The following is a 57,671-nucleotide window of genomic DNA, read 5'->3' as shown; positions in this document are numbered from 1 at the left end:
TACTTCCTATACCATAGACAGCCATGCTTGGTGCAAACAAATACTGATATCTAACAGAATTTTAACCAAACATTACAAACTTAGTGATTTATGAGTATATATTATTGAAACCGTAATATCATACGATTTCCCTTCACTACAGCCTTGCAGTGTATATTATGAAAATGAATGAATAATCAACTATTTCCAGCAACATGGAATATCTTAACCCTTTCGCGCCACATTATTGATTATATGAAATTAACAATCCTCATGTTCTTTATTTCAATGTTTGCTGTGATGGCGAATGGTCTTGGGCAACAGATTTCATTAAACCTGAAGGATGCGAGCTTAAAAACGGCTTTTCTCGAGTTAACTAAGCAAGGTGGATACACTTTTGTTTATGATGAAAATGATCTACAAAAAACTATTCCGATCCATATTTCTGTAAGCAATGTAGAAATTGAACAAGTACTTGACTTATTACTAAAGGATCAAGGTCTTCAATATCAACTTACTAAAAAGACCATCATAATACAAGCTTTAGTTAAAAATAACCTACAGGCCAAAAAAAATGAAGTCAAGCTTCAGCAAATCACACGAGGAAGAATTGTGAATGAGAAGAAAGAAGCATTAGTTGGAGTTTCCATACGGAAACAGGGAAGTAAAGAAGGTACTATCACAGACAAGAATGGAGAATTTATTTTTGAAAATCTTCCTGAAAATTCAACATTAGTAATTTCTTATTTAGGATATACGACACAAACTATATCTTCTAAATATAACCTGGGTGAAATTATTCTTATTTCCCAAGCAGAGCTCATAGATGCGGCAGTAATTCGAGTAAATACTGGATATCAAAGTTTACCAAAAGAACGCATGACAGGAGCATTTAGTTATGTAAGTGGCGAACAACTGGAATTAAAACTAGCTACAGGCATCAAGAATGCATTAGAAGGTCAGGCGGCTGGTATTGTCATAGATAAATCGGGAAATATCGAAATTCGAGGCATTTCCACTTTTAATGCGGAAAAGACGCCCTTATTGGTTGTAGATGGATACCCAATATCAGGAAATATAAACGATATTAATCCGTTGAATATAGCCAGTATAACCATCTTAAAAGATGGGGTAGCAGCATCTATTTATGGTTCTAGAGCAGCTAATGGGGTCATCGTAGTGACGACTAAAAATGGTCTCTCAGGTAAACCCACAATAAAGTATTCTTCATTTTTCAATGTAATAGCAAGACCTCAGCTTGAAGCGCTAAACAGAGCTTCAACTTCAGATTACATCGATGCCCAAATTGACCTGTATCATTTGAACCCCAATTCTCCTTCTACGATAAGTCGAGTCAATATGAATAGAGTTACATATCTCCTTATGCAAGTTAGGGAAGGGAAAATTACTGAAACAGAAGCCATGATGGAAATTAATGATCTAAGAAAAATTGATGGGACGCAGCAAATTGAAAAAGCTTTTTTTAGAAATGAAATCAATCAACAGCATAATTTAGGCATTTCTGGAGGAGCCAAAGATTACAGTTATAACTTATCTATCAATTATCAAGGCACTCAAAAAAATATGATCAGTAATGATAATAAGCGTTTTATTATAGACTTAAAGAATGAGTGGAAACCTTTTGAATTTTTAACAATGGGATTAGCCGCGAATGTAACTTTAAATAAAAACGAATCAAGCAGATTTGATTTTGAGACATTCACCTCGTATAATTCTTCCTCTATGTTGCAACCTTATACCAATTTATGGAATGCAGATGGACAAGAACTACCTATTTGGGGAATTAGCCAGTATAAAGTGAACACCTATAAAAATACTCCTGGTATGAAAAATTGGGATTATTTTCCACTTCAAGAATTAAATAATAGTCGTGTTACGAGTACTGTATTTTCATCCCGAATAAATGGTTTTTTACGAGCCAAGATTTTTAAAGGTCTATCGGCTGAAGTTGGAGGTAATTGGGAAAGAGGTAATAGCTTGAGGAGTTCATTACAATTATCGGACGCTTATGCGGTTCGGATTGCCTATAATGATGGCACCTCCAAGTCCAATAATGCCAATCATTATTTTCCAGATGGTTCAGTTATTAATGAAAACAGAAATATCCAAGAATCTTGGACATTAAGATCTCAAATAAATTATAATCAAGATTTTCAACAAGAAAAACATCGTATCTATGCTTTATTGGGCAATGAAGTGCGGCAGTTGACCTATAACCAAAATCAAATAGGCACTCGCTTGGGTTATAACCCTACAGCAGGGTCATTTATCCCCGTGAATATCAAGGATTATTTAGCTGGGATATATTCTGCAGATATGTTATTTCCATCATCTTTTGGAGGAATAAGCGATGGTCAATTTGCCTACGGAGATAACCGTTTCGTTTCCTGGTATGCGAATGGCTCCTATGAATATGATAATCGCTTTATTATTAGTGGTTCTACTCGCTTAGATTTAACCAATTTTTTTGGGACAGACCGTAAATATCGCTATAAACCGATGTGGTCTTTAGGAGGTACTTATAAATTGAGTCAAGAAAATTTTTGGAATGGTTCAGTTTTGAATAAATTATTCATTCGAGCCTCCTATGGTATCAACGGTAATATTTCGATGAATAACGGCCCGCATTTAATTTTACGTGTAGGGACATACAACGCTACTACAGGAGGAATTCAATATAATGTGGCATCTCCCCCTAATAATCAATTGCGATGGGAAAAAACCAAAATAACCAATTTAGGAGTTGATTTTGGTCTGTTTAACAATCGTATTGATGGAACATTGGATTATTATATTAAAAATAGTGGTGATTTACTAGCATCTGATGCCATAGACCAAACGTTAGGCTATTCTTCTTTGATGAAAAATGTAGGAAAAATGAGTAATCATGGAATTGAATTGAGTATGAATATTATAGCGGTAAATACTAATAAATTTAATTGGATGGTTTCACCTAATGTCACTTATAATGTGAATAAAGTATTGTTTTATAATGTAAAAAGACCTTACACCAGTAGTTATTTAAGTGGAGGGGGAATTCTCGCAGCTAATTATCCTTCTGGAGCAATTTTTGGCTATCGATTTGCCGGCTTAAATAATAAAGGTGAAACGCAAATTTACAATAAAAATAAGGAGACTATTTTAGTTGCTAATGCCACACCTGATGATTTATATTATCAAGGTACTTTCCGACCAAAATGGGATTTAGCGCTAACCAACCGGTTCAAATACCAAGATTTGAGTTTATCTTTTATGTTTATTGCTAAACTTGGTCATAAATATCGAAAAGATGGTTTTAGTGGTTCCAATATACAGAATAGATTTGTTGGTAAGCGTTGGCGAAAACCTGGGGATGAGGCACATACTATATATCCTGTCTTGATGGATTGGAATATGGATATGTTCGATTTCCCATATATCGATAAGTTGGTTGCAAATGCAAGTTATGCTAAGTTACGCGATGTGACCATATCGTATGATTTAAGTCGATTTACCAAATCAATTCATATAGCGAATGCTCAAATCTATATGCAAGGGAGAAATTTATTTCGAATCACTGATGCAGGCGTAGATATAGATCCGGAAACAGCAGAAGTAAATACTTCAGGAGGTGTTGGGCCGGATATAGAACTAGGTTTTACTTCGCTTCCTGTACCTAGAGAATTTTTTCTAGGACTAAAAGTTGGATTTTAAATTTTAGCTAATACCATGAACAAATTTACATATATCTTAATCTTAATCGCTTCTATAGTTAACTCAGGTTGTTCTAAGTTTTTAGATGTAAAGCCTGTTGGACGATTAATCCCTTCCAAAGTGGAAGAATTAGAAAATATTCTATATAGTACAAATACGATTGATTACCATTTTATAGATAATAATCGTGGATGCTTTTATGCGTTTCTTGGAGATAATATTAGGGTATCTAGCAATGAGGCCAAATACTTGTATACAAATACCCATCCCAATGTTGATCGGATAGCCGCTTATACATATTATCACCCCTACACGAACCCCAATACCCCACAATATACTTGGGATTGGGGGGTATATAAAGCCGTCAGTTTATTTAATGTGGTGATTGATGAAGTAAGTAGCTTAAATGCAAAAGATAGTGAGTTAGGAAAAATAATAACGGCACAAGCCAAAGCTGGTCGGGCATGGAGTTTGATGGTTGCAGGTTTGGGTTATGGACCCATGTATAATCCAAATGCTGCGAATGATCAAAAGGTAATCCCTTACCGTAAAGCAAGTTCACCGATTGTTCCAAATCCAGCATTATCAACCACCAAAGAACTCATGGATCTAATTGAGCAAGATTTATTAGAGGCTTTAGATGCTCCACTGGTTGTGGGTAACCCAACAAGAGCCAGTTTACCTGCTGTGCATGGATTACTTGCCCAACTATATATGTATAAACGCGATTGGGAAAAAATGTCGGAACATGCTGAAGAAGGTTGGCGATTAGCTTTAGGATCCAAAGGTGGTGCCGATCAATTAATTTACAATTTTAATCAATTTTCTTATCGGGCAGATCCAAATGCTTCTCCATCACCAGGTACAGATGTCGAAGTTGGTTTAGAATTGGAAGGACCCGATAAATTTTTAAGACAATCCTTTAATCGAGAACAATTATTCTATCGACCTGCAGCCAGAAGTTGGGATAATTATCCGTCAGAAGATTTTATTGATCTTTTTGATAAAACGAGCGACAGGAGATACAAGCTTTTCGCATTGAAAGATTTGGGATATTCTGTGACTGTAGGTGGTCAAAAATACGACGATGGTGTCCAATTATATTATCATAGAGACAGTAAATTGCTTGCCAATCAAGGTTTAACATTTCCTGAATTATTGCTGATGAAAGCGGAAGCGAATGGTCGTTTAAATAAACTAAACCAAGCCTTGACAGATTTAAATTTACTTAGAAAATATCGGTATTCGGGCTCTACCGATTTGCCGAATGGTTCAGCCCTTAGTCAGGATCAATTATTAACAGAAATTTTAAAAGAACGAAGACGCGAAATGCCTATGGGAACTTTTCAAAGAACATTTGATATAAAACGATTGGCATTTGATGCAGGTAAACCATGGTCTAAATCAAAAATTGAACATTCATTGCATGGTAAGACTTATACAGCAGAATTAAATTCGAAATTCTTTACTTTAGAAATTAATAATCCTACTATTAACATGAATCCGAGCTGGGGATTACAACCTAATTTAAATCCGTACTTACCAGTAAGTAATTAAGAATTTATACTAAATAAAGGTAATCGTATTACTAATAGGCGTCCGAAAGGACGCCTATTTTTGGGTATAAGTTCAAATGACAAGAGTAGGATCTCATAATCACGTTTAAAAGTTTCATGGTATCACCGAACAATGAAAATAGTTGTCAATCTTAATTATTTTTATCAACCTGAGCAACTCCATCGAAGCCTTACCCGAATTGTAGACAGTAATGAAAGACCTAATCATGAATAACTCCCCCAATAGCTGTCTACCTTGGTAGAACAGATCAAATTTTAAGAAAAGAAAACAAATTAAATTGTCTTCTATGCTGAATAGAAGACAATTGTATAATTAAAAAAAACACTAAATTTATAATAACAGTCTTTCCTTAAGGAAATAGACCCAAGTGTACAATTTAGCTTGATGGCGTACAATATTAAAAAAAATACAATGAAGGATGTTGACTTAAGGGATGTAGATTCAGAGGACATAGATGATTTGCTTTTAGAAATAGAAGTTTCTTTTCAAATGGAGTTTGTTCAAAACGAATTAATTTATTTAAATACTTTTGGCGAATTATGCGATTATATAATCCAAAAAATTCAATTAAATAACGTAAACGATTGTACAAGGCAGCAAGCATTTTATAAACTTCGGGAAGCAATTTTATCAATTTTGCCTATAGATCGTTTTACAATAAGAAAAGATTTATTGCTTAAAGATATTTTACATAGGTCTAAAAGACGTTCAACAATTAAGAAATTGGAGAGGAAATTAGAATTTAAATTAGGTATATTAAGACCAGCCCATTGGGTTACTGGAATATTAGGTATGTTTTTATTAGGTTCTTTGATTTGGTTGTTTTTTCATTGGCAGTCCGGACTAGTATTACTTATTATTTCACTTTCAGGCTTAAAGATCGCTCAGCATTTTGGAAATGAATTGAATATAGATTCAATAGAAGAAATGGTGGTGAAAATGACTATGGAAAATTATTTAAAGTGTAGAAGAAATCCCAGAACATATCATATAAATGAAATTGAAAATATATTAATCAACTGGTTTAGTGAGAGTTTTGGTTTAGATAAAAATAAACTTACAAGAGATACCTTGTTGAGGTAACCTATTAAATCAGCAGATTCAGTTAAAAGAATAAAGGTTACCTATAAAATCATGTGATTATCCCATAATAAAATAAATGTCCAAAATAAATGAAATTAAAAAATTCGAGTTTAGGAGTGATTTGCCTAATGAAATAGAATTATTATCGTTAAAAGAACTATTTGAAAAAGGAAAGGAAGTATTAACTAGCCCTCATCGAGCAGGTTTTTATCATATTTTATGGTTTCAAAGTGGATCTTCTACTCATTTAGTTGATTTTATTCCAGTTGATATTAAGTCAAATTCCATTTTATTTCTATCCAAGGATACGGTTCATCGATTTGATGAAAAAGGAAATTTCGAGGGGAAAGCCTTATTATTTACGGATAATTTTTTTTGTAAAACTGAAGAGGATGTCAAGTATTTACAACACAGTTCCTTATTTTACAATTTATTTTCAGTTTCCCAAATTGCTGCTGGTGATGATCAATCAGCAATACCTCAATTATTCCAGCTAATTGAAAAGGAACTAAAAAATAAAAAAGATAGTTTTCAGTCTGATATATTGAGAAACACATTATTTAATCTTTTACTTCAATCTGAAAGAGAAAATTTAAGACATGAATCCAAGCATAGCAAGAAGAATGCAGATTTTGATTGTGTATTAATGTTTAAGGATAGTTTAGAAATTCATTTCAAGGAACAGAAACAAGTAAGTTTTTTTGCAAACCAACTATCTATTACAGAAAAAAGGCTCAACCGAGCCACAAAATCTATATTAGGAAAGACAACAAAACAAGTCATTGATGAACGTGTTCTATTAGAAGCAAAACGAATCTTAGCGCATAGCACTGAAAGTATCAAAGAGATTGGTTATTATTTAGGCTTTGAAGAACCCAGCAACTTTGTGAAATATTTCCGAAAGCATCAACATCGTACTCCTTCAGCATTTAGAGCGCAACTCAAATTTTAGTTATTGGCGTAAAACTACCATGTTAAGGCGTATTGTTATTATCATATGCTTACATACAGCTGGTACCTTTGTTAGGTCAATTTAAAATTATCAAAAAATGAGAAAAATATTCGTGGGAATCAGCCTGTTAGTAAGTATCGTATTTAGTGCATATACTCATCCAAGCAGTTTCAAGGAACAGCGCAAAACGGATTCACTAGCATTGTCTAAAAAGGAAAAAGTTGCTGCTCTATTAAAAAGTTTGGAAACAGGAGATCAACAAGCCATCAGTTACCTAAACGAACATAAATACATTCAGCATAATTTGGCTGTAGGGGATGGTCTTGAAGGATTTAAAACACTTTTACAACAAATACCTCCCAATTCAGGAGCAGTCAATACGGTAAGAATATTTCAGGATGCTGATTACGTTTTTGCTCATACCGAATATAATTTTTCAAATCCTCAAATAGCCTTTGATATTTTCAGATTTGAAGATGGCAAAATCGTTGAACATTGGGACAATATACAAGATGAACCTGCCACTGCAAATCCAAGTGGACATGGAATGATTGATGGAACGATTGTAGTGAAAGATCTTAATAGCACTGAAGAAAACAAAAAATATGTCAGAAAATTTGTGGAAGATGTGTTGGTTAAAACACGGATGGATAAATTGGATAGTTATTTTAAAAGAAACGACTACATCCAACATAATCCTCAAATAGGCGATAAGGTTTCAGGTTTAAGAACTGCTTTAGTTAAATCAGCAGAAAATGGGCTAACAATAAAATATGAAAACATCCATCGGGTATTGGGAGAAGGAAATTTTGTTCTTGTAATAAGTGAAGGGTACATTGGGAAAGATCATACTTCATTTTATGATTTATTCCGAGTGGAGGATGGAAAAATTGCAGAACATTGGGATGTATTGGAAAAAATACCTGCAAAGGAATCCTGGAAAAATGAAAATGGTAAATTCTAAACAAGCATAAGTATTAATTCTTGTAAATACGGTTAGGTAATCTAGCCGTATTTTTTTTTAATCATACCTAGCAATTATAAAAAGACTATCAAGCAAGTATTCGTATTTCCTCAGAAAAACAGATCAATTAATGTAACGAATACATAGAAAATATTGAATTATTTTAGAATGTCCAAAAATTGTAATAAATTCAAAGATTAATCATTTGAGTTTTAACGAACTTAGGGGAAAGGATTTAAACCTTATAACATTTCTTAAACCTTATTACCCTACTACTTATGAGTAAATCTATCCTAAAAGTCGTTTGTTATTTGATTGTTTTTTCTGTTTTTGTTAGCTGTATTAGGAAGCCTGATTCGAAAGATTTGGAGCAATTTAATAAGCCGATTGTAGGAGATAGAGCATCATATATTCAACCGATTGAAGGAGAGGATGAAGGAATAGATACCGTACTTGAGGCAAGGGGGAAAGTCTTAATATCGTATTCAGACTGTTACACCTGTCATAAAGAAGATAAAAAAGGAATAGGCCCAGCATTTACTGATATAAATTTAAGATATCCACGAAAGGAAGTATTCATTAAAGTTTTGGCTCAGCGAATCATTCATGGAGGTCGTGGTGCCTGGGGACATTCGGAAATGAGTGCACATCCTAATTTAAGCAGTCAAGATGCTGAAGCGATGGTAACCTATATTTTATCTTTTCCTTCAAGTAAAACATTAAACTAAAATTGGACTAATCAAAGTTGAATACCAAAGATTTGATTAGACCTAAATAACCATTATAAATGACAAATATGCTGATTTGAATAATCAACATGTTTGTGCAATCATAGACTTAAACAATATCATGAGGACGAATAAATCGGTCATTTTACAGCGCAAATCAATAGTTATATTTGCTGTTTTTACGGTCTTGGGGCTGATGATCAGTTTGCTAACGATGTGTAATTCAGCAGCAGAATCTTCTGCTACAGGGTCGGTTAAGATCGACTTACCGAAATTTGTAGATTATAATTATGATATCAAACCTATTCTTTCCGACAAATGCTTTGCCTGCCATGGTCCAGATAATAATACTCGGGAAGGTGGATTGAGATTAGATACGGAAGAAGGGGCATATAAAGCCTTGGTTGAAAGTCCAGATAAACATGCTATTGTTCCTGGGAAACCACATATTAGCGAGGCATTTTTGAGGATAACTTCGGATGATGAGACGATTCGCATGCCACCTACAGCCTCAAATTTACCATTAAGTAACTATGAGATTGACTTAATCGAAAAATGGATCAAGCAGGGGGCGGTTTATAAACCCCATTGGGCATTTACAGCGCCAGTAGAACCGGAAATTCCACAGCAAAAAATAAAATGGGGAAATAATACCATAGATCAATTTGTTCTGGATAAGATGGTTAAGGCGGGTTTTGAGCCTAATGCAGAAGCCGATAAGCATCGATTATTACGACGCGTAAGTTTAGATCTTACGGGCTTACCCCCAGATGAAGCAGTGATGGATCGCTTCTTGAAAGATAGTTCCCCTCAAGCATATGATCGACTAATCGATGATTTATTATCATCCAAAGCCTATGGTGAACAAATGGCTTTACACTGGATGGATTTGGCACGTTATGCCGATTCTTATGGCTACCAGGATGATGACATTCGAACGCAGTGGCCTTGGAGAGATTGGGTGATTCACGCTTTCAATAAGAATATGCCTTATGATCAATTTGTAACTTGGCAATTAGCGGGTGATCTGTTGCCGAATCCAAGCAAAGAACAGATTCTCGCTACCGCTTTTAACAGAAACCATAAGATTACTGAAGAAGGTGGGGTTGTCGATGAGGAATACCGGGTGGCTTATGGACTAGATAAAACGAATACCTATGCCAAAGGAGTGTTAGGAATAACGATGGAATGTGCCCAATGCCATGACCATAAATATGATCCTTTTACTCAGAAGAATTATTATGGAATGTATGCATTCTTTAATAATTCGTTAGAAAAAGGATTAGAAGGACTGGTTAATTCAGGGCCATCAAAAACACCTAGGCTGACAGTAACTCAAGAAGACATTAAGGGAATACTGAATTTCATTAATCAACAGCCAGATGAAGGTGATGTCACGATATCCGTGATGGGAGAGCGAGATAGCATTCGTCCAACATTTGTACTTGATAGAGGATTATATGATTCCCCAAAAGAAAGGGTTTATCCACAAACTCCGCAGGCAGTATTGCCATTTGATAGTACTAAATATGCCTCAAACCGATTGGGATTAGCGCAATGGACATTTAGTGATAAAAATCCGCTGACATCTCGTGTTTTTGTGAACCAAATGTGGGCCATGATTTTCGGAAGGGGATTGGTCGCATCCGTCGCCGACTTTGGAAATCAAGGGGATTTACCAAGCCATCCTGAATTATTGGATTGGTTGGCTTTGGATTTTCAAAAAAATGGTTGGGATGTCAAAAGATTGCTCAAACAACTGGTTAGTACAGCTACTTATAAGCAATCATCTCAAATAAATTCGAAGCATTTAGATAAGGATCCAGAAAATATATATTTAGCTCGCGCAAAAAGAATTAGGTTACCAGCTCAGATGATCAGGGATCAGGTGTTAGCTACGAGTGATCTGTTAAACAGATCCATTGGAGGGCCAAGTATAAAACCTTATCAGCCAGCAGGTATTTGGGAAGTCAGTAGTTCTGGTCGTGGAGCTTTAGCGCAATATGTTCAAGACCATGGCGAAGATCTCTATCGTAGAGGTTTATACGTATTTATTAAATTGACGTTACCTCCGCCAAATATGTTGATTTTTGATGCGAGCAACCGCGATGTATGCGAAGTTCAACGAAATAGAACCAATACCCCATTACAAGCATTGGTTATGATGAACGATCCTGCAATATTGGAAGCAGCCCGCGTATTTTCGACAAATCTCATCAATGCTGCGCCGACAAAAGATAATAAAGAACTGATAAAAACCGCATTTAAACGCGTGTTATGTCGTGATGCATCGGAAGCTGAATTGACTCTATTGGATCAATATTTTCAGGAGGAATACGCACGATTTAGCAAGAAAAAAGCAGACGCTACGGCTTTTTTAAGTGTTGGCGAGGCACCATTAGATCCGAAAATTCCGGAAGTAAAATTGGCGGCATTAATGGCTGTCGTTCATGCCATTTATAACCTAGAAGAAACATTGACCAAAGGTTAAAAACCACGAAGAAATCTAATTGTAGATTGTTATGAAAAAGAAATTAGACGCTAGTTTTGATAAAGAAATAAAAGAAGCCCAATTGTTCCAAAATAGAAGACAATTTCTTTCAAGCCTTAGTATTGGTATTGGAAGTGTTGCTTTAGGAGCATTATTAATTCCGGACCTTTTTTCGGGCAAACCTGGTAGTCAGGAGGCATTTGAGAAGGCATTACCGCATTTTGCACCGAAAGCAAAACGGGTGATATATTTGTTCCAATCGGGTGGAGTATCTCAATTGGAAACCTTCGATTATAAACCGAAGCTTCGTGAAATGATGGGACAAGATTTGCCGGATTCTATACGTGGGGGACAAAGATTGACGGGAATGACTTCCGGACAAGCAAATTTCCCATTGGTGGGATCCTATTTTGATTTTGCCCAGTATGGACAAAGTAGGGCTTGGATAAGTAGTCTTTTCCCGCATATGGCGCAAGTGGTGGATGACCTTTGCATTATCAAATCCATGCATACGGATGCTATCAATCATGATCCTGCGATTACATTCTTTCAAACCGGCTCTCAACAAGGAAGCCGGGCAAGTATGGGTGCTTGGTTGAGTTATGGTCTAGGAAGTGAAAACCAAAATCTTCCTGGATTCTGTGTATTGGTTTCAAAGGGTAGGGGAAATGGGCAAGGGGTTTATTCGAAGCTTTGGACAAATGGATTTTTAGATTCTGTGCATCAAGGAGTTCAGTTTATGGGAGGCCCTGATCCAGTTTTATATTTAAAGAATCCGGACGGAACCGACAAGATGAGTCGGAGAAAACTCTTGGATAAACTATCTGAACTTAATAGCATGCAATATGAAACTTTTGGTGATCCAGAAATCACAGCGAAAGTACAACAATATGAGATGGCCTACCGCATGCAAACATCGGTTCCTGAAGTAACCGACCTGACTAAGGAGCCCGATCATATTATTAAGATGTATGGTCCAGAGTGCTTAGTACCTGGAACCTATGCTGCAAATTGTCTACTTGCTCGTAAGTTATCGGAAAATGGAGTTCGTTTTGTCCAATTATATCATCAAGGATGGGATCAACACGATGGATTACCATCCCAAATGTCTATGCAAGCAAAAGATGTAGATCAAGCATCTGCTGCGTTAATTACGGATTTAAAGCAGCGTGGTTTATTGGATGAAACCCTCGTCATTTGGGGTGGGGAATTTGGCCGCACGAACTTTTGCCAAGGGGGATTAACCGTAGATAATTATGGTCGAGACCATCATCCTCGTAGTTTTAGTATTTGGATGGCAGGTGGAGGAATCAAGCCTGGAATAGTGTATGGCGAAACCGACGAGCTTGGTTATAACATTGTTAAAGACCCGGTTCATATACACGATTTTCATGCGACTATATTACATACATTGGGGGTTGATCACGAAAAATTAACGTATAAACATCTAGGTCGAAGATATCGTCTGACTGATGTTGCAGGGAATGTGGTTAAAGGTATTCTTGCTTAAATAGAAACGCGAGATGACCTTAAAAAATTTGCATTTCAATATACTTTTGGGCTTAAACAGCTTTATCGTTTTCTTTCTGCTTTTTGAAGAAAGCATTCAGATTCCTGTATATTTACAAGTAATCGGAAGGATGCATCCCTTGCTGCTGCATTTTCCCATCGTCTTATTTATCATTACTTGGATCCTCTTTATATTTCGACAACGATTGGAGAAAGATATTCCTCGCATAAAGGCTTATCTGAATTTCTTGCTTTTTTTCAGTTCATTGCTTATAGCCATTACGGTTATTATGGGCTTGTTATTATCGAAAGAAGGAGGTTTTGAAGGTAACAGCTATGATTGGCATAAATATACGGGAATTGCCTTGTCAATTCTTTCGATGAGCTTATTGGGATATTTGAGATTTGCGAATCCCAAAGCCTATCATCCTGTATTTACAGTAAGTATACATATTACAATGATTATGCTGTTATTGGTTGGTCATTTTGGAGCCGCTTTGACACATGGAGAAGACTTTATTACAGGTCCTTTAATGCGTACGCAATCGAACGAATTGGATGCGGCAAGTGCTATGGTATTTGAGGATGCGGTATTACCAATTTTACAAGCCAAATGTATGAGTTGTCATAATTCCAGTAAAGCCAAAGGAAATCTAATCCTGTCAGATAGTAGTTCCATGCTGAAAGGTGGAAAAAATGGGAAACTATTTACGGCGGGTGATCCGATAAAAAGCTTAATGATTGAGCGATTATTGTTGGATATAGAAAATCAGCATCGAATGCCTCCAAAAGGTAAACCTCAATTAAGTATAGATGAAATAAGTTTATTGAAAGCTTGGATCAAGAGCGGAGGGAAGTTTGACGAGCCATTAGCAGCTTTTAATGAACAAGACAGTTTATATCAATCTGTAAAAGCAGTATATGGTTTTGAAGGAGCAGAAACCTTTACCTTCGCTGCAGCTGATGAAGATGATATAAAAAAATTAATAACACCTTATCGTATTATTAAAACGTTAGATGCGGGATCCCCAGCATTGGATGTCAACTTTTATGGAAAAGATTTTTATAACACGCAATCACTGATAGATTTGTTGCCATTAGCGGAGCAGGTGGTTTCGTTAAACCTAAGCGCGATGCCAATCCATATGGAGGATATTCAAACGCTTAAAAAGTTTGTTAATTTGAGGAATTTGAAATTAAATAACACCAAATTATCAAATGAGGCAGTCCTATTATTGACCGAACTTAAAAACCTAAAAAATATCAGCTTAATTGGCACCGAGATTAATAAAGATGGTTTGGAGCAATTGGCAGGAATGTCATCCATACGCAAAGTTTTCGTATGGAATACACAGGTAAAACTGGAAGAGTTAGCAGCTATAAAGAAAAAATTTCCAAGCCTAAGGATAGATGCGGGTAAAAAATTGGATGAAAGTCAAAAATTGGCGCTTACTCCAGTTAAAATAAGTCCTGAAAGAAGTTTCTTTCAAAAGGAAATAATGGTTTCATTAACACATCCAGTGCCCGGAGTGAAGTTCCATTATACGATCGATGGTAGTGACCCCGATAGTGTTGCTGCATTGGTATATCAATCTCCATTCGCCATACAAAAAGATGTGGTCTTACGTGTAAAAGCTAAAAAAGAAGGTTGGTTACCGAGTAATGAAGTGCGACAAAATTTTTATGCTACTTTTATTACTCCCCAAAAGGTAACTTTGGAATCTAAACCAAACGCACAGTACAAAGCTAGAAAGGAAAAAAGTTTCTTCGATCTGGAAAGTGGCGGAGTTAACAATGCAGATGGGAGATGGCTTGGCTTTCAAGGCAATGACCTTTCTGCAAGTTTATATTTCGAGACAGCGGTTCATGTAGATACCTTATCGTTAAGCATCAAACAAGAATATGGACAACATATTTATCCACCTGAATTCTTGGAGGTTTGGGGCGGTACAGATACCTTGAATTTGAAACTATTAAATAAGGTCCGATTAGACATGGACAAAACGGAGAGCATGCGCAATCGTCGAATAATTGCCTGCCACCTGCCTAACCAATCGGTTCGTGTCTTACGGTTGAAAACGAAGCATTATGCGAAAATACCGGATGGGTTCCCTGCCGCAGGTTCAATCCCTTGGTTATTTGTCGATGAAATAATATTGAAGTAATAATAATATATCCGAATTTAAATATGAATAGAAAATCATTTATCCAAAAGTCCAGCCTCTTCGCAGGAGGTTTATTAATCATGAAGGACCTTTTTGCTAAACCGAAAGAAATAATATATGGACATCGTAATATGAAATATACCTTAGATAAAAACTGGGCCTCTAAACACGCTCCGAATCTATCGGTAAATGATTGTCATGAAATGGTGCAAGATAAGAAGGGTAGGATTTTTTTGTTAACCAATGAGACAAAAAACAATATTTTGGTATTTAATAAGGATGGTAAAGTATTAGAAAGTTGGGGCCATGATTTCCCTGGTGGACATGGATTAACCTTACATGATGAAAATGGAACCGAGTTTTTATATATTACGGATACCGCAAAAAATCAAGTGTATAAAACGGACCTATCAGGAAATATTTTGCTCACGATTAATGCCCCTCTTGGTACAGGGCTATATACAAAAAAGGAAGAATTTGTTCCTACAGAAACGACGGTAGATAGTAATGGTGATATTTTTATTGCGGATGGATACGGCGCACAGCATATCTTGCATTACGATAGTAAAGGTAATTTAAAAAATCATTTTGGAGGTAAGGGGGAAGGCGATTCATTTTTAGATAATGCCCACGGGATATGTTTTGACCGAAGAGGAGGTAAGAAATCCTTGTTAATAACCGATAGAACACGCAATTGCTTTAAAAGATTTGATACCTCAGGAAAATTGCTCGAAATTATTAGTATTCCGGGTGCTTGCGTTTGCCGACCTGTGATCAAAGGAAATTACCTTTATGCTGCGGTATTGAGATCTCCAGAACTAGCTGTCGAGAATTCTGGATTTGTCACCATTCTGGATAAAAAGAATAAGGTAGTCAGTAATATTGGCGGAACAGAACCTATTTACAAAAATGGAGTGCTACAGAAGCTTGGTCAGCAGGAAAAAATATTTGCCAATCCACATGATGTATGTGTAGATGATGATGAGAACCTGTATGTGGCTCAATGGGCTTCGGGAAAGGTGTTTCCGTATAAATTGAATAGGGTTTAGGGATAAATTTAGGATGAAATAGATAAAAAGTCTTCGTCAAAATTGGAAAAGGATATTTGTTCAGGTTAAATTTATGATTAGATGTATTGTTCCTAAATAACACATAAAGGAGATTCATTAATTTAGCATGTATTTAATATCAATTTTATTTTTTTACCAAAAGTAAATTAAAAAAGTATCGTTAAACTTACTTACAGTCCAGTACTCAACAAAGTCAACAAATTATTTTTGTTGACTTTGTTTTAATATAGATTAACCAAATTACTAAATCACTAAATAAGGTATCTTTAACTAGGTTTACGAATTAAATTTAGACGTTTTTTCATATTATATAATTTAATAATTTCTAACATGAATTTGGTGGTTAATTTATTTTGGGCTTCAATTTTAGCATTTATTTCCACATCATTTTCGAAAAACTTAATAACGTCTTTACCAATTTTTGCTTTATTAACATCAATTACAAAAGCCATGGCTGTATTTTCTAACTCTAAAATTTCATCTGTGGATTTTTTGAATGCATAGAGTCTATAACTTACAGATGAAGAAGTGCTCATTCCATTTAGACCTCCAAAACTAAATCTTTTATTTATTTCAAATCTATACACAATAATTTCCCCATCTATTAGGATTTCTGTAAATTTCGGATAACCTAAAACACGAGTTCTTTCATCTACTCTATACAAAATTGGTTTGGAATCTTTAATTTTTCTAACTCCATATTTAATATAAGATGAACCAAATAGTTTCCTCTTTTTACTTTGATAAACTCGGAAGACATCAAATGGTGAAAGTTTAGTTCTTTTGCCGTTTACCTTAATTTTTAAATAATTATCATGAACCTTGGTGATCTTTCCAAAGACCGTGTCTCTTTCATTGGTAATGTAATAATCTTGATTTGTTGAATTTTGCGCGAAAGTTAATGTAGGAAGTAGAATTAATAAAGAAAAGAGCAATAGTTGATATTTCATATTTTATAATTTTTATTTCTCTAAAATATAATTTTTTTCATTAAATAATTGTTATTTCTCATTTAAGAATGTAATATTGATAAAAAACAATTGTTGAATAACGGAAGGTATAATTTTAGGAAAATTAGCAACTTGTATTATAAATGAGATAATTTAGGAATTATCATGAAATAACCATAATTGTTCATTTTTAAAGTTAATTTATTAAGGAAATAATATTACTTATAATAAAACGACTACTCTAAAAAACAGTTGTAACATCGAAAATGATTACCAATCTTTTAGATAAGCAAGCTATGAAATAATTTAATGACCATATCATTGTGATTCAAACATTTTCACTAGATATTGTCATTCTTGATTTGACTTCTGTTTGGAAGTTACGATGGGTTTATCGTCAAACTTCTTGTTTAACTGAACCTTATTTTTAAATTCTGGAAACAAATAGTTTAATTGATCTTCAGTCATATTGTTAATATCCAAAAATTTCCACCCTATGTTTGAATTTTCAAATATTGCCAACAAATTGGATACATTAATTATTACATCATTTCGCCCGGACTGGCTCATTACAATTAATTGAGGAATGAATTTATACTTTTAGGCTCCTAATTTATTTATTTTTAATAGATTATAATTTACAACAGAATCTATCGTTATTTTCTGCACTTCAAACACTTCTGAATAGGTTTTTTTAAATAATTTTAAAGCCTTCTCTTCCCTTCCCATTACCTTAATTAAACGTGGAGAAGTGTATTTCATCAAGACTTCGGAATTACCTATTAAAGAAGCCTGAGTCATTAACTCTAAAGTTCGGTTAAGCGATTTATCCTCTTGTGAATAGACTTTTACCAAAAAAAGTAATAACAAAATTGAAATCCCAATTACAGTGGTTAATTTTTTCATACTTAATTTATAAAATAATAAAGGAAAACAATATTGCGGTTTATAAATTAAAATTAGTTGGATAATTTATAATTGGAATAGTACGGTATTTAGTGAATAATCTTGTCGATAAGTACAATTTATTTAAGGACGAAATTTAAGATAGTTGAAAAAAGCACTATTGTTGATGAAAAATAAACAAAATGCTTACACTTTCTTTGAATAGTAGGTGTAAGCATTTAGAGATGTATCAATCTGATGCGTTTACGGCTGTTATTAATTTTTAGGGTTAGAACGAATACCTTACACCAAACTGCAATTGTGCCCTGGAATTGAAGTAATCAATACTGTAGGGCTTTCCAGGTTCACTAAATGTAAACACTGGCCAATTGTTTGCATTTTGCTGTGGGGGGAACATCGTCGGCATCAGACCTATTGAACTGGTTGAGTTAAAAGTGTTTGGCGAAAAATATTGTACACCCCAATTCTTATGAATTAGATTAGTTAAATTCATGATGTCAGCTGATATAGTCAAGAACTGTCCTCCTTTTGTAATAGGAAGATGTTGTTCCAATCGTAAATCGACTTGTACATTCCATGGGGTACGGCCAGTATTTCGTTCTGTAAAATTTCCGCGTCTGCTGCTTAAGTAACTATTTCCATCAATAAAATTATTGAATGCTTGAGCCTGCTGTTGTGCAGTCTGTCCAGTAGGAATATCTTTAAAATAATGGATAGCTTCATCTTGTTTCGGGATGTAAACTAGAGAAACCTGCTGTGGCAAACCTTGTATGTTACCATTTACTATACCATAGGTAAAAGGTGATCCCGATTGTGCTGAACCAAACAAGCTAATATTTGTACGACCAACGTTTTTCCATTCGTGGCTATAGCTGATGCTGCTCACAATTCGATGACGTATATTGAAGTTACTGTAGGCTAAATTTGGATGGTTGGGAATTAGCGATTGGTTTAGTTGCCAGTTAGACTCCATAGAGTTTCGAACACCGTTGGAAATGTCTTTGGACTCTCCAAATGTGTAGCTCGCTGTAGCATTCAGGTTTTTATAGATCTTACTTATGCTACCTGTGATGCTGTACCGGTATCCTTGTTTCGTATTTGATAAAAGATAGACATTGGAAAAACGAGGATCCACCGTCCCACTGTAGACAGGTTGTTTTCTTTCTCTGTCGTATCCATACCAAAGTGGATTATCTTTGGTATTCAATTGCTGAAACATGACATCACTGATATTATGTGAATACATTCCTTCTAAAGATAACTTCCAATCATTGGCAACTTCGTAATCGATGCCTAAACTCGTGCGGAATACTTGCGGAAGTGTAAAACCATTGTCTACTAAATCTACTTGAGTCTTTCCACTATTAGGATCATGGATGACGGTTCCATTTTCGGCAATGAAATCTGCTAGTCCATTCGGGCTAGGTTTGATTGCATCTGAACCACCCAGAAAAGGCTTTTGGTCAGATCGCTGATCGAATGCACCATAACTATCTCCTGTGTTATAATAGGCATAGGCAAGCCATGCAAAAGGGATACGTCCCGTAAATAGTCCAGCACCACCTCGAAGCACAAGATTACGATCTTCTGTCATTTCCCAGCGGAAACCAATCCTAGGAGACAATTGTACTCGGTTCATGAAATCGTTATTTAACCGACCAATGGGTGTATATACGTAACTTGTTCCGAAATAAGCATCTTCCCACATATCGCTTACTTTATCGCTCAATTTTGGCATTTTTGGTAGATGAGCTAGGTCAGCCCGAATACCTGGTGTAATTCGAAACCTGTCGTTAACATTGATTTCATCTTGTACATAGAGGCTATACATGTTCACGCTAAAATCTGCAGCAGGATTATTTAATATATAATCACGGGAGTTATTCAAATAATTATAACTACCACGGACACGATAGGGGACATTACTGATAAAATCTTCGATGCTATTGTAATCTACGCGTCCGTTCCAGCTATTGACAAAGCCATAACGAATACGGTAGGTTTCATTATGGGTTCCGAACAATAACTTATGTCGGCCTATATTCCAATTTAAGTTAGCCGTTAATTCCCAGGTTTGTTGTTTCATATCAAAAATACTAGCTTCCCTATCTGTACCGATATATATGGTCGTTCCAGGCGTTCGACCTTGTATTTGCACCTGTGGTAGCGTTGGATCGGAAAGCGGGTCACGCTTGTCTGTTACAACCGTAAAACCAATCAGCATATTTCCAGATACGGAGTTGGAAAACCTACTTTTTAACTCAGCGACTGTAGAACTTTGGTTGTTTTCTTGTTCAAAGGCCATGCTTGAAAATCTAAAATCTTGTTGGTCACGATCCATATGGGAGGCTGAGCTTCTAATCGTATTGTTTCTTACGGCTAATTGGTGCTGATCGCTTATATTCCAATCCAAGCGATTGAAGAACTTGATGGATTTGGACCAGTTGTTATATATTCCAGCACTACCTGCATCAAAAATATTTCCGTAACGGCTTTTTACGGTATTGCTTATTTGATCTGCATCCGTTTGTTTCAAGATGTGTGCCGTCTCTAAAGTTCCCACAAACAATTGTGTTGGATCCTGCCGATGGGTAATTTCCTCATTGGAAAAGAAAAACAATTTGTTTTTAATAATTGGAAAACCTATACGAAAACCTGCTTGATAATCTTCAAAATCGCCATTCATTTTACCAAGTCCACCGACACGATCGGCTCCAGTAACTGAAGCATTACGTCCGTAGCCATAAACAGAGCCTTCGAGCATATTTGTTCCAGAACGGGTAACGGCATTAACAGATCCGCCTGTGAAATTACCAATCTTAACATCATATGGCGCTAGGTAAACCTGCATATCCTGAATGGCATCTAGCGAGACAGGATTCGTGCGTGTAGAGCTACCTGCCATGCCTGAAGTTCCAGTTTGACCACCTAAAGAAGGGGAGAATCCAATAGCATCGTTATTTATTGCACCATCAATCGTCACGTTGTTGTAGCGAAAGCTAGTTCCCGCGAAGCTGTTGTCACGGCTTCCTTGTGGTGTCAACCTAGTAATATCGGTCACAGAACGATTAATCGTAGGCATGGCTTGTACCTGCTGACGGGAAATATTCTGTCCAGCTCCATAACTATTCGCACGTTGACTTCGCACAGGAGCAATGATGGTGACCTCTTCCAATGCTTTGGTATCATCAATTAATTCAAAATATAATGCTTGTGCCGCACCAAGGCGTATCTGTATACCCTCTCGTACTTCATCCTTCATTCCTAACATAGAAGCAGTAATGGTATATGGTCCTCCAATGCGCATGTTATTGATGGTATAGTGTCCAGTACGGTCTGAAGAAATGCGATACCTTGTACCTGATGGTGTATGCACCGCTGTAATGGTCGCTCCAGCAAGAGGTTTATCCATATTGCTGCCCACTCTTCCAGTTAGCGAGCCTGAAGTCTCTTGCGCCTTGCTATGAAAAAAACATAAGGAGAATATAATAGCCAATAATGTAGGAAGATAGTTTAATCTTAAACTTTTTTTATCATTCCAGGATTTCAAAGTTATTTCCAAGTTTTCAGCGATTTCTACAGGATCAAATTCGTTTACATATCCTTGCGATGGATCATTTATTTTCATAATTTCTTATTGTATCTTTTAATAATCTTTTATGGCTTCAAAGCTTTGTTCAATACATGGACTATTCCATTTCCTGCTACAATATAGTCTGACAGCTTCGGCTTGAACATGTCCCAGGAATTCTGTCCATTTCCTGGACCTTGAATTTTGATTCCTGAGAAACTATTTGGAACTTGATATTTCTCTTCATAAACCACTTTAATTGTCCTACCGTCCAACATAGTTTCTACGACATCTTTGCGCCCCTCTTCGGCAAGGAAGAAATAATCATGGACAAACCGTTGTTTAGGTACAATATGGAAACGCAACATAGCACTTAGCAGCTCCTTATCGGCTGCAAGGATGGATTGTAATGTAGGATACCCATTTGCTATCATGCTGGCATTGTCTAGGGCAAAAACCGTATACTGACCTGGTCCATTTAACACCGTAAGTAAACCAGTATATTTTAATGCTTGGTAAAATAGTGAGAGATCCTTTTCTGCGGATATGGCTTCACCTACCTTGTCAAATTCCATGGGAAATAACAATTTGTCAATAGCATGGATGAGCCCATTGGAAGATGGAATATCGTTCTTCAAAATTCTTGCACCATTGATCGTCGTGATCGTATCTACGCCAAGTTTAACTCGAGTCAAATAAACACTTTTGCCAGTGCTGGTTTTTATTTGTTTATTAAAACCCAATGGCTGATCCGATATTTTATGGATTTCTTGGAGTATGTGATACTGAATTTGGCTATTTATTTTGGAAGCAGCCGCAGCAACTGCCGCCTGTGTATTATATCCTGCTGAAATGAAGGCCTCATCTGAAGGAGCCAAAACTGTTAATTGCCCCTCCGCTTCCAATTGCTTTTCTATCCCAGTACGGTTGAGAGCAACTGCAAAAAATCGTAATGAAAAATTATCTCGAACTACATAGTTCAAGGTGTTGCGATCAGTAACTGGAGTGATTTGATCAGACTTACGACAACTTATGAGCAATGTCAATCCCAAAAGTAGGTATGTAATTTTTTTAAGTATTATATGCATAGTCTTATGTATTCTGGCGTACAATTAGTTCTTGATATGCCACATGCTGAAATTGTTAGGAAGAATAATTTTGTCCACAACATGAATAGGTCCTTGAAATGTATTGATGTTTTCTTGGATAATGGTGGCAGGAGGTGCAGTTGAATGCTTATGTTTTACGGTTATTCCATTAGAAGAATTTCCAAAATCATATTCTAAATATTGAGATAAATTGGTGCTAATTCCCATGGAATATTCGTCGAGTATTTCATTTTTTAAGGATTCACTGTAAAAAACACCAACTGATCCATCTTTATTTATGGTAGATATTATCGATGCGAGTTCATACTCATCTGTGACAGCAAATTGATTGATTGCATTTATTATAAAGTGTTTCCTAATGAGACTATCTACAGGTAAGGAGCCCCTATCATAGTTAAAATGATTATAAACTGATCTATTATTCAACGCGATTAAGTCATTTTCTGAATAAATACCAATTTCATTAAATGCTTCATTCGTTGGTGCAAACAATGTCATTCTGATTAGATGTAAATATTCTTTTGACACATCATTCATAGTCTTTCCCCATCCAGGTGAAGCGAAAAAATCTAAGAAATATTTATATATCGGTGATTGAGGGAAAATCCAAGATTCATGTACTAATGGTTCATAAATCTTACTAGTTATCTCCATAGATTTAATAAATAAAGTAAACCTAGGGTCATTCCGTAAAAAATCGATCATTTGTTGTTTTGGTCTTTGTGCCACCTGGTCAATTGGAATTAGAAATCCTCGATCAATGGGCAACCATTTACTCGTCTGAAAGGTTATACCATTACTGGAAAATGTAGTTTCCGAAGACCTTACATAATGCTGATAACGGTAAGGAATAGAACGAATTTCTACACCACCTAACTTTTCCCCCTCCCTAAAAATTGGATGAGTAAGCAAGCTGTTGAAGAGTATATCAGTGGGGGCAACCATCAATTGCTCCTGCGGAATGGAGCCATTTAAGGTATGGTATAGAATCAAAGAATCTAAATCAGACACTTTTGCTGTCGCAATAGCTTCAGCAGTAAGTCCAGCTTTTTCCATGGCTTCGTTGGTCGGCACGAGGAATAACATTTTAGACAGAGGAAAGTCCATAGTCAACATGTGTGTTATGTTACTTCTTTTCCAGGCAGCTGAATACAGCGTATATGGGCTGGAGGCAAGGGCATCCTCCAATTTGGGATATTCCTCAGAAGGGATACTTTCTCCAACGGGATTAGGCATAAATTCTTTGGTACAGCGTATTAGGAGCAACGAACAAAAAAACATTATTATTAATCTAGTCATCGTTTTGATTTTTATAATTATTGGAATCCTAAGGTTTTTTAATGGAAGAATTGCGAATCATTCTCCATGTTTCGAGGAACCTTTTGGTTTATTACTTTCTTAGGGCATCTTCTGGACTTGCCAATAGGTTGGTAATTCCATGAACTACACCGTTTTCAGCTTTAAAATCTGTCCATCGATTTGATAGAAATGGTGAATTTCTCCTAAATTTTGATGGCTCATTATTTATTTCTACCGTAGAGACAAAAGCAGCAAAGGCTGTATTATCTCCAATTGCATAATAATTGATTCCATTTACATAGTCTTTTGCAGATGGTACTGATCCATAGACGATTGCTGATCCATAAGGCCCTGAAACAGGGTTTATAGGTTTCATAATTTCAATATCACCGGTGAAAATGTGATTATTTAGAATATATGGCTTGACCAATAGGCCGGAATCATAAGCGTTCAAATCCATTGCCGCTATCTTCGCTGCATCGATTTGAAGGGCTTCAAAAGCCGTGTTTGAAGGAGCTAAAATAGTAAATGGGCCTTTTTCAGCGAGTCGGTCCCATTCACCAAACTTTTTCAATAAGGTGGTAAACAAACTGAAGCTAGGATTATTCTGTAAAATGTCTTGAATAGACTCCTCATATTTGAGCACTTTTTCAATGGGATGAATGATACCATTTGCGACCACGGTATTTTGATAGTTCTTAGGGACATTCGCACCGTTTACATTTAGGATATAGGTGTTTGGATATGCTTGGTTGGGTGTAGGTATGTATTTAAAACCCAAGTATAGGGATTTACCAGCGAGATTTGTATGTAAATTATCAATCGTATGGCTAGGAATATCTTCACGATACAATCGTTCAGGGAGAATATGATAGCGCAGCATATTAAGAAGACTATCTTGATTCATCTTGGTAAAGTCTGATTCACGCAAGATGCCCATCTCGTTAAAGGCTGTATTGGTTGGTGCAAAAACTGTAAATGGTCCCTTACCTCGAAGTTCCTCCTCCATGCCGACTTGGATAAGCGCAGCATGAAATAACCCCAGTTCGTAATTGTTGGCTGTAAAATCCATTACATTCCGATAATTTTCATTTTCTACATTGATTTCTAGATCCTCGTATTTGCAGGAATGGAATAGGAGTAAGGTGCTTATAAAAATAAGCGCGAGGAAAAAGCTGAGATTTTTAAAATTCAAGCAGAGTTTTTTATAAAATAGTTGATACCTCATAATTTTTATATTTTTTCTAATAAATAGGTCTTGGATATCTGCGTTGAACAGTACTCAAGTATACGTTTCCACCAATAATTTCTAGGGTATTGACCACACCAAAGGATTGCGGGTTATTTATTCCTGAATGTACATTGACCAGCAGACTAGGTAAATATTCGCTATCTGGGGCCAGGTATCGAGAATGATCAAACAGGACATACGCGTATATTTTTCTTTTAATAAATTCCTCACCTACTATACCTGTATAGGTGTTTGGTGGTAATAAAAAAAGTGAGTTGTTTATTGGATCTGCCGGTGGTACAATCAATTGCAGGTACTGCCAAGTGTTTGCATAGATTTTTTTTGTATTATTGGCCCTCAGAAAAATCGGAAAACTGTAATATGGAGCAACCTTTTGTTGATCGATATTGCGTACAATGGTACCCGCAAATTGATAGCTGAATTCTGGAATTCGCTTATCAATTAAACTGCCATTTGCAGCTGTGTCTACACTGATATGAGTGAAAAATGCATTCATGGTATCTCGAATACCATATCGCAAGGATTTGCTCTGCTTGGGTACACTTGGTTTCAGACTATTCTCTGCCTGCCAGAATCCATTGGGACTTAGGTTGTAAAAATTAACATAAGTTAAGGTGTCCGATAAGGCCAGCTTGTGAAAGTTTTCTTCTCGCACATATAACCCATTCTGTTTCGTATTGAAATCCTTTTGTAATAAATGAATCGTATAGACCTCGTGTTCTTTAAGATCAATGATCGTATCTAGAAATACTTTTTTTTGTTGTTCTTCAGGAAGTTGTGCGAATGGCACATTACTTATTGGACGAGACATGAAAACAATTCTACGTTTGCCGGCAGAAATTTGAGCCCAATTTGTGAGATCGAATCCATTAAGGATAGGTCCAGTAGGAACTTTATCTTTTCCGGGGTATTCCGGATTAAATTTTGAGGTACTAGCACCTGAATGAGCCGGATTTGGCGAAGCATAAATTGTCCTTTTATCTAAAAAGTCAGACTGTACGAGGCCACTGATTGGCTTGCCACTCTCATCAAATTCAGGGTCAATAAACAGGCAAAAAAAAGGTTGCAATTCTTCCTTATTACTAAGACTGACTTCATAATTTAAATTATTGAAAACTCGAATATATGCTGGATTTTCAACTGCACGAAATTCGGTTTTTCTACAGCTAGAGCTAAAAATAATCAGGACTAAAAAGTAAAAGCAACAGGACGTTGATAGACTTTTTGCCGCAACTCTTTTTCCGTATTTTGTATAAACTAGGTTAAGTATCATATCTATTTGGTGTGTTTAATTAGCATAATTTTTGCATTACTATTTCCTTGTTTGTATCTTCCTACCAATGCTAATGTGTATACTCCAGGTTCATGGGTCGGAACATCACGACCTATTGCTGTATATAATTTTTCATTAGCAATAAGTGCTTTGTTGGAGAGACCTGTAATTTCTTGCAACCAGTCACCTGGTAATTTATTAGAAGAGGATGCATAGGCATAGTATAGGTATGGACCAGGCTGATCATATACTAGCCTTATATATGGCTCGGAAATCTGAGGCATATTAAATGCCAGGTGAGATGCACTTTGCTGGTCAAACTTGCGCCCCATAGGTACACCTTGGTCGTCAGTAAATGTTAGTTCAGGAATATCGGGGCAAAAGTTTAGGCATCGAATATCAAAACGAAAAGCGATCTTCCTGCGATCTTCAGTTGTGTTGTTGCCCGAAGTACCTGTACCAGTGTACCAAGTTCCGCTCAAATTATTGGATATCAACTGTGTTTTTAAGGCGCCTGATGCATCTGGAAATACCCAAAGGGTGTAATTACCTCCTGGTCTAAGTTGAGCTTTCACATCAGCTAATTTTTCTGCTCCATTATACACCTGGAGGTCATGAACACCATGAATGATATTTTGATAAGCAGTTGCTTTTCCGAAACTTACTGAACCTTCAATTTGCCTATCTTTTACTTGTAGCGATAAATTCCCCTCGGCAAAGGCATTAGCAAGCTGTACCCGGGCATAGGTTTGATTTACAGGTTCGCTGATGTCTGAAATTCGATTGAATACATTTTGATATCCGCTGGCTTGATCGTTTGAAATCATGTAAGTTATGGCTCTTGGATGAATTACAATGGTGTAAATTCCACCAGGTTGGTAGGTATGTAATTCGGAATAGACTATTCCACTTCCTTTGGATCCATCACTTCGATCCATAGTAGAAGTTTTAGGGTCTATACTTGCTTCTTGCCCCTCCATAGGCACCTGTCTACCATCGTTAGTCAAAATTTTAAATTGGTAAGTGCCGTAAGGAATTTCTACGTAAGATGAAACTGTTCCTACAGGAATGTTGCTAGTTTCTGTATTCACGGGAGTGCCATCAGCAAAGGTTAACGTTAATGGCTGAACCAAATTCTCCATTTCCATGGTTGAAGTTTTGGCTGCAAAATTGATGATGCGAATCTTGAAGTGATCGGGTTGACGTGGAGATGTGATATCCCGAGCGACTTCAACAACCGGCTTATCCCATTCGACTAAGTTTTTTTCGTTAAATAGAAAATAATAGTCTTTTGGTCGATCCAATTCCTCTTTAACTACGATATTTACCTCATTCTTTAGATCAGCCTGTTGAAAGACGGTTGTGGTTTTAATATGCGCTGTACCATCTGGTTTAAATAGGTTTTGTGGAAATTCCCATACCCGACTAAAAAGTCCATTTTTGGGAAAGTAGGGTGTTGCGGGCGCTGTTGTTTCTTCCGGAGGAATAAAACCTGGGCGAGTTGGTTTTGTCCAAAAATTGGTCAAACTATCTCCGTTGACTACCAACTGGTATTTTTCCGAAAAATTAATTAAACGGATATTACTAGCCTTCCTAGCTTCTGTATTGTAACGATAATCGTAAGAATAGTTCAGATTATCTTTTTTACAACCTTCTAATAGGAGGAAGGTGGAAATAAGCAATAAGATTAAGCGAATCTGCAAACTTGCAAATCTGTGAAAAAATAATAAAGTTTTCTTTCTCATGTTTAAAACAAATTATACGTAAAACCAATCATGACCTCAGCACCCTGCTTATAACTTCTGTTAATGTATTCAGCTCCGTACCATTTGCCTCCAGTTCCAGGATTTGCATATACTGTTTTAATGGCTGGATTGAGAATGTTTTTAGCATAGCCCTTAAATAGGATTCTTTTATTGATTCGTTGGCTGAAAACTAAATCTAACATTGCATAGGGCTGCATATACAAATCAGGTTCCCCAGTCAGGTTGATTTGTACCAATCGTTCCCCAACCATATTGAATGTCGCAGTTAAGTCAGTTCCCCATCGTTGGTTTTCATAGTTCAGGTAGGAGTTAATGCTATAAGGTGCCTGCTCAAACAAAGGACTATTATCAGGTGCGTTTCTATCAATTGACCAACTAGCATCCAAGCGTTCTTTTGTTTTTTTGATATCACTTTGAGCGAATAACAAGTTTGAACCTATGAAAAATCCGTTGGCCGGTTCCCAAATGGATCCCAGATTTTTAACCAGCTCAAGCTCTAATCCCCATACACGACCTCTGTTTGGGTCATTTTGAAATTGGATAATCGGAAACTCAGGAAAGGTGGCAGCCAAGCCTTTGGTTTGTAGGCTATACACTTTTACCAATTGGTTTTGGATTTCTTTACCAAAGGCAGATACAGCCAGTACTTCGCCAGGATTAGGAAACCATTCCCAACGGAAGTCCACATTTTTGGTCGATTGATTTACTAGATTTGGATTTCCAACCACTAAGCCCATTTGGAATGCGTCAAATTCATACACTTGAGTAATCTCCCGCAACTCTGGTCGTCCTAGTGTGGTATTGACTGATAAGCGGAAATTCATGTTGTTATTCCATATATAGGTTGCATTAACCGAATAAAAGGGCTTGTAATCAGACTTGGAAATCGCATTTGGGTTTTGAGGATTCAGGTTTACTGTTCCGTCTGAATTGGCTCTTTCTAAAGCTGGGTCAAGAAACACGTTTGCCGTATCTACCGTAGATTGGATACGGGTGTTTTCAAATCGTACACCACCAGCAAGACGGAATTTATCGTGAAGTTTCAAGTCCAACATGCCATAAAGTGCATTCGTCAAGTATAATCCTTTGTAATTATTTGGTGATTTCTGGATGTTATAAAGAAAACCACCTATAGGAAAGTCTCCTTCACCTGTTGCAGTGGTAGGCAATTTTATACCCACTACCTGGTTGCTTACCAAACGGTCTAGGTTACCATTGACATCATATAGTGGAATAGCAGGATTAATAGTAGCAGAGTAGCTTCCTGCATAAGGTACAAAGTTAGAACCTGGTAGGAAAAGTACGTTTTCTCCAAATTGGCGTTCGCGGATTAAGTGATTGATCCCAATTTTAAATTCTTGTTTACTAGACAATAATGGAAATGGAATAGATAAATCTGCCTTGTAATTATAATTAGTCTCGTCAAGTTTTCTCCAACGACGTCCGTTTGGATCAGCTTGCATGATACCAAAAGGACCGAAGCCATTTACGTATCCTGAAGTCAATGCGTAGTAACGGTCTGTGGAGACATATTCAATATCACCGTTAAATTGGCTTCCCACCACCGGTCTGCGAATAACTCCCCCATGATTTGGAACAAAATCCACCATATTTACATACCGATAATCTGGATCATTATGGTTGGCTGTAGAGCTTGCTAGGTTATAGCTTAACCTAGGGGAAAAACTGCTTTTAATAAATTTATGCTCTCCCTGAATATTAAAAGTGTTCAGCGTACGATAACTTTGTTTTAAAGAGTAAGTTCTGCTGTTGACTTCACCTGGAAGGCCTGTGTAATCATAAGTACCCTGTAGATTTAATGCTTTAGTTTCACCACCCCAACTTCCTAAATATTGAAAACTCAATTCATGCTGTGGATTAAATCGATAAGTCAGTCCTCCTAATACGCCATAGTTTAGGGTCTCCATTCCAGTATTTTCTTGATAGGCCTGGTACCTGCCCATGATAATGTTATTGGTTGTCGTGTAGTTAGGAATTACACGAGGGCTGTAGACATAACTATTTCCAGTAACAACTCCTTGGTAGATACTGTATTGGTTTAATTTACCGTCGTAAATATTTGTTGTGCGTCGATAATAATTACCTCCTAGGATTACACCAAGTTTGTGCTTTTTGAAAATATCATAACTGTTTCCAAATGTAGCAGAATAGAGTTGGTTGAGTGGTGCACGTTGGGTTTGCGTCGTTAGTATTGGATCAAATCCTTTCATTATGGTATTGATGCGGTTAACTTCTTGTGTTGCCCCATCCTGATTATTGCTATTGGCAATCAGGTTTTGGATTGATTCAAGTCCTTTAGGATATTGATTTGACAGGTTTAGAAAATCCTTGGACAGATTCTTGTCATTGATTTTAGTGCCCAAAACCCCCATATCACTGTTCCAAAAACTGTTAAAATTTCCTCCAATACCAATATTAGAATTGAATCCAGTTTGTGCAATGACTTCAAAAGTCATTTTATCGGGAACAGATTTTGTTTTTAGTTCTACGATTCCAGATGCAGCATCTGCAGGTTTGTCTGGTGTTACAGTCTTGTAAATGGTGATATTGTCTAATAAGGACGCAGGAACTAAGTCCAAAGGGATTGCTGAACGATCTGGATCTGAGGAAGCTAGACGCACCCCATTTAACTGTCCAATTACCGATCGATCTCCCAATCCCCTAATAGCAACATACTTATCATCTGTTATTGTTACTCCAGATACGCGTTGTAGTGCTTGTGTTGTGGTGTTACTTCCTGTTCGTTGGATTAATTGGGCCGATATGGCATCTTGTATGATGGAAGAATTTTTGCGTTCTTCTAGCACAGCAATCTCCGTATTTGTTCGTCGTCTCGCCTGCACAGTAACTGAAACTTCTTCCAGTTGCGAGGCAGTCTCTTGCATTCGAACAGTGATAGTTCTATTGGATGGTCCTACTTTCAGTTCTTGTGTTTTCAAACCAAGAAAAGTAAATACTAATGTAGCACCTGAAGAAGGTACAGGAATTAAGAAAGATCCTGAAGCATCGGAAGTGGTAGCCCCCTGAGCCCCCTTAATACGAATGGAAACACCAGCAAGTGGATTTCCATTTTCGTTGTGAATGACACGGCCAGAGATTTGAATTTGTTGTTGTTTAGAAGACGATCTATTGTTTTCAGGAATTCGAGATATGGTAACATATCCATCTTTAATCACATACTCGTAAGGTTGTCCCACAAAACATAATTTTAAAGCTTGATCAAGTGAAATATCTTTTGCTTTAAAATTAATGGGCTTGGAATCCTCAAAAATTGCTGTATTGTACAGAAAACTATAGTTGGTTTGTTTTCTAATTTCTTCCAGCACAATATATATATTACTGTTTGACTTATCCAACGTAACGCGTTGGGCATAGGTAAAGGCATTTACCTGGACAAAAAAGCATATCATTAATACCATGGTAATTTTCATAGCATGCATGATTTCATAAAAATTCATACTTTTGTTGAAGTTAAATTATCTATTGATGTTATCAGGACATTATTCGAGATGATTTACCCTTTGGCCAAGGGTGGTACAAACACCTTTGGCTTTTTTAGTAATCTCTTGGATTGAGTATCTAATCGCTCACTATTAACCTCCTTCCTTCCATGGATATTTTGACCTCTTTTGTAGACTCAATCATGGCTATGACTGTTGAAAAAGGCATAGACCGAGAAACTATTCCACTAAACTTGATCTTACTAAATCTTGCTGGGCACTCTACCTTGACATCATACCATCTGGCAATCTGCTTTAATATTTGTTCGAGATATTCACCTTTGAATACAAATTCACCATTTTTCCATGCCAGTTGCTGTTGCAAATCCGCTGAGCGGATCCTGAACTGATCAGAAAGAACAGCCTCTTGACCTGGCTTGAGCAATACAGAAACAGCATTTAAGAAAGAAGTTAAACGTACACTTCCTTCTACTAGGGTAGTCCTGATATACGGTTCATCAGCATAGGCATTGATGTTAAATTGTGTGCCTAAAACTTGAATAACTTGTTTGTCTGTTTCTACGAAAAATGGAATGGAGTCCTCCTGATGAGGCAGCTTTAGTTTGGCTACTTCAAAATATACTTCACCGGTCATTTTGACCCTTCGTTCGTTTTTATTAAAATTCACTGGATATGTTAAAGAGGATGCCGCATTAAGCCAAGCTTTTGAGCCATCGGGGAGGGTTATTTGGTACTGACCTCCATTGGGTGTCGTAACCTTATTATATACGGGTTTTGTTTCAAGGTGTTCATCTTCAGTAAGGTAAAGGATTTCGCCTTCTTTTGTTTTTTCAATGCGAACACCAGGTTGCTTGGCCAATTCGCCATTCAGTTCATCTCCCAAGGTTATGGTGGATCCATCGGCCAATGTAAGAGTTGCCTTTTCACGACCTGGTAATACGGTAAGGTTTTGGAGTGCTAATGCTTCCTTGGGTGCCTTTTTATTATCGTGATGCATCCAAATATTTAGGGAAAATAATACGAAGACGATTAAGGCAGCAGCATAAGGTAGCCATGTCCAAATCATATTTCGTTTATTTATTGACTCCTTTAATGGAATATGATTTTTGTGTTTAAATTCTAGTAATTTATCCTCAAGGTATTTTTGGTCAGTGTCTTTTTCTGGAAATAGTTGCGGTTCAATTTCATCCATGACTTCTTCAAAAAGCTTTTTAACTTTTGAGTCGGACAACCATACTGCAACTTCATCTCGCTCTTGATTTGTTACAGTTCCTAATAGGTATTTTTTTATAAGCTGCCGCTGATGGTGCTCTGAATTCATCGGTTCAAATTAAATCTCTATTTTCTTAAGGCTATAGCTAGCTAAATTGATTATTAGCTAAGTATAGGTCCCATATCTTATCAAACACTTATTTTTACTTATACCACCCAACGCGTTGAAAAATAGTTATCAACTTGCTTAAATACAGTATTTTAAATTGAAAATATCTGGAACTGAAAGTCACACAAAAACAATTAATGATTTGTTTAATGGAGAATTGTTAAGAGAAAAACGTTTAACAAATGGAGGTGATGCTAAGAAAGACAAGTAGGAAAGTAAGCTTATCGGCAAGTTGACGCCGACAGATGTGTAAAGAGGAAACCATATATTTTTCTACCACGTTAACAGAGATTCCCAATTTATTACTGATCTCGGCATAGGTTAGATTTTCTTCACGACTCATACGAAAAACCAGCTGCTTTTTTGGCGAGAGGTGATTCATGGTTTCTTCATATATCAAGGTCATTTCTGCATCTAAGATCTTATCCTCAACGGTATTGAATGAAGGAAGTTTTCCTTCTGGTACTTGATCTATCAAGATGGTATTAGTCGATTTGGAACGATAATAGTTGTATACTGCATTCTTAAGTGATCTTCGAAGGTAATAACTGAACTCAATGTTTTCGGGGAGTTTGGTTCTGTTCTTCCAAATTCGAAATAATACGTCCATCGCTAGTTCTTCTGCGACTTCGCTATCTCGGATGAACTTAAAACAATATTGATGGGTAGATTTATGATATCTTTTAAAAAGCAAATCAAATGCAGTTTGGTCTTCTTTGTTTAAACGAGATAAAAGCACGGAATCTGATAAGGTTGATAAATCTTCTTTTTTCATCGATAAATGCATTAGCAATATCACAAATATCGATTGAATAGGTTAACATTGTATTAATAAATAATTAAATATAGAACATATAAAGAGATGTTTGTAACTTTGGATTGAAAAAAGTAGTTAAATTGAACATTGATTTTGTTGGGAAATTAAGTTCGCTAGTAGTTTAGTGAAAATGAAATCGTTTATGAAAATAGAGGTATTGCACCGTTTGACAAAAGAAGAATTGGAGTATTTGGGTCAGGATGGATATGAATCTTATCAAATTTTTAAACTAATACAAGCTTCCGATATAGATTCCATAATGTTTAAGTTAACACTAGAAAATTTGGAAACTAAGTATGTGAAAGATTTCGGACCTACATGAAAAGATATTGATATCTATAACGAAATTTTGAAACAAGGAAATTCTTTTGGAGTATATGGTAATGAGCTTTTGGGGTTTGCAATATGTGAGGAACAAGAATGGAATAATAGCTTTTATATCTCGAATATTATAGTTTCCCAAAATGAATGTCAAAAAGGAATTGGAAAGCTTTTAATTCAAAAAATAATTGAACAAGCTAAAAATAAAAAAATCCAGGCTTATATCGCTGGAAACTCAAAACACGAATGTTCCAGCAATTAAATTTTATCATAAACTAGGTTTTAAAATAACAGGCTTGATGTCAAATTTATATGATGATGAAAACATTGAAAAAGTGATCTATATGTCTTACGAAATCTAAAAAAAATATAAAATTTATAATCATTAAATCATTTAGAATTAAGGTGAAACTGTACATGGAAAGTCAAGAATTGTTTGAATATCATTTCGAAAGCATTTAAATCTACGGTGGATTTCTTCTAATTCAAGGTTAGTTTGATAGAAATTGAAGAGGGTTATGATATGGGTACAAATTTTAGATGAAAAACTAAAATTAGTACATTGGACAATAGCAAGTAAGGTTAAGTTTTATTACTTTGATTCTTGGAAATAATAAGGTTTATGATGAATATGTATTAAAATTCAATTTAGTAGTGCAGAAATAAATTCATACAATTATGTGGACAGATACAAAATTTACAAGGTTGTTGGGGTTAGATTTACCAATTGTTCAAGGACCTTTTGGAGGAAAAGTTTCTTCGATAGAATTAACTTCGATAGTTTCTAATTTAGGTGGTTTGGGTTCATACGGATGTCAACCATTTTATTCAAATGAAATCATTGAAATAACGAATGAAATAAGAAAAAATACCAACAAGCCATTTAATCTTAATCTTTGGGTTAATGATAAAGATGAGCATATCGAAGATTTTGATCAAAATGCGTTCGAAACAATTATTCAGCTATTTCAACCTTATTTTGAACAAGTAGGTGTAGAACCTCCAACTTTTCCATTGCCAGAAAGTCCTAGTTTTGAAAATCAGATAGAGGCTATTTTTGATGTAAAACCTCATGTATTCAGCTTTGTTTACGGAATTCCTTCGGAAGATATTCTTGAAAAATGTCGTCAACTACAGATTAAGACAGTGGGAACTGCCACTACCTTGGATGAAGCCATTGCTATTGAAAATGCAGGTGTTGATGCAATAGTAGCATCGGGATTTGATGCTGGGGGACATCGCGTTTCATTCTTAGATAAAGCAGAAGAAAGTTTGGTGGGTACATTTTCCTTGATACCCCAAGTTGTTGATCATGTGAAAATCCCCGTAATTGCGGCAGGTGGTATCGCAGATTCAAGAGGGGTAAAGGCTGCTTTTGCATTAGGCGCTGATGCAGTTCAGATTGGTACTGCCTTTTTAGCTACTCAGCAATCTGGAACAAGTAATATCCATAGAGAAAAGTTATTTTCGAAAGATGCTCGTTATACTACATTAACTAAAATATTTACAGGAAGATTGTCTCGAGGAATAAAAAACAAACTCACTGAAGAATTAAAAGATTTCCAAACCAATTTAGCGCCTTATCCATTACAAGGAAAAATTGTGGGGAAATTAGGTGCATACCCTGCAAATACAGAAAGCAATCCTGAGCTTAAATCCTTTTGGGCAGGACAAGCAGCTCCATTATTAAAATACCATCATGTTAAAGAATTGATTGATAATATTATTGAAGAAATGAAATAATCGTCTTCTGGTTGCCTAAAAATATTGGTGCTTCAGAATTTTTAGTAGTCATCATAAATTGTTTTTTAATAGCGATATATGATGGTTTTATGTTGTTATTGGAAGGCTAATGGATGAAATAATTGGAATAAAATATTTTTAGCATGGATTTATTTCCTGCCTAATCAATAGCATGGCTCGGTCTTTTAGGACTTGCAGCCTATTCTGCTCAGCAACGCACAAAAGAGATTGGAGTGCGATAAGTTCTTGGAGCCTCTATATTAAATATTGTCAATTTGTTGACCATAGTGTTTGTTAAGTTGGTGTTTCTAGCAATTCTAATCGCAACACCTCTGGCTTGGTTGGCAATGGATCAGGGGATATCCGATTTTGCTTATCATATCCATATTCAATGGTGGACATTTGCATTCGCTGGTATTATGGCCTTGATACTCGCAACTACAACGATAGGCTGGCAAGCCATTCGTAGCGCTAAAGTCAATCCTATTCATTCACTTAGGGATGAGTAGGTAGTCTTAATGAAGGTTGAGAAATTTGTTTGCAAGACGAAATGAAATAGTTAAAGTCAAATGATAGAAATTGGATATAACATAAATTATGTAAGAACAACTTAATAACAAATAAAATTTTGATAAACTACTTGTTTTTATAACTGGTCAGAAAATCAAATCCTATGAATAATTAATAATGAGTGTGCTTAGTAGGTATTAAAATGTAAGTTCAACTTTGATGTATTAGGTAATTCCGAATAATGTTTCTTTTTGTGTATCGATATTCCAGAACGAAACATTATACAAAAATATTAGCTTGACTAAGCTCTCAGATAATAAAACAGCGATAAGGGTTTATTAAAATCAATAAATAAAAGACTTTAATGACTTGATTATTACAACAGGTTTTTGAAGTGGATACTTTTAAATCTCTATTCTCATTTCTAATAAATTAGGTTTAAATCCAGCTTTTAAATATGCCTTTTTTGCATTTATATTTTCATCATATACATCTAATCGGACTTCTGTAATTTTTTTATTTTTTGCCCAATTGATAAGTTCTTGAACTATGCTTTGATTTATACCTTTTCCTCTAAATTGTGGCTTTACATACATAAAACCTAAATACGCATATACTTCAAATTTTTGATATGGCTTAGCTTGAAGAATTTTCACATATCCTGATCCGATAATTTCGTTATCATTTAATGCAACAAGTACTTCGGATTTATCTGATTTTATTAAACCCAATAAATCATAATAGTGAATCTCAGCATTTTTTAATGTATTGTCAAATGGTCTTTCTGCCTCTACTATCTCTTTTTCAAAACTTAATAATGTATTAATTTCACTTTCTAAAGCCTTTCGTATTTCTATTTTTTGCATGTAACTATTCCTTTTTACCTATTTCTATTTATTATTTAAAACAACACGCAACGTGCATTTTAGCCATTGTTTTAATCCTAAAATAGCCAAAATATTTTACAGCGACTTTTTATATTTAAACGTTTTTTTTTATTTGTTTTATTCTATGGTATGATACCTTTATATTTTTCATAAAGAATAGTGTAAATTTTATTTAAGGTAAACATCCTATTGATTTGTTGCTGAAAGTAGGAGAGAGGTTTACTATTTACACTATGTATTATTAGGATTGTTCAAACAGGACTTCGTCAGGATTAAATAAGCAGGGCACTTATAAACTTTATTTTTATTCCGAATGTATTAGGTTTGACACCAATTCATTTTAATATATCTTAAGTATTCCTATTATAGAAGTGTTAATTCGTTTTTCAAATCTTTAATATGATACTAAAAACAATTACTATAGAGTTTTTTGTTTTCGGGAATATGTATTAAAGGCAGTCAACTTAGCTTAAATAGGTTGTTATCAACATTCTATTCTTTATTGAGTAATTATCGAGATGTTAATTTCTTTCAACTATTTGCTAAAATATTGACTGCCTAGGTTATTAAATCTGTGAAGGATTTAATTATTTGAAACTGTTAATTTAACTTCTATATTTCCTCGTGTAGCATTAGAATATGGACAAATTTTATGCGCTTCTTCAGTGAAAGATTGAGCTTCTTCAAGACCTACATCAGGGATATTAACGCTTAGTTCGGCAGCTAGACCAAAACCTCCATTTTCTAGCTGAATAATATTTACATAAGCTGTAACCGTAGTAATACCTGTTTGAATTTTATTTTTTTTAAGAATCAAATTCAAAGCACTATCAAAACAAGCTGAATAACCAGCTGCGAATAGCATTTCCGGATTTGCATAATCATCATTCGCTCCACCTAATGCCCTAGGCATTCTAACCTCTAAATCCAATACATTATTTTCACTTTTTACGTGACCATTTCTGCCACCAGTAGCTGTAGCAGCTATTGAATACAATTTTTTCATTTTATGGGAATTTAATTATTTTTTGTTCTGTGCATCTTTATTACATACCAATCAATAGGTAAAAAGCATGCTTTTATTAAGACTTTATTTTTAAAAGTATTTTTTCAATCATAGCTTTAAGAGCTATGATTTCTTGATCTGAACATTTTATTGCTTCTTTTATATTAAAAGGTACTTCGAGTGCAGATTGTTTAAGATTTAAACCAGAAGTTGTAAGTGTAATGTATACCAACCTCTCATCTGATTTACTACGAATTCTATTCACTAATTTCTTCTGCTCTAATCGTTTTAACAATGGTGTAAGTGTTCCACTATCTAAATTGAGTATACTGCCAAGCTCTGAAACCGTTTGATCATTTTTTTCCCATAGTACAAGCATAGTCAAGTATTGTGGATAAGTTAAGTCTAGTTTATCAAGAATTGGTCGATAAAGTACGATAAGTTCTTTAGCGAGTGTATAAATTGGGAAGCAAACTTGATTTTCTAATTTTAATTCTTGTTCCATTTATTAATTATTTTAAAACAAAAGTAGTGTAAAATTAAATTGCATACAATTTAATTTTACACTATTATAATATTATTATATTAGTGTGACTTAAATAATGGTTTTAGTAATTTGAAAATGGCATTGTTGAAACTTGGAATGACCTGATTTGATTCTTTAGAAAATAATTTGAATTTTTCTTAGCAATTAGAATAGGATTATGCCTTTCATACCCTTTGGAAGCTAAACGAATATTTATTCCAATTAAAAGAATAAAAACCCTATCCTTCCATGTAGCTTATATAAAATGATTCCGCAGGGTAACACTCGAACCATTTATTGGAAGATTTGTTTGGAATAAATTAATTGAAAGATAAATTTCATCCTATATTCTATTAATAATTTCACTTACAGGTCAAATATCCCTTGCGAAATTCCTCATTATCTTGTTGATGATTTCCAGTGTCACCCATGTTCTGCAAAGAGCCCGTAACTGAATCAATAAAGGTACTACAGTACCAAAATAATAGTTAGGGGATGTCCGTTCATCACTAATATTCTTTTCATTCTAGATGTATGGCGTTTTTTAAAGTCGTAATTTGTGTTTTATAAAAATCTTCAGAAAGCTGGCAAGGGAAGAAATCAAATGCGTGAATAGCTCCCTTTATTTCTATTAACTCAACAGGAATGTTTTCATTTCTGAGTTTGTTTGCATAATGTATTGCTTCATCTTTTAACGGGTCTAGTTCACAAACAACAATACAAGCAGGGGGGAGATTTTTAAAGTTTTTTTGCCTCAATGGGATTGCATATTTTGGATTTTCGTTGTTCTTTTTTCCAAGATAATGTTGCCACATAAATTTTGCCGATTTTCGGGTTTGCATAGGAGCAATAGCAAATTCATTCATTGAAGGAGTGTCTAATCTATCATCTGTGGGTGGATATAATAAATATTGAAAGAAAATACTGTTATTGCCTAAATCTCTTGCCAAATGTGTTATCGACATTGCTATTGTTCCTCCTGCACTGCTTCCTCCTATAAGTATTTTGTGTATATCTGCTTGAATTATGGTGGAATTTTCAATGATCCAATTCAATGCGAAGTAACCGTCATCTACAGCAGATGGAAATGGATTTTCTGGTGCTAAACTGTAATCAACCGAAACGATAGACATGTTTACATCAATAGATAATCTATAAAAAATAAAATCATATTGCTCGGGAGTTCCGAATATAAATGCTCCTCCGTGAAAAAATAATAATACGGGAAGATTCGATTTGTTTTTTGGTTTGTACGTTCGCAGTCTTATTTTTCTTCCTTTGTGTGTGGTTTCAATGTTTTCTACTATCAAATTTTCAGGAATTTTGAGAGGTGTTTCATTGTTGGATAACTCCAATTCCTTTTCTCTTATTAAATTAGGATAGTTTTCTAACAATTCATCATAAGGGATTTTCAACCAATCACTTTTTAACATGATTTCATTAAGCTCTTTATTAATTCGATTCATCGTTTTTTTTACGACAAATTTCTGATATTAGCTTACGATGAAAAAGGACAAATGTCTATAAATTGATTTCTTTTCGGATTCTGCTTAAATGTCTTGGTGTGATGTTTAAATAAGTTGCCAAATATTGGACAGGAATACGTTGTACGTAAACAGGAAACTCTGACATAAGTTTTTCATATCGTTTTTTTGCAGTATATCGTTGGATGTTGAACAATTGGTTTTCCAATTCAATAAACTGTTCTTCGATCATGATTTTGAAAAAAATAGTCCATTTTAAGTTGTTTTCGCATAACTTGTCAACATTTTCTTTAGTGATAGAAATTAATTCTACATCTCCGATTGTTTGTATATTTTCTTGAGAAGGAGTTCCACTTATAAACGAAGATAAGGCAGTCATTAAGCTATTTTCAAAAGCAATACAATAAGTAATTTCTTCGCCTTTATTATTGTAATAGAAAGAACGTAACATTCCTTTTTTTATCCAGACAATTTCTTTTGAAACACTATTTTCCTGGATTAAAAATTCTTTATTTTTAAATTTCTTTGTTTTAGTAAGAAGTTCTAACGCTTCGCAATCTGCTTCTGTCATATTTTTTGATTCGAGGTAAGATTTCATAAAATAAAGATAAAAACAAAATCATCCATACCTGTTCAAAATGGATGTTTTGATGATTAGTTGATAAACGTATGTACTGTTTTGCCTAACTTCTCTGAAAAGAACAATTTACAAGCTCTTTTTTTCTTCATGCGGTTGGCAAATCCCTGTTCCTTGTAGTCTTCGCCCTGTGCTTCAGACAAGAGCCCACCTCATCCGTCTATCCATAAATCATCGGTTGGCTGTTCTCTATTTAGGAAGTTAAAAAGGGTATAGGGTTCCTCTTTCATTATGGGATTACTTGTGGTCGGCGGCTGATTTTGTGTGGATGTTTTTTCAGTTTCTCGGCCTTGCCCAACAGCCTTTCCTTTTCTCCAATCATTAAAGACGTTAGCCGAAAAGTTTTTGTCCAAAGCTGATCCCTTCCAAAAGTTGCGGTTTTCATGATCGATAAAGGTCATAGGATATGTACGCCTCTCATCATTGTACTTTACCAATGTATTAATGCCTTTATCTAACAGTTGCTTTTTAATATCGGTTTCGTTTGTAGCGGTGTGCATCGCTACTTCAATAGTGCTTTTGAGTACGGCTTTCATTTTACGATTTTCAAAAAGTTAAGAAGCTGTCAATAGGCAAAATCGAGAATTTAGACAAGCATTTGAACGTATTAGCGTAGTTTGGAACGGAAATTAAAGTCTTAGTACATCAGTACTAAAAAAGTTCACAAACATAGATGATCCTATGAAAACGACAATATTAAAGAATAACGTATGATAATTGGTTCGATTTTGCCTGATTTTTTGATATTTGAAGGTACAAAACATGGAAATACAAAAACCAATTCAGCCATTTCACCCATCTATCAGAACACCAGTACAACAAGATAAATCGGTTATCAAAAGTATGAGCGACAGAAAAGTTGAACCTCAGAAATTTAAAAACGTATTAAAGAAACTTCGCATCAAAAAATTAAAAATAGGGTTACAAATGTTCAACATTCTTATTAAAAGTTTAACAAGTACATTGATGGTATATTAAATCAACTGCACAAACAAATTCAGTTTTTTACAGTTTAAGATCATACTTACGCTGCACTATGCGTATCAGGTTATTAATATAATCTACATCAAAATCATGTGCAGCGATATTTTTCCATAGACCATCGATGAACAGAAGGAGAATATCTGTTTCAAACTCTGGTTTTCGATAGTTCAATTCGGTAAATGCTCTGATGAGCATTTTACTGCATGGGTTGATAAATTGCTGATGATATCTGCTAGCCATATCATTGAGTGGTATTATCTTGTATTGCATTCTCCAAAAATCCTTGTTTGATTGCACAAGAATTTTTGGGACCTCCAGCAAATTGGCAATATAATGTTGAGGTGTATTATAGTCCAAATGCCCAGAAAGTTCCTTAGCAGCATCTAAATATCCTTTTTTTATAATTTCTTCTACCAGATTTTCCTTTGAACCAAAGTGTTTAAAAATAAGTGATTCCGAGACATTGGCTTTGATTGCTATGGACTTGGTAGTTGTGGCTCTAACACCTTGCTCTGTAAAAATCTTTAATGCTGAATCTAATATATCCTGTTTTTTTTCAGTCATCGAAAATGGTAATAATGAATTTATTTATATTGTATTAAAATGTATGTACTTGTATGGGAACAATTACCAAATAAAACACATTTTAAATGTTTAAAAAAACCGAAGGTAAATTGGGCCTCGGTTTCATTTCTCTAAACTTTCTTTAAGATAATGGCATAACCTTGTCCAACACCAACACACATTGTAGCAAGAGCGTACTTTGCATTTTTCTTGTGAAGTTCGAGCGCAGCGGAATAGGTAATTCTAGTACCTGACATACCCAAAGGATGACCGATAGCAATAGCACCGCCATTAGGATTGATACGCGGATCATCATCTGCTAGTCCTAAAGCTCTGGTACAGGCCAGTGCCTGTGCGGCAAACGCTTCATTAAATTCCATTACATTAATATCATCCAACGTCAATCCCGCTTTCTCCAATGCCTTTTGCGTTGCACTTACGGGGCCTATACCCATGATTCTTGGTTCTACACCGGTGACAGCCGTACTCACAATTTTTACAAGAGGCTTTAATCCATATTTTTTTACAGCTTCTCCCGAAGCCACAAATACAGCGGCAGCTCCATCATTCAAACCGGATGCATTTCCTGCTGTAACCGTTCCATCTTTTTTAAAAGCCGGTTTTAACTTGCTCAATCCTTCAAGGGTTGAATTGCCACGAACAAATTCATCTTTGTCGAAAACAAGTGGTTCACCTTTTTTTTGCGATATCACTACCGACATAATCTCTTCGGCTAACCTTCCGTTCTGCGCAGCTTGTGCAGCTTTCAGTTGCGATGAAAGTGAAAACTTATCCTGGTCTTCTCTTGAAATACTATACATATCCACCAGATTTTCAGCCGTCATTCCCATAGGATCGATACCGTACATTTCCTTCATTTTCGGGTTCATGAAACGCCAGCCAAACGAGGAATCTTCCATTTTTGCATCCGTACCAAATCCCTTTGATGGCTTTGAAACAACCAAAGGGCTTCTGGTCATGTGTTCCACACCTCCAGAAATAAAAATATCACCATCTCCGGCTTTGATTGCACGGTAGGCATGTACAATAGCAGACATGCCCGAAGAACACAGGCGGTTTACCGTTTCTCCTGGAACCGTTACTGGAAGTCCTGCTAAAAGCGCAGCCATTCTTGCTACATTTCTATTGTCTTCACCGGCCTGGTTATGGCAACCTAGAATTACATCATCGATAAGCTCTTTTGGAATTTCTGGATTTCTTTTTACCAATTCTTCAATGACCATTGCTGCCAGGTCATCCGCACGAACAGCGCTCAATGTTCCGCCAAAACTTCCAACAGGAGTTCTGATTCCGTCAATAATATATGCTTCCTTGCTCATTTATTATAATGTTAAGTTTTACTTTTAGGGCACGTGTCAGATTTTCCATTGCAAACGATACAGCAACCAATCGAAAAGCCCAATTAAACGCTCAAAACCGTTTGAAAAGTGTTTCTAGACCCTGATTTTCAACTATGAAGCTAATAAGAAAGGCCACAACACATTTGTTACTTCAACCGTTGGACAAATTTTGCCGTTGTTGTTGCTAATACTTCTTCCAACGTTGCATCTGGCATTAATTCGATTAATGTTAGTTGTCCATCGATAAATTTAAAGACCGCTTTATCGGTGATGATCATGTCTACTGCTTTTAGTGCAGTAAGAGGTAAGTCACATACAGGAACGATCTTTGCATCACCGTTTTTTTCGGTATGGGTCATCGTAATAATCAGTGTTTTGGCTCCAGATGCCAGATCCATCGCTCCGCCGACACCTAAAAGTGGCTGACCTGGAACTGCCCAGTTGGCAAGATTCCCACTTTCGTCCACCTGTAATCCCCCCATTACAGCAACATCGATATGCTTGCCACGGATCATTGCAAAGGAATCTGCAGAATCAAAATATGAAGCACCTTTCAGGGCAGTTACGGGTACTTTACCTGCATTGACAGGATAGTCCATCGCACCACCACCATCTTTTGGAGCAGGCCCAACGCCCAACATACCGTTCTCCGTATGTAGGATGATACTATCTACTTCGGTAATCAAATCAGCAACTAGAGTAGGGATACCGATACCAAGATTGACCACATCGCCACTTTTTAACTCTTGCAGTGCACGTTTTGCCATATGGAGACGAATTTCAGAAACCTTTTTGCTGGATGATACAGCTACTGAACTGCCAAGGTCTTCTGGCGTAAGTTTCGCTACGACCAAATAGTCTACAAATGAAGCTGGAGTATGAATGGATTCTGGAGCTATTTCGCCCACAGGAACAATTTCTTCCACTTCTACAATAACTAAGTCTGCGGCTGTAGCCATTACCCTGTTGAAATTCTGCTCTGTCATTCTGTATTGTAGATTCCCAGCTGTATCGGCCTTCCAAGCTCTTATGAAAGCGACATTCCCCCTTAGGGCAGGGATAAATACCTGTTCACCACCATTGATTATTTTCATTTCCCTTCCTTGTGCCAATTCAGTTCCCGCAGAAGTAGGTGTGTAGAAACCACCAATACCAGCACCTCCGGCACGTAAAGCTTCAGCCAAAGTACCCTGTGGAAATAGTTCATAGGCTACAACACCTTCCTGTGCAGCTTTTACCGCTTCGGAATTCGATGTGAAGAAAGAACCGATCATTTTACTTATTTGGCCGTTCCTAAGCAATCTTCCGCCACCTATTCCAGGTTCGCCTACATTATTCCCAATAAAGGTTAAATATTTTGTTTGTGTTTCTGCAAGGGCATGCATCAGATGAACTGGATTTCCGGTCATTCCGAAACCTCCTTGTAATAGTGTATCTCCATCTTTTACTAAAGCAGCTGCTTCTTGCAAAGATATTTGTGGTACTGTCTTCATTTAATATTTTATTGTACTGAGAAATGAATAATATTTTTTGAAAATTCTTCCGGTAGTTCTTTGTTAGAAAGGTGTGCCGCTATTAAAGAAACGTGTTTGGCAAATGGTATTTTATTTTTCATAAAATTTCCATCCTCTACGGTGGTTACACTGTCTTTAGTTCCACTGATTATTAAAGTTGGAACATCGATCTTCATCAAATCTTCTCTAAAATCTGCATCTCTCACTGCTGCGCAACAAGCTGTATATCCACGAAGAGAATTTGAAGCGAAAATTTCAAGAATTTGATTCACTTTTGCTGGATATTTAGCCCTATTTTCTTCCGTTAACCAACGTTCTGCCGTTCCCTCAAGAATACTTGACAAACCATGGTTTTTAACCTGATAGATGCGATTATTCCATCCTTCAACTGTTCCTATTTTGGCCGCGGTATTACTTAAAATAATTTTGGAAAGTCTATCAGGGAAATGAATTCCTAAATATTGCCCAATCAATCCCCCCATAGACAATCCACAGAAAATGACTTTTTCTAATTTTAAATAATTTAAAAGTACAATCACATCTTCTGCTAATTCTTTGATGCTGACTTCATCTTGCTTGATACTGCTTTTTCCATGACCTCGTGTATCCAAACGAAGCACGTTGAAATGATTTTTTAAAGTTTCAATATTTTCATCCCACATACTGATGTCGCAACCCAATGAATTGGAAAACACAACAGTTTCATTTTTATTAAAATCATCGGATTTATAATAAATATCGGATTCATTTAATGATAATATTGGCATTGATTTATTTTAGAAAATAGTTTATTTGAATTTTTAAAAAAGCTGCCTCCATAGACAACCTTTTGAAATTATAATAAATGTGTGCTTCTTTTATATTGATTTGAAAAAAGGACTTTTGGGCGTACTGTTTTGGTCTGCTTTCGAGAAAAATTTCTCTAAATATATATCTCTTTCAAACAGTCTTCCTTTGAATAAGCAAGAAATACAAGACTCAATCATTGCTGGTGGACCGCATAAATATGCTTTGTGTCCCATAAAATTGTTTTCAAAAACTTTGAGCGCAGCATTTCCCACATAACCTTTTTCTCCATCCCAATTGCTTACATTATCGTCAGATATTACTGGATAGTATTTGAAGTTGTCATACGTTTTTTCATACTCACCAAACAAATCAGCATAATATAATTCATCCACACTTCTCGCACCGTGAAATAAAGTGATAGGAAGTTTGCAACCATTTTCTAATTGCTCTTCAATCATTGCTTTAGGCGAAGAAAGACCTGAACCACCAGCAAAAAAAATCATTGGTTTTTGAGCAGATTCTCTGATAAAAAATCTGCCGTAAGGACCAACAATTCTGAATTTATCACCAACTTTTGTTTTTTGATGAATAAGTGGTGTCACTTCTCCATCAGGCACAATGCTGATGTTTAGTTCAATCACTTTTTTGTTGTTGGATGAGGTGGCAATTGAAAAAGATCTTCCTTCATCATATCCAGGATAATAAAATTGAACATATTGCCCCGCTTGAAATTCAATTTCTTCATTTAACTCTAAAACAATCCCTTTGATTCTTTGGGTTAAATCTTTGACTTCAATTACTGTTCCTTCAAAGTCTCTTACCAAAATTGATTTGGAATCCGGATCTTCGTCAACATCGGCTTCTATAACACAATTATCTTTGGGAACCGCAACACAAACCAAGCATTTATTTTCATCTCTGTCAATATCTAACAAGGCAAAGGGCGATGCATCTCCCAAATCTACTTCACCTTCTAAAACTTCAACTTTGCAAGTCCCACATAAACCATGACTGCAAGCGTGTGGTAAATAAACACCTTGTCTTAAGGCAGCGTCCAAAATAGTTTGCCCTTCGTTTACCGTGATTTCATCTCCGGTTGGTTCTATTATTATTTTATAACACATAGCTTGAAATTATTAGTAGTTAAATTCCAACACCATTAATACCTTTCAGCGATGGTGTATTAAAACGAAGAATTGATTTATGGTCAACACCATTTTCTGCTAATGATTTATCAAAATCGGGGGTAAATGATTTACCATTTAAAAACCAATGAACTTCTGTAGTGTCCCAATCTAAGTTTGCAAAATCAGGATGATCATTGTAACAAGCCGGAAGAACTTCGTTAATAAATACTTTGAAAGGCATATTCGGCGGCAATGGGAAACCCATTGCCGAATTGATTAACCTATGGTTATCCCAAGAGGCATAAACCAAGTAATTTCCACCAAAGTTTTCTACTTTGTCTCTTACGGGTGGATTATATTCTCCTATTTTTATGGTCGCCATATTTGTTTGTTTTTAAACCCATTTAATTCTTTTTTTAAGATGGAATGGGTGAGTACTACATTGAAATTATAATTTTGCTTATAAAGATTTACATCATATTATATGCAACCTCGTCTTCAGAACCTTTGTAATCTCTGTTTTCTATTCCGTCAGCTATCTTATAGAAATTAAGAACATCCGGAATAGTTGGCCCTCCACAATTGCCTTGGAAAATTTGCTGAACAGGCATCCAAGCATAAACATATTTTTCTGGTTCTTGCTCGAAAATATGCAGGCATTGGTCTGAACAGAAATGGTATCTTTCTTCTTTATATAAGGTTTGTCTTTGATAAAGTTTCATCGGTTCGTCACTATCCGATTCTGTGAACAAAACTGGAACTTGACAAACCTGACAAAGCTGCGGTAGCATTTGTGAATAATAGCGATCTCCTTTATCGGCTCTTTCCTTCCAGTGGTCGTAAATAGGTTTGTAGTATTTATCGAAAGTTTCAGGATATTTTTCGCTCAACCATTTTTGTTTTTTTTCATCAGGAATCCAAGTGTGCATTGCTGTTGCGGCACCGTGTGTATAGAAAGTCATCCAAACTTGGTGGGAGGCATGGTCTTTTTCTGCTTTAATTCTCCCTACACAATCTGGTACTTTTATTCCATATTTAGCCAAGTCATTAAACAATCCGACAGTGTTTTGTTCGAAATAAAGTTCCCAAGCCTCTTTCCAAGATTGCGGTGATTCTGGAAGCATATAATCCATCATTGCCGCAACCAATACCAAAACTCTGTATCCTCTCCAAGTCCATTTGTCAATCCATTTTTGTACAATAGGAACGTTATCTGGGTCTTGTTCTAACATAAATTTGATAGCTTGCAAGCCCAAAGTCATATGGCGTGCTTCATCAGATTGAGCAGAGAATCCGAAGGAAACGGTTGCCATATCTCCATTGAATGCCGCTCCTGACATAAATGGCACGAATAAAAGATTGGTCAAAACGTATTCGAAAGAAAAACCAATGGCTACTATAAATTCAAATGGACCGGCTGTACGGGCATCGTCAAAGAACGATTTAGGAACTGATAAATACCAAACTCTGTCGTGCCAATGCGGAAATTCTGAGAATCCATTGAAATGTCTGTTGTAATGACTCATGGTATGCACTTGCGTTTGAATGTGACGCAATTCGTCAATGGCTTGCATTTGACAAGCAACTCGCGGACCATCGCCTCTGAAGTGTCTTGCAATGTGAGCAAAACCTCTGTGTGCTTGATATTCAACCGGAGAAACTCCAGTTAAAAACAACTTCAATGCAGATAAATAACTTGCATCAGTCAAATTTTTCTGAGCGTTATTTTGAGCAAATGAATCTATGATTGCATATAATTTTTTATCCTTTTCTGCTTGAAACTTCCAATAGGCATCCATCGTCATTCTAAACGGATCTTCCCAAGCCTCCCAGTCGTTAATCTTGATTCCTTCGAATTGGTCATAAGGGAAAACTTTGTCCATATCTTGATAGGTGGTTTCCCAGCCTAATCGTGTCATTGCCCTGTATTGATCCTTCATACTCAGGCGCTTTTTTCTATTTTGCATATTGATATTTTTTCTATTCTTAAAAAAATTAATCCCAGAATAGCGTGAAGTAATCATAATCTTCGTCTACGTTTCCGGAAAGCGTAATCAAGATGATTTGTAATTCTTGTGAATCCCATTCTCTGCCAATCAAATCACTTACGGTTTGTACATTGATGGTTAATCTTCCTGGTGCGGTAATTTTAACCATTGCGGCATCGTATTCAATTACGGCATCAGGATTGTCTTTTTCGATCGCGGCAACCACTGCTTTGGATTCTTCAACGGCTTGAAGTGCCAAAAAAACTTTGCTTACTTCTGCCATATCTTAAAGGGTTAATCCGCTTTTAATCAATCGATCGGTTAATGTTGTTTTGATTTCTTCCACCACTTTTTCAGGTTCTGAAAATAAATTTTTAGCTAAAAGAAGTACAGCATTTTGCACCACATCAATATAGTTTGCAGCCCAATTTTCGAGTATGTTTTTATTTTCTACCGATTCGGAGGCCGCAATTTTTATGGTAGAATCTATCCATTTGTTAGTTTCTTCATACCAATCTGAGAAGAAGCCTGTTAACATTAAATATGTTCCGGCCTCCGCTTGTTTAACTAATTCTTTTTCATAATGATTAAAGAACAAATCATAAACAAAAGCATCTGCAATTACGTTTTGCAGCAAGTGAAGTTCAAACCAATCTTCTATCACAAAAGAATCTTCTGTCAATTTTCTTAAACCTTGCCAAGAAGAATCGTTTAACCAATTGTTTCTTGCTGTTTCGAGAACTTCAACTTCATTTTCACTAAATAACAAAGCGATTTTGGTAAGCAATTGTGCTGTCCCGATTTTGTCTTCTGCCTGAAACATTGCCGCCGCTGTAAATGATGCACCATAACCTTCTGAAACCAATTGTAAATTGTTCATATTTGCCCCCCATTCATAATGACGCAAAGGCAAAATATTATTAAAGAATTGTTCTTTCAATGAAACTGGAATACTATCCACTAAATTCTTTTTTTCTATGTATAAAAAATTTTGTGTAGTGCTTTCTTGTTGTTTGGCTCTTGATGCGACGTAACTAGAGTAGTAGAATTGGCGTGGATCCAAGATTTTATACCAGTCACTCATCTTGATAGTTGTTTTGCGCTCATCGTATAATTCGTATTTAGAATTATAAGTAGGTAAATAATGAAAATTGACAGTCGGTTGCAAATCATAAGTTGCTTCTTCGTATCGGCTTGCAATTTTACCTATACCAATACGCCTTTCTACGTGTCCAAACGTTTCGCGTTTAGCTTTAATCTGTATGCTTTTAATTTCTAATGACATTATTTTATTAATTAATTGTTGAAAAAAAAGAAAATAGCAAGGATATTATTCATCAGAATCTTCTTCATCCCCATACTCGTTATCTTCGTCGGGTAATTCAGTTTTAGTTCCTAATACACCATATTTCCATTTGTATTTGTCGTTTGCTACAACCAGCAGTTGTTCTTCTGTGAGAAAATTCACTTTGTTATTTTCACAAAATTCATTGAACTGCTTTTTGGGTAAAGCCAATTCTACGTACATAGTTGGATCGCCAATAGCAAAGTCAAATTCTACCAAGCCCCTGTCTGTCTCATTGGTTATGTTGACATACTTCTCGAATGGGACATTTAATTTTCTACCCATAATTTCAAAAATTTTATAGTTTCAAAATCAGCCCTACGTTGATATCGGTTGCAATAGTTTCTTAGAAAAAATTGCCAACCTTTAATAATACAAGGCTGTTTGGAAATTTGATTTTATGCTTTATCATAAACTAAGGCTACTCTTGTACGGTTGTTTTCACCTGTAGCAATTTTTTCTCTATCTTGAACAATGTTGAAGTCAAAATCAATTGAAGCATAAGCCTCATCAATACCTTTTTCTTTGGCTTGATCTTTAGAAATTCTTGTAATCGGTGGAACCAAATCGTCTTTGTCTGCAAATGCAAAATCTTGACCTAATAAAGCGTCACCTTCAATGTTGATTTGTGTAGTAAGTTTTCTGAATCCAGGCGCTGTGATGAAAAAGTGAATGTGTGCTGGTCTCGATCCGTGGCGCCCTAATAATTGCATTAACGTATCTGTAGAACCATTAGGAGGACAGCTGTAACCAACCGGAACGAATGATTTAAATTGATATGCACCATTCTTTCCAGTTCTAATCGATCTGCGTAGATTAAATTCAGGTTGTGTTTTATCAAAATAAGAATACATACCTTTTAAGTTGCAATGCCAAACTTCTACCAATGCACCTTCTACTGGATTTCCGTCTTCATCTAAAACAGTTCCTTGCATATAAAGTCTTTCTGCACCTGGTTCTGGTTCTGTTTCTAATTCGGCATAACTCAATGATTCTGGTGCACCAGCAACATACAATGGTCCTTCTATAGTTCTTGGCGTTTTAAGCTCTAATCCGGCTTGTTTGTCTACCCAATCCATTCTCTCATCAATATAATGTTCTAAGCCTGTACCAGCATAAATAAGCCCCCATTCATGGTTTCTTCCAGCTCCGTTTAGCCAGTCTAATCCCATCCAAAGTTCTTCGCTGCTAATGTTTAAATCCTCGATAGCGTAAAATAAATCTTTCAGCAATCTGGCTACGATTTCTTTTACTCTTTCGTTTCCTTTTCCTTCAACTTCAGTGTTTTTAATTTTTCTTAAAACCTGATCAATTAATTGTTTTTCCATGTTTTCTAATTTTTAAAACTATCCTGATATTTTTTAAATCAAAGAATCTCTGATTGCGTTAGGGTGCTTGCACAGGCTTTTCACCTTGATATCCATATAGGGAAATAGTGGTAACGAGCTTACAATTTGATGTAATTCTTCTGGGCTATCGGCTTCTATGATACTCACGTTTGCATATCGTCCTGCGACTCTCCACAGATAAATCCATTTTCCTGACTTTTGCCATTTTTGAGAGGTTTTTTTTTCTCTGGCTAAATAATCTGCAAGCTTTTCTTCGCTCCAAGATTCAGGTATATTTACATCCATTTCTACTGCGTAAACCATGAGTTATTTTCTTTTATATTTTTCTAACTGATTAAGGTCTAATTCCACACCAATACCGGGGGTTTGAGGCAATGTCAATCCGAAGTTTTGGTAATTAATAGGCTTTTTAACAATATCATCGGACAATAAATGTGGACCAAACAATTCTGTTCCCCAATCTAAATTGGGTAGTGTTGCGAAAACCTGTGCAGATGCGGCAGTACCTATGCTACCTTCGAGCATAGTACCTCCATAAAGAGAGATTCCTGCGCCATGGGCAATGGCAGCTTGACGAACAATATTAGAAAGCCCACCTGTCTTAGATATTTTCAAAGCGAAAACATTGGCTGCATGTATTTTTGCCAATTCGAATGCATCTTGAATCGTGGCTACAGATTCGTCAGCCATTATTGGAACTTCAAAATAAGAAGTCAATCTAGCCAATCCATCAAAGTTCGATTTGGCTATTGGTTGTTCAATTAAATCTATTCCGGCATCTTGTAATTTTTGAATCGCTTGTTTGGCAATGTGTTCGCTCCAAGCTTGATTTACATCTACAGTAATTTTAATATCGTCACCTAATTCCTTTTTGATAATAGCAACGTGTTCGATATCTTCTTTAGGATTTTTCCGACCTATTTTTAATTTAAATACGTTATATTTTTTCTGTGAAATGTAATTTTTGGCTTCTTCTATATCTTTTGCTGTATCTCCACTTGCCAATGTCCACAAAACGGGTAAAGTTTCTGAAATAGCTCCGCCCAATAATTCATAAACAGGAACTGCTAATCTCTTTCCTTGCGCATCTAACAAAGCTGTTTCAATGGCTGATTTGGCAAAATTGTTTCCGCATACATTTTTATCAAGGATTTTCATAATTCGATTGATATTGGTGGGATCCTGACCAATGAGAAGTGGTGTAAAGTAGGTATCGATAGCTAGTTTTATCCCTTCGGGATATTCATCGGAGTAGGAAATGCCACCGATAGTGGTCGCTTCTCCAATTCCTTCCACATCATCCGAACAATACAATCGGATGATCACCATCGTTTGCTTACGCATTACCGCCATCGATAAATGATGGGGACGAATTGTGGGGAGATCAACAATTAAAGTTTCAATTCCTTTTATAATAATGTCTGCCATTTCTCTGAATAAAAAAGAGTTTTTTATGTAAAGAGTGTTCACTTACTCGTTAGGAGTGCTTATTCACTCGCACAATAACAAACTTAATAGGATTATTAGGTTTGATGTTAGGACTTTTCGTCTAATAATGGGACAAATGTGATAAGTATAGTAGATTGTTAGGATTTGATATTCTGTACTTTACGGAATTCATTGGGACTTACTCCAGCCTTTCTCTTAAAGACCCTTGCAAAATAACTCGGGTCTTCAAACCCCAAGGAGTAACAGATTTCATTGATGCTCTTTTCAATATACGAAAGCTGCAATTTCGCTTCAGCTATATATACATCCATGATGATTTCCTTAGGAGATTTGCCTGTTACCGCCCTGCATATCCGGCTTAGGTGACCGGAAGTGATATTGAGTTCACTTGCATATTGTTCAATGGTTTTCTTATAGGTACCCGAGATCCTCACCAATTGCGTAAATCTCCTATAATAGATGGTGGATGTATTATCATTGCTAAAAATACTGAGCTGTTGGTTATCGGGCAACCGGTTAAGCTGTACAATAAACTGTCCAACGATATATTCGAGCATGAGCAATCTACCGGTCTGTTCATCATTATATTCTTTAATGCAATTGAGCATGGTCTGAAAAATACATTCTGAATATTCCCCGGTGGCAACCTGAATAATACGGAAAGTTTCAAGTGCAGAAATCACATCAGCCTCACGCATAATCATGTGTTCCAGCACAGCATCGGAAAGACTGATAATCCAACCTTTCTGTTCGCTCAGGTGCTCAAATCCATGCTCCGTATTTTTAGGAATGGTTATTATCGATGGGCCACAAACGTTTATTTTTTCATTCTGATAAAGCAAAAGTGTTTCTCCCTGTATCAGTAAAAAAATCTGGAACTGATTATTATGTACATGCGGTTTTACCGTGTTGTTGTTTTGTTTTCCAATGATACCAAAAGGATATATGTACACTAAGCCCTTGACAAAATCAATCGAATCACTCCCGTATAATCCTCCAAAAAAAGTTCTTTGCTTGTTGTTTGACATAATTCATAGGTATTTTCGTTTCTTTAAAATTAACAAAATAACCTAATATGATTACTATGTATCATGTAATTTTACATCAGGCAACAAGGTATTGATTCTGATCCAATCGAACCCAGGCCCAATACATTTAAAGTGTATTGCTCTATCAGCTGAGCTCGGTCAATATCAACATAGAAACGCTTTAGGGTCTGTCGAAAAGAGAGAGCTTATAGGCTATGCCCGAGAAGAATTGGGCATGAGCCTTCGTCTGGCCTGTTTACTGTTTTCATTAAGCACTTCAGTTTTCTATTATCAACTAAAGCGTAAAAATGATGATGAAGTAATTGAACAGCTTTCTAAACTTGCTGATCTGAACCGCACTTGGGGCTTTTGGATGATGTATAATAGGTTAAGAAAGTTACAGTATCTGTGGAATCATAAACGGGTATACCGTATCTATACGAATATGCGATTGAACTTTCGTAATAAGCGGAATAAACGTCTTCCTGCACGTGTCAAGGCACCTTTACTTTGCCCCATAGGGCCATATTTCTTGGAGTCTTGACTTTATACACGATACAACAGCCAGTGGAAAGACCATACGAACGCTGAATATCATTGATGATTTCAGCCGCGAGGCTCTTTCAATTTATGTTGATACTAGCCTACCCGCACAGCGTGTGGTAAGAGAGTTAGAAAATTTGATTGAATGGCGAGGTAAACCTGAGAAGACCCGATCAGATAGCGGGCTAGAACTTGTTGCTGAAGCTATTCGAGTTTGGTGTAGAAAATAAAGATATAGTATGAGAATTTATTCAACCAGGCAAGCCGAGGCAGAACAGCTTGATCGAAAGATTTAATCGAACTTTCAGACAAGATGTTTTGGGTAGTTATTTGTTTGAAAGCCTGAAAGATATCAGAAAATATGCGAACGTATGGGTTTGGATGTACAACAATGAAAGACCACACTCATCTCTAGGTCAACTAACACCAACAGAGTTCCAATTGAAATATGGAAAACTCTCCAAGTTTCCCACATTCCAACAGGATAACAACAGCAATTCTGACTGGAATTTTATAGTTTTGGATGTAGCTAGCTAGGGGAAGATTACAACCCAGCCCTAAATTTAATTTATGATTGTATCAAATCCATCTGCTACTTCAGCAATTCCCAGCTTTTGTTAATAGAATAAAGATTAATAATGAAACCCATGACAATATTTCAAGAAAACAATATATGACAAATGGGATGAAAAGATTTTTTTAGAAATTCTTTTTCCTTTCAAGAAGCAATCAATTTTATAATAGATAGGATTAATTATTAAAAATGATGCACAAAATGAAAATTATTGAAGAAGATTTGCAGATCTAAACTTTTGAATTAAATATACTCCATCATTAAAAGCTTGTGTTAATGTTAATTCATATTCTTTAGCCAGAATTTTTGCCACATCATTTTCATTAAATTCAACACCTTGAAGCTTACTCCATAAGTGTGCCGCAGATCTATTTAGGCAGAAGACCTTTGATAAATCTAATATTCCATTCTCAGGTTCAACCATAATATATTCATTACCTATTTGTCTTAATGTAAGGTCTGATCTTAGTTTCATATTGCAATATTAATTGGAATAAATAATAAATTTCTTATTGAGCTTTAATAGGTTTATTCACTAAAATAAAAAAGCATGATATCAGTTGTAAATATTTTCTTAAATCTATAACAAACTTTAAACAAACTGTTTCATAATCCTGCCAATTGATATTTAGTTATGTTACAAGATAACACATGCACTTAAAGAATTTAATGGGTCGATTGGTTCAATCAATAATAACATTAAATCTGTTTAAATATAAAAATGAATAAATTGAGCGGTGGATAAAGTAAACCCACCGCTCTATAATGGGAGAAAGCTTTTTGCGTTAATTTCTAACGCAACGGCAGTTTTTAAAAGATGTTCCCAACACATCTAAACCTACTAGATTTACGCCATTTAATAACTCTCCAGTATTATTTGCCATATGAAACCTTGCTCCCAAACTAGTTAAAGAAAATGTCCTACCCGCATTTCCAAGGTAGCCCCAAGTTCCCGCACTTGCCAAATTTAGAACTTGAGCAGCCTGCTCGCTAGTCCAAAGAGCTGTAACTCTACCATAACTATCCAATAACGGTAAATCTAAACTTGCAATTTCAATTCCTGCTATATCAGCGGAAATATCATTTAATCCAACATTTAACAACCCATCACCACCTGCAACTTCCTGAAGAACATTAACATTAGATATCTGTCCATTGTAATAAAATCTTAAATTATTGGATGAACTGGACGCTGTACCAAAGGCATTTGATCCAACAGCAGGAGCCCCACCTGAAATAGCATATTGGCCATAATTAAAAGGTGAACTTGTGGGTAGGGAAGAATTTGGAGCTCGAACATTTACAATTCCAAATAGTGTATTTCCTAAAAGGTTAGTGATGACATTTATTAAACCTGTTACTCCAGATGCATCAACTACCCCACCTAATGGACCTATTGCAGATGTTAATGGATCTAATTCAACATCATCTCTAACTAGACCTGCAAAATCTGATTTGATTGGTTGTCTCCATAAGCCAAGTGGATAAATTAAACTACATGGATCAGCTGTTGTTTCATCGGTTGCAAACTTCATAGGTATTGATCCTCCAAACCCAAAATATCCATTAGCACGCGACATTTGCATGTTATTGGCATAAAATGCATAATTTCTTCCATTACCATTCTCTCCTCTATAGAAAAGGTTGGACCTAGCCCAGCGTACTGTAAATCGTCAGCAAAAAATGGACACGTTTGAATCTTAACTAAGAGAGTGTTTTATTCAAAAACACTTAACTTTAGTAATATGGGAAGACCAATAAAAAGTAGTCCAGAAAACTTCATCAAAGACATTCGTCGCAAGACCAGAAGAATCTTTACAGCAGAACAAAAAATCATGATCGTTATGGAAGCCTTACGGGCAGAGGTATCGGTATCGGAACTGTGTCGCAAGCATAATATTAA

The 57,671-nt window shown here is 35.8% G+C and carries 52 protein-coding genes; 19 read left to right on the top strand and 33 right to left on the bottom strand.

Annotation, left to right across the window (positions count from 1 at the left end):
• Nucleotides 1-168: 168 nt before the first annotated feature.
• The 10 genes from ACFRAE_RS00260 (at nucleotide 169) to ACFRAE_RS00215 (ending at nucleotide 16,212) form a co-directional block, all read left to right on the top strand.
• Nucleotides 169-3,693: a SusC/RagA family TonB-linked outer membrane protein gene (locus tag ACFRAE_RS00260; RefSeq protein WP_422795103.1), complete on the top strand. Its 3,525-nt coding sequence runs from the start codon at nucleotides 169-171 to the stop codon at nucleotides 3,691-3,693.
• A gap of 15 nt (nucleotides 3,694-3,708) precedes the next feature.
• Nucleotides 3,709-5,250 carry a RagB/SusD family nutrient uptake outer membrane protein gene (locus ACFRAE_RS00255; RefSeq protein WP_422795102.1) on the top strand — a complete coding sequence of 514 codons (1,542 nt, stop codon included), beginning with the start codon at nucleotides 3,709-3,711 and terminating at the stop codon, nucleotides 5,248-5,250.
• Nucleotides 5,251-5,682: 432 nt separating this feature from the next.
• A complete protein-coding gene (locus ACFRAE_RS00250) occupies nucleotides 5,683-6,354 on the top strand; it encodes a hypothetical protein (RefSeq protein ID WP_422795101.1) in 672 nt (223 codons plus the stop codon).
• 76 nt (nucleotides 6,355-6,430) lie between these two features.
• Nucleotides 6,431-7,306 carry a helix-turn-helix domain-containing protein gene (locus ACFRAE_RS00245; protein ID WP_422795100.1) on the top strand — a complete coding sequence of 292 codons (876 nt, stop codon included), beginning with the start codon at nucleotides 6,431-6,433 and terminating at the stop codon, nucleotides 7,304-7,306.
• Between the two features lie 97 nt (nucleotides 7,307-7,403).
• Nucleotides 7,404-8,270, top strand: a complete 867-nt coding sequence (locus ACFRAE_RS00240; RefSeq protein WP_422795099.1) for a nuclear transport factor 2 family protein — start codon at nucleotides 7,404-7,406, stop codon at nucleotides 8,268-8,270.
• Between the two features lie 278 nt (nucleotides 8,271-8,548).
• Nucleotides 8,549-8,998 (top strand): c-type cytochrome, encoded by a 450-nt coding sequence (locus ACFRAE_RS00235; RefSeq protein ID WP_422795098.1) that lies wholly within the window; start codon nucleotides 8,549-8,551, stop codon nucleotides 8,996-8,998.
• Nucleotides 8,999-9,119: 121 nt separating this feature from the next.
• Complete coding sequence (locus ACFRAE_RS00230; RefSeq protein WP_422795097.1) at nucleotides 9,120-11,489, top strand: PSD1 and planctomycete cytochrome C domain-containing protein; 2,370 nt, start codon at nucleotides 9,120-9,122, stop codon at nucleotides 11,487-11,489.
• A gap of 31 nt (nucleotides 11,490-11,520) precedes the next feature.
• Nucleotides 11,521-12,999 (top strand): DUF1501 domain-containing protein, encoded by a 1,479-nt coding sequence (locus ACFRAE_RS00225; protein ID WP_422795096.1) that lies wholly within the window; start codon nucleotides 11,521-11,523, stop codon nucleotides 12,997-12,999.
• Between the two features lie 13 nt (nucleotides 13,000-13,012).
• Nucleotides 13,013-15,163, top strand: a complete 2,151-nt coding sequence (locus tag ACFRAE_RS00220) for a c-type cytochrome domain-containing protein (RefSeq protein WP_422795095.1) — start codon at nucleotides 13,013-13,015, stop codon at nucleotides 15,161-15,163.
• Nucleotides 15,164-15,186: 23 nt separating this feature from the next.
• Nucleotides 15,187-16,212 (top strand): hypothetical protein, encoded by a 1,026-nt coding sequence (locus ACFRAE_RS00215; protein WP_422795094.1) that lies wholly within the window; start codon nucleotides 15,187-15,189, stop codon nucleotides 16,210-16,212.
• Between the two features lie 287 nt (nucleotides 16,213-16,499).
• Here the strand turns inward: ACFRAE_RS00215 and ACFRAE_RS00210 are convergent, their stop codons facing one another.
• From ACFRAE_RS00210 to ACFRAE_RS00160, 11 genes are all read right to left on the bottom strand, one after another.
• Entirely contained in the window at nucleotides 16,500-17,183 is a 684-nt protein-coding gene (locus ACFRAE_RS00210) for a hypothetical protein (protein ID WP_422795093.1), read from the bottom strand.
• A gap of 600 nt (nucleotides 17,184-17,783) precedes the next feature.
• Nucleotides 17,784-18,089 carry a hypothetical protein gene (locus tag ACFRAE_RS00205; protein WP_422795092.1) on the bottom strand — a complete coding sequence of 102 codons (306 nt, stop codon included), beginning with the start codon at nucleotides 18,087-18,089 and terminating at the stop codon, nucleotides 17,784-17,786.
• A 268-nt stretch (nucleotides 18,090-18,357) separates the two neighbouring features.
• Nucleotides 18,358-21,717 carry a TonB-dependent receptor gene (locus tag ACFRAE_RS00200; protein WP_422795091.1) on the bottom strand — a complete coding sequence of 1,120 codons (3,360 nt, stop codon included), beginning with the start codon at nucleotides 21,715-21,717 and terminating at the stop codon, nucleotides 18,358-18,360.
• Nucleotides 21,718-21,746: 29 nt separating this feature from the next.
• Nucleotides 21,747-22,748, bottom strand: a complete 1,002-nt coding sequence (locus ACFRAE_RS00195; RefSeq protein ID WP_422795090.1) for a fasciclin domain-containing protein — start codon at nucleotides 22,746-22,748, stop codon at nucleotides 21,747-21,749.
• A gap of 24 nt (nucleotides 22,749-22,772) precedes the next feature.
• Nucleotides 22,773-24,005, bottom strand: a complete 1,233-nt coding sequence (locus ACFRAE_RS00190) for a hypothetical protein (protein WP_422795089.1) — start codon at nucleotides 24,003-24,005, stop codon at nucleotides 22,773-22,775.
• Nucleotides 24,006-24,159: 154 nt separating this feature from the next.
• On the bottom strand, nucleotides 24,160-25,296 hold the full coding sequence (locus ACFRAE_RS00185; protein ID WP_422795088.1) for a fasciclin domain-containing protein: 1,137 nt from the start codon (nucleotides 25,294-25,296) through the stop codon (nucleotides 24,160-24,162).
• Between the two features lie 16 nt (nucleotides 25,297-25,312).
• Nucleotides 25,313-26,593, bottom strand: coding sequence for a hypothetical protein (locus ACFRAE_RS00180; protein WP_422795087.1), 1,281 nt, complete (start codon nucleotides 26,591-26,593; stop codon nucleotides 25,313-25,315).
• A gap of 2 nt (nucleotides 26,594-26,595) precedes the next feature.
• On the bottom strand, nucleotides 26,596-28,338 hold the full coding sequence (locus ACFRAE_RS00175) for a hypothetical protein (RefSeq protein ID WP_422795086.1): 1,743 nt from the start codon (nucleotides 28,336-28,338) through the stop codon (nucleotides 26,596-26,598).
• Between the two features lie 2 nt (nucleotides 28,339-28,340).
• Entirely contained in the window at nucleotides 28,341-31,811 is a 3,471-nt protein-coding gene (locus tag ACFRAE_RS00170; RefSeq protein WP_422795085.1) for a TonB-dependent receptor domain-containing protein, read from the bottom strand.
• 148 nt (nucleotides 31,812-31,959) lie between these two features.
• On the bottom strand, nucleotides 31,960-33,162 hold the full coding sequence (locus ACFRAE_RS00165) for a FecR family protein (RefSeq protein ID WP_422795084.1): 1,203 nt from the start codon (nucleotides 33,160-33,162) through the stop codon (nucleotides 31,960-31,962).
• A gap of 235 nt (nucleotides 33,163-33,397) precedes the next feature.
• Nucleotides 33,398-33,997, bottom strand: coding sequence for an RNA polymerase sigma factor (locus ACFRAE_RS00160; protein ID WP_422795083.1), 600 nt, complete (start codon nucleotides 33,995-33,997; stop codon nucleotides 33,398-33,400).
• A 184-nt stretch (nucleotides 33,998-34,181) separates the two neighbouring features.
• Here ACFRAE_RS00160 and ACFRAE_RS00155 point away from each other — a divergent pair, with 184 nt between their 5' ends.
• From ACFRAE_RS00155 to ACFRAE_RS00140, 4 genes are all read left to right on the top strand, one after another.
• On the top strand, nucleotides 34,182-34,361 hold the full coding sequence (locus tag ACFRAE_RS00155; protein WP_422795082.1) for a hypothetical protein: 180 nt from the start codon (nucleotides 34,182-34,184) through the stop codon (nucleotides 34,359-34,361).
• A 27-nt stretch (nucleotides 34,362-34,388) separates the two neighbouring features.
• Nucleotides 34,389-34,622 carry a GNAT family N-acetyltransferase gene (locus ACFRAE_RS00150; protein ID WP_422795081.1) on the top strand — a complete coding sequence of 78 codons (234 nt, stop codon included), beginning with the start codon at nucleotides 34,389-34,391 and terminating at the stop codon, nucleotides 34,620-34,622.
• Between the two features lie 416 nt (nucleotides 34,623-35,038).
• Nucleotides 35,039-36,103: an NAD(P)H-dependent flavin oxidoreductase gene (locus tag ACFRAE_RS00145; protein WP_422795080.1), complete on the top strand. Its 1,065-nt coding sequence runs from the start codon at nucleotides 35,039-35,041 to the stop codon at nucleotides 36,101-36,103.
• A gap of 275 nt (nucleotides 36,104-36,378) precedes the next feature.
• The gene (locus ACFRAE_RS00140; protein ID WP_422795079.1) at nucleotides 36,379-36,612 is read left to right on the top strand and encodes an ABC transporter permease; all 234 of its coding nucleotides are present in this window, start codon (nucleotides 36,379-36,381) and stop codon (nucleotides 36,610-36,612) included.
• Between the two features lie 405 nt (nucleotides 36,613-37,017).
• Here the strand turns inward: ACFRAE_RS00140 and ACFRAE_RS00135 are convergent, their stop codons facing one another.
• From ACFRAE_RS00135 to ACFRAE_RS00110, 6 genes are all read right to left on the bottom strand, one after another.
• Nucleotides 37,018-37,479, bottom strand: coding sequence for a GNAT family N-acetyltransferase (locus tag ACFRAE_RS00135; protein WP_422795078.1), 462 nt, complete (start codon nucleotides 37,477-37,479; stop codon nucleotides 37,018-37,020).
• A 604-nt stretch (nucleotides 37,480-38,083) separates the two neighbouring features.
• The gene (locus ACFRAE_RS00130; protein WP_422795077.1) at nucleotides 38,084-38,506 is read right to left on the bottom strand and encodes an organic hydroperoxide resistance protein; all 423 of its coding nucleotides are present in this window, start codon (nucleotides 38,504-38,506) and stop codon (nucleotides 38,084-38,086) included.
• 76 nt (nucleotides 38,507-38,582) lie between these two features.
• On the bottom strand, nucleotides 38,583-39,011 hold the full coding sequence (locus ACFRAE_RS00125) for a MarR family winged helix-turn-helix transcriptional regulator (protein ID WP_422795076.1): 429 nt from the start codon (nucleotides 39,009-39,011) through the stop codon (nucleotides 38,583-38,585).
• 542 nt (nucleotides 39,012-39,553) lie between these two features.
• The gene (locus ACFRAE_RS00120; RefSeq protein ID WP_422795075.1) at nucleotides 39,554-40,498 is read right to left on the bottom strand and encodes an alpha/beta hydrolase; all 945 of its coding nucleotides are present in this window, start codon (nucleotides 40,496-40,498) and stop codon (nucleotides 39,554-39,556) included.
• A 55-nt stretch (nucleotides 40,499-40,553) separates the two neighbouring features.
• Nucleotides 40,554-41,087 carry a Crp/Fnr family transcriptional regulator gene (locus ACFRAE_RS00115; RefSeq protein ID WP_422795074.1) on the bottom strand — a complete coding sequence of 178 codons (534 nt, stop codon included), beginning with the start codon at nucleotides 41,085-41,087 and terminating at the stop codon, nucleotides 40,554-40,556.
• 218 nt (nucleotides 41,088-41,305) lie between these two features.
• Entirely contained in the window at nucleotides 41,306-41,689 is a 384-nt protein-coding gene (locus ACFRAE_RS00110; RefSeq protein ID WP_422795073.1) for a hypothetical protein, read from the bottom strand.
• Between the two features lie 226 nt (nucleotides 41,690-41,915).
• Here ACFRAE_RS00110 and ACFRAE_RS00105 point away from each other — a divergent pair, with 226 nt between their 5' ends.
• The gene (locus tag ACFRAE_RS00105) at nucleotides 41,916-42,131 is read left to right on the top strand and encodes a hypothetical protein (RefSeq protein WP_422795072.1); all 216 of its coding nucleotides are present in this window, start codon (nucleotides 41,916-41,918) and stop codon (nucleotides 42,129-42,131) included.
• Nucleotides 42,132-42,158: 27 nt separating this feature from the next.
• Here the strand turns inward: ACFRAE_RS00105 and ACFRAE_RS00100 are convergent, their stop codons facing one another.
• The 14 genes from ACFRAE_RS00100 to ACFRAE_RS00035 form a co-directional block, all read right to left on the bottom strand.
• Nucleotides 42,159-42,701, bottom strand: coding sequence for a TetR/AcrR family transcriptional regulator (locus tag ACFRAE_RS00100; protein ID WP_422795071.1), 543 nt, complete (start codon nucleotides 42,699-42,701; stop codon nucleotides 42,159-42,161).
• Between the two features lie 131 nt (nucleotides 42,702-42,832).
• Nucleotides 42,833-44,041 carry a 3-oxoadipyl-CoA thiolase gene (pcaF, locus tag ACFRAE_RS00095; protein WP_422795070.1) on the bottom strand — a complete coding sequence of 403 codons (1,209 nt, stop codon included), beginning with the start codon at nucleotides 44,039-44,041 and terminating at the stop codon, nucleotides 42,833-42,835.
• A 167-nt stretch (nucleotides 44,042-44,208) separates the two neighbouring features.
• Nucleotides 44,209-45,555 (bottom strand): 3-oxoacid CoA-transferase, encoded by a 1,347-nt coding sequence (locus tag ACFRAE_RS00090; protein WP_422795069.1) that lies wholly within the window; start codon nucleotides 45,553-45,555, stop codon nucleotides 44,209-44,211.
• An 8-nt stretch (nucleotides 45,556-45,563) separates the two neighbouring features.
• The gene (gene pcaD, locus ACFRAE_RS00085; RefSeq protein WP_422795068.1) at nucleotides 45,564-46,343 is read right to left on the bottom strand and encodes a 3-oxoadipate enol-lactonase; all 780 of its coding nucleotides are present in this window, start codon (nucleotides 46,341-46,343) and stop codon (nucleotides 45,564-45,566) included.
• A 90-nt stretch (nucleotides 46,344-46,433) separates the two neighbouring features.
• Entirely contained in the window at nucleotides 46,434-47,489 is a 1,056-nt protein-coding gene (locus ACFRAE_RS00080; RefSeq protein WP_422795067.1) for an NADH:ubiquinone reductase (Na(+)-transporting) subunit F, read from the bottom strand.
• 19 nt (nucleotides 47,490-47,508) lie between these two features.
• Nucleotides 47,509-47,874, bottom strand: coding sequence for a phenol hydroxylase subunit P4 (locus ACFRAE_RS00075; RefSeq protein ID WP_422795066.1), 366 nt, complete (start codon nucleotides 47,872-47,874; stop codon nucleotides 47,509-47,511).
• 88 nt (nucleotides 47,875-47,962) lie between these two features.
• Nucleotides 47,963-49,432: a YHS domain-containing protein gene (locus tag ACFRAE_RS00070; RefSeq protein WP_422795065.1), complete on the bottom strand. Its 1,470-nt coding sequence runs from the start codon at nucleotides 49,430-49,432 to the stop codon at nucleotides 47,963-47,965.
• 55 nt (nucleotides 49,433-49,487) lie between these two features.
• Nucleotides 49,488-49,763 carry an MmoB/DmpM family protein gene (locus ACFRAE_RS00065; RefSeq protein WP_422795064.1) on the bottom strand — a complete coding sequence of 92 codons (276 nt, stop codon included), beginning with the start codon at nucleotides 49,761-49,763 and terminating at the stop codon, nucleotides 49,488-49,490.
• A 3-nt stretch (nucleotides 49,764-49,766) separates the two neighbouring features.
• Nucleotides 49,767-50,765, bottom strand: coding sequence for a hypothetical protein (locus ACFRAE_RS00060; protein ID WP_422795063.1), 999 nt, complete (start codon nucleotides 50,763-50,765; stop codon nucleotides 49,767-49,769).
• A 45-nt stretch (nucleotides 50,766-50,810) separates the two neighbouring features.
• A complete protein-coding gene (locus ACFRAE_RS00055) occupies nucleotides 50,811-51,110 on the bottom strand; it encodes a phenol hydroxylase subunit (protein ID WP_422795062.1) in 300 nt (99 codons plus the stop codon).
• A 113-nt stretch (nucleotides 51,111-51,223) separates the two neighbouring features.
• The gene (locus tag ACFRAE_RS00050; protein ID WP_422795061.1) at nucleotides 51,224-52,153 is read right to left on the bottom strand and encodes a dioxygenase; all 930 of its coding nucleotides are present in this window, start codon (nucleotides 52,151-52,153) and stop codon (nucleotides 51,224-51,226) included.
• Between the two features lie 33 nt (nucleotides 52,154-52,186).
• Nucleotides 52,187-52,477 carry a muconolactone Delta-isomerase family protein gene (locus ACFRAE_RS00045; RefSeq protein WP_422795060.1) on the bottom strand — a complete coding sequence of 97 codons (291 nt, stop codon included), beginning with the start codon at nucleotides 52,475-52,477 and terminating at the stop codon, nucleotides 52,187-52,189.
• Between the two features lie 3 nt (nucleotides 52,478-52,480).
• Nucleotides 52,481-53,602: a muconate cycloisomerase family protein gene (locus tag ACFRAE_RS00040; RefSeq protein WP_422795059.1), complete on the bottom strand. Its 1,122-nt coding sequence runs from the start codon at nucleotides 53,600-53,602 to the stop codon at nucleotides 52,481-52,483.
• A 158-nt stretch (nucleotides 53,603-53,760) separates the two neighbouring features.
• A complete protein-coding gene (locus ACFRAE_RS00035; RefSeq protein ID WP_422795058.1) occupies nucleotides 53,761-54,651 on the bottom strand; it encodes an AraC family transcriptional regulator in 891 nt (296 codons plus the stop codon).
• Nucleotides 54,652-54,886: 235 nt separating this feature from the next.
• Between ACFRAE_RS00035 and ACFRAE_RS00030 the strand changes: the two genes are divergently transcribed.
• From ACFRAE_RS00030 to ACFRAE_RS00020, 3 genes are read left to right on the top strand one after another with little or no spacing between them, the layout of a single operon-like run.
• Nucleotides 54,887-55,195, top strand: a complete 309-nt coding sequence (locus ACFRAE_RS00030) for an IS3 family transposase (protein WP_422795057.1) — start codon at nucleotides 54,887-54,889, stop codon at nucleotides 55,193-55,195.
• Entirely contained in the window at nucleotides 55,179-55,424 is a 246-nt protein-coding gene (locus ACFRAE_RS00025) for a DDE-type integrase/transposase/recombinase (RefSeq protein ID WP_422795547.1), read from the top strand. Before ACFRAE_RS00030 ends, ACFRAE_RS00025 begins: the two co-directional genes overlap by 17 nt.
• Before the next feature lie 19 nt (nucleotides 55,425-55,443).
• The gene (locus tag ACFRAE_RS00020; RefSeq protein WP_422795546.1) at nucleotides 55,444-55,731 is read left to right on the top strand and encodes an integrase core domain-containing protein; all 288 of its coding nucleotides are present in this window, start codon (nucleotides 55,444-55,446) and stop codon (nucleotides 55,729-55,731) included.
• Between the two features lie 245 nt (nucleotides 55,732-55,976).
• Here the strand turns inward: ACFRAE_RS00020 and ACFRAE_RS00015 are convergent, their stop codons facing one another.
• Nucleotides 55,977-56,243, bottom strand: a complete 267-nt coding sequence (locus ACFRAE_RS00015; protein WP_422795056.1) for a PqqD family protein — start codon at nucleotides 56,241-56,243, stop codon at nucleotides 55,977-55,979.
• Between the two features lie 310 nt (nucleotides 56,244-56,553).
• Entirely contained in the window at nucleotides 56,554-57,348 is a 795-nt protein-coding gene (locus tag ACFRAE_RS00010) for a hypothetical protein (RefSeq protein ID WP_422795055.1), read from the bottom strand.
• A gap of 165 nt (nucleotides 57,349-57,513) precedes the next feature.
• Between ACFRAE_RS00010 and ACFRAE_RS00005 the strand changes: the two genes are divergently transcribed.
• Nucleotides 57,514-57,671 (top strand): transposase (locus ACFRAE_RS00005; RefSeq protein ID WP_422795545.1); only part of this gene is annotated, 158 nt, incomplete at its 3' end.

The organism is Sphingobacterium sp. HJSM2_6, assembly GCF_049316305.1.
In the GTDB taxonomy this organism is placed as follows: domain Bacteria; phylum Bacteroidota; class Bacteroidia; order Sphingobacteriales; family Sphingobacteriaceae; genus Sphingobacterium.
Note: the sequence above shows the minus strand (reverse complement) of the source record. Positions and strands in the feature narration are given on the sequence as shown.

Coding starts and splice junctions, on each gene's coding strand:
- ACFRAE_RS00260 (WP_422795103.1), top strand. CDS start 169: ATGAATAATCAACTATTTCCAGCAACATGGAATATCTTAACCCTTTCG.
- ACFRAE_RS00255 (WP_422795102.1), top strand. CDS start 3,709: ATGAACAAATTTACATATATCTTAATCTTAATCGCTTCTATAGTTAAC.
- ACFRAE_RS00250 (WP_422795101.1), top strand. CDS start 5,683: ATGAAGGATGTTGACTTAAGGGATGTAGATTCAGAGGACATAGATGAT.
- ACFRAE_RS00245 (WP_422795100.1), top strand. CDS start 6,431: ATGTCCAAAATAAATGAAATTAAAAAATTCGAGTTTAGGAGTGATTTG.
- ACFRAE_RS00240 (WP_422795099.1), top strand. CDS start 7,404: ATGAGAAAAATATTCGTGGGAATCAGCCTGTTAGTAAGTATCGTATTT.
- ACFRAE_RS00235 (WP_422795098.1), top strand. CDS start 8,549: ATGAGTAAATCTATCCTAAAAGTCGTTTGTTATTTGATTGTTTTTTCT.
- ACFRAE_RS00230 (WP_422795097.1), top strand. CDS start 9,120: ATGAGGACGAATAAATCGGTCATTTTACAGCGCAAATCAATAGTTATA.
- ACFRAE_RS00225 (WP_422795096.1), top strand. CDS start 11,521: ATGAAAAAGAAATTAGACGCTAGTTTTGATAAAGAAATAAAAGAAGCC.
- ACFRAE_RS00220 (WP_422795095.1), top strand. CDS start 13,013: ATGACCTTAAAAAATTTGCATTTCAATATACTTTTGGGCTTAAACAGC.
- ACFRAE_RS00215 (WP_422795094.1), top strand. CDS start 15,187: ATGAATAGAAAATCATTTATCCAAAAGTCCAGCCTCTTCGCAGGAGGT.
- ACFRAE_RS00210 (WP_422795093.1), bottom strand. CDS start 17,183: ATGAAATATCAACTATTGCTCTTTTCTTTATTAATTCTACTTCCTACA.
- ACFRAE_RS00205 (WP_422795092.1), bottom strand. CDS start 18,089: ATGAAAAAATTAACCACTGTAATTGGGATTTCAATTTTGTTATTACTT.
- ACFRAE_RS00200 (WP_422795091.1), bottom strand. CDS start 21,717: ATGAAAATAAATGATCCATCGCAAGGATATGTAAACGAATTTGATCCT.
- ACFRAE_RS00195 (WP_422795090.1), bottom strand. CDS start 22,748: ATGCATATAATACTTAAAAAAATTACATACCTACTTTTGGGATTGACA.
- ACFRAE_RS00190 (WP_422795089.1), bottom strand. CDS start 24,005: ATGCCTAATCCCGTTGGAGAAAGTATCCCTTCTGAGGAATATCCCAAA.
- ACFRAE_RS00185 (WP_422795088.1), bottom strand. CDS start 25,296: ATGAGGTATCAACTATTTTATAAAAAACTCTGCTTGAATTTTAAAAAT.
- ACFRAE_RS00180 (WP_422795087.1), bottom strand. CDS start 26,593: ATGATACTTAACCTAGTTTATACAAAATACGGAAAAAGAGTTGCGGCA.
- ACFRAE_RS00175 (WP_422795086.1), bottom strand. CDS start 28,338: ATGAGAAAGAAAACTTTATTATTTTTTCACAGATTTGCAAGTTTGCAG.
- ACFRAE_RS00170 (WP_422795085.1), bottom strand. CDS start 31,811: ATGAAAATTACCATGGTATTAATGATATGCTTTTTTGTCCAGGTAAAT.
- ACFRAE_RS00165 (WP_422795084.1), bottom strand. CDS start 33,162: ATGAATTCAGAGCACCATCAGCGGCAGCTTATAAAAAAATACCTATTA.
- ACFRAE_RS00160 (WP_422795083.1), bottom strand. CDS start 33,997: ATGAAAAAAGAAGATTTATCAACCTTATCAGATTCCGTGCTTTTATCT.
- ACFRAE_RS00155 (WP_422795082.1), top strand. CDS start 34,182: ATGAAAATAGAGGTATTGCACCGTTTGACAAAAGAAGAATTGGAGTAT.
- ACFRAE_RS00145 (WP_422795080.1), top strand. CDS start 35,039: ATGTGGACAGATACAAAATTTACAAGGTTGTTGGGGTTAGATTTACCA.
- ACFRAE_RS00135 (WP_422795078.1), bottom strand. CDS start 37,479: ATGCAAAAAATAGAAATACGAAAGGCTTTAGAAAGTGAAATTAATACA.
- ACFRAE_RS00130 (WP_422795077.1), bottom strand. CDS start 38,506: ATGAAAAAATTGTATTCAATAGCTGCTACAGCTACTGGTGGCAGAAAT.
- ACFRAE_RS00125 (WP_422795076.1), bottom strand. CDS start 39,011: ATGGAACAAGAATTAAAATTAGAAAATCAAGTTTGCTTCCCAATTTAT.
- ACFRAE_RS00120 (WP_422795075.1), bottom strand. CDS start 40,498: ATGAATCGAATTAATAAAGAGCTTAATGAAATCATGTTAAAAAGTGAT.
- ACFRAE_RS00115 (WP_422795074.1), bottom strand. CDS start 41,087: ATGACAGAAGCAGATTGCGAAGCGTTAGAACTTCTTACTAAAACAAAG.
- ACFRAE_RS00110 (WP_422795073.1), bottom strand. CDS start 41,689: ATGAAAGCCGTACTCAAAAGCACTATTGAAGTAGCGATGCACACCGCT.
- ACFRAE_RS00105 (WP_422795072.1), top strand. CDS start 41,916: ATGGAAATACAAAAACCAATTCAGCCATTTCACCCATCTATCAGAACA.
- ACFRAE_RS00100 (WP_422795071.1), bottom strand. CDS start 42,701: ATGACTGAAAAAAAACAGGATATATTAGATTCAGCATTAAAGATTTTT.
- pcaF (WP_422795070.1), bottom strand. CDS start 44,041: ATGAGCAAGGAAGCATATATTATTGACGGAATCAGAACTCCTGTTGGA.
- ACFRAE_RS00090 (WP_422795069.1), bottom strand. CDS start 45,555: ATGAAGACAGTACCACAAATATCTTTGCAAGAAGCAGCTGCTTTAGTA.
- pcaD (WP_422795068.1), bottom strand. CDS start 46,343: ATGCCAATATTATCATTAAATGAATCCGATATTTATTATAAATCCGAT.
- ACFRAE_RS00080 (WP_422795067.1), bottom strand. CDS start 47,489: ATGTGTTATAAAATAATAATAGAACCAACCGGAGATGAAATCACGGTA.
- ACFRAE_RS00075 (WP_422795066.1), bottom strand. CDS start 47,874: ATGGCGACCATAAAAATAGGAGAATATAATCCACCCGTAAGAGACAAA.
- ACFRAE_RS00070 (WP_422795065.1), bottom strand. CDS start 49,432: ATGAAGGATCAATACAGGGCAATGACACGATTAGGCTGGGAAACCACC.
- ACFRAE_RS00065 (WP_422795064.1), bottom strand. CDS start 49,763: ATGGCAGAAGTAAGCAAAGTTTTTTTGGCACTTCAAGCCGTTGAAGAA.
- ACFRAE_RS00060 (WP_422795063.1), bottom strand. CDS start 50,765: ATGTCATTAGAAATTAAAAGCATACAGATTAAAGCTAAACGCGAAACG.
- ACFRAE_RS00055 (WP_422795062.1), bottom strand. CDS start 51,110: ATGGGTAGAAAATTAAATGTCCCATTCGAGAAGTATGTCAACATAACC.
- ACFRAE_RS00050 (WP_422795061.1), bottom strand. CDS start 52,153: ATGGAAAAACAATTAATTGATCAGGTTTTAAGAAAAATTAAAAACACT.
- ACFRAE_RS00045 (WP_422795060.1), bottom strand. CDS start 52,477: ATGGTTTACGCAGTAGAAATGGATGTAAATATACCTGAATCTTGGAGC.
- ACFRAE_RS00040 (WP_422795059.1), bottom strand. CDS start 53,602: ATGGCAGACATTATTATAAAAGGAATTGAAACTTTAATTGTTGATCTC.
- ACFRAE_RS00035 (WP_422795058.1), bottom strand. CDS start 54,651: ATGTCAAACAACAAGCAAAGAACTTTTTTTGGAGGATTATACGGGAGT.
- ACFRAE_RS00030 (WP_422795057.1), top strand. CDS start 54,887: ATGAGCCTTCGTCTGGCCTGTTTACTGTTTTCATTAAGCACTTCAGTT.
- ACFRAE_RS00015 (WP_422795056.1), bottom strand. CDS start 56,243: ATGAAACTAAGATCAGACCTTACATTAAGACAAATAGGTAATGAATAT.
- ACFRAE_RS00010 (WP_422795055.1), bottom strand. CDS start 57,348: ATGTCGCGTGCTAATGGATATTTTGGGTTTGGAGGATCAATACCTATG.